This window comes from Rhodococcus sp. 320_ES (assembly GCF_059691855.1).
Genome location: NZ_JCAWAG010000004.1, coordinates 57,672 through 111,016, shown reverse-complemented (window position 1 = coordinate 111,016; position 53,345 = coordinate 57,672). Strand labels below are relative to the sequence as shown.

Sequence of the window (53,345 nt, the reverse complement as noted above, 5' to 3'; positions counted from 1 at the left end):
TCCGGCCCGAGCCCGTACTGACTGATGGTGCGCCGCAGCTCGTCCGCGGATGTCAGTGCATTACGCAGGTCGAGTCCGCCCACCAGCACGACGGCGGCGGCCAGGGCGGCCATGCCCGTCGCGGCGGTCACGGTGCTTCGCTGAGCGGCAGAAGTCATGCCACCCGACGATAGCGACTATCCGCGGTAGGTGCGGGCCGCCGTCGTCGACAGCAGGGCCAGGATCGCAAAGCCCATGAGCCCGTTGACCACCGCGGCGCCGACGGCTTCGACGATGGCGCCGGCCGCGAGGAACGGCAGCACGATGATCGCCACGGTGATGAGGCCGACGATCCAGCTGAAGAAGGTGTTCGGCGAAGGAACCGCCTGAAACAGCAGCAGAAGGAGCGCTCCGGCGAGGAGTGCGGCGAGCGCGCCGTACACGCCGGCGAGCCAGGGGTCGTCCGCGCCGTAGATCCACGCGACGTTGGTGCCGGTGCGCTGGTAGATCGCCTGCACGATCAGCGTCGACACCCACCCGGCCACGAACGCCACGATCGCGGTGGCCACGACGCCGCCGACGAACGGTCCGACGTCGAACTTCGGCGCCCCCACCGGCGGCTTGCCGGGCTGGCCCGGCTGCGTTGCGTAGGCGCGGGTCCTATCGTCCCCGTAGCCGTACCCGTCCGGTTCGCGTGGATAGCGATCGCTCATGGTGTGAATCCTAGGCGGCTGCGCCTCCCGTGCGTGATTTCCGGCCCTCCAGGGCATGAATTCGCGCACAGCAAAGTTGCTAACTTTCTTGATAATCACACTGTTAAGCTTTTCTGGTGCACCTCGAGGACGACCCGATAGCCGCGAAGCTCCGCGCCGTCGTCTCTCTGAGCCAGCGGATGTCTACGAACATGGCCGGCCATCTCGGCGTGAACGCCACCGATCTGGCCGCCATGGAGCACCTGATCACGGACGGCCCGCTGACCTCGAGTGAACTGGCCGGGCGCCTCGCGGTCACCACGGCCGCGAGCACCCACATCGTCGACCGCCTCGAAAATGCAGGGCACGTCTCGCGTCGACGTCACCCCACCGACCGCCGCAAGATGATGGTGACCCCCGCCGAGAAATCTATCGACGCTGCATTCGCGCACATGGCGCCGATGCTCACCGGGCTCCAGCGCGTCATTTCGGACCTGACCGACGACGAGCGTGCCGCTGTCGAGCACTTCCTCGCCCGCGTCGTCGACGTCTTCACCTCCGCCACTACCGAAAGCGAGGACTCATGAGTCCGAAAACCGTGCTGATATCCGGTGCCAGCGTCGCCGGACCCACCCTCGCCTATTGGCTCGCGCGCAATGGCATCACCACGACCGTGATCGAGCGCTTCCCCGAACTGCGCTCGGGCGGCCAGAGTGTCGACCTGCGCGGCGCGGGCCGCACCGTCGCGCAGCGGATGGGCATCGAAGACGCCGTCCGCAAGGCGGGAACCGGCGAAACCGGACTGCAATTCGTCGACGATCACGGACAAGTCAAGGCGCAGTTCGGGTCCGACGCCATGGGCGGGGAAGGTCCGACCGCGGAGCTCGAAATCCTTCGCGGCGACCTGGGCAAGATCCTGTTCGACCGCACACGAGAGCGCACCGAATACATCTTCGGTGATCAGATCACCGGCATCGACGACGACGGCCACCGTGTACGAGTGTCGTTCCAGCGCAGTCCCGATCGCGACTTCGACATCGTCGTCCTCGCCGAAGGGTTGCGCTCGCGGACGCGCTCGATGGTGTTCGGCAACGAAGTGAGCATCCGCGACCTCGGCATGTACACCACGTACTTCACCATTCCGCGCACGGAATCCGACACGCAGTGGGCGCAGTGGAACAACGCACCCGGCAGCCGATCGGTGCTGCTCCGCCCGGACAAGGTCGGAACCACACGCGCCGCCCTGTCCTTCATGACCGATCCCCGCGGGTACGAGGATCTGCCCGCCAACGAGCAGAAAGAGGTTCTGCGACAGACGTTCTCGGACGCACCGTTCGCCGCTCGCGCGCTCGACGGGTTGGCCGACTCACCTGACTTCTACTTCGAATCACTGGGCCAGGTGAGGATGTCTCGGTGGTCGAAGGGACGCGTCGTCCTGCTCGGCGACGCCGGATACTGCGCGTCCCCGATCAGCGGAATGGGAACGTCGCTGGCGATGGTCGGCGGTTACGTTCTCGCGGGGGAGATTGCGTCGCACGACGATCACCGCGACGCCTTCGCCTCCTACGAGTCCATCCTCCGGCCCTACGTCGAGCAGGCTCAGAAGTTGGCTCCGGGTGCGCCGAGGATCGCCAATCCCAAGACCAAACTCGGTGTGAAAACGATGAATACGGTCCTCGGAATCGCGTCACGGATCAAGATCACGTCGCTGTTCGGGAAGTTCGCCTCGCCGCCGTCCGACAAGATCGACCTTCCGAACTACGCGGTCCCCATCACGTAGCTTGTCACCAGCGAGGTGACTGCGGCGTCCGTCGCCGGAGTCACCGTCGCCGGGTCCGTCCCGGTGAGCAGGTACCGACCGTCCTTGTCGACGTCGATCCAGGTGAATCCGCCGGTGATCGTGTCGATGCAGCAGTCGGCGCGTGTCGACGTCCCCACCAGCAATTCGCCTCCGCCGCTGCGCTTTCGCTGGAGAAGCCGCGTGAGTCGCGTCCGGTCGTCGTTCGAGTTGTTCATTCGAGCGGTGGACGCGGTGACCGTGCCGCTACGCTCCGTCCCGGGGTTCATCGGCGGCAAGGTGATACGCGAGACAAGTTCCGTCGACGTCACCAGCTCCACCGCGATCTCATCAGCGTGCTGCACCGCCACGACTGCATGCGAACCCGATGTGGCCGCGTGCAACAGCGCCCCCGGACGACCATCGACGAAACCGCATGTCTGCACGCGTAAGTCGGCATTCGCCAGGGTTATGAGGGCGGTTGCCAGTCCGTCGTCGATCGTCCGGGTGGCCGCAGCCCGTTGCCTCTCGAGCTCGTCGGCGGTCGCGGCGTCGGCCCGCCAGGTGAAGGGAAACGGAAGCCGGTCCCGCCTCATCGCGGACCACGCGACCACGAACTCCAGTGCAGTGAAACGCCATTCGGTCGTCGTGATCATCCGATCACCGGCGGCGCAACCAGTGGAAGGTCGCCTACCAGTTCGTCACCGTTGTCGACGGTGACGAGGTACCCCGGAGTGTTGTGCTCACCGTCGTGATCACCACCGGACCGTCCGCCGCCGGGCATCATCCCGCCCGCGCCGTACATACCGCGTGCGGATCCCCCTCCGTCCATTCGGCCACTCGGGTTCTGCAGGACGTTCGCATTCGACGCACCGTTCGGTGCGCCGGGACCGGCGCCTGCGCCGAAGGGAGCGCGAACCGAGCCGCCGCCGCCTGCACCGCCACCGCCCACTCCACCGCCGCCTGCCGCTGTCCCCGCACCGGAGCCCGATCGACGGCCTCCGCCGGGTGCCCAACTCGCGGCGTGGGTGTCCGCGGGCGCCGTGGACGTCGTCGACGGGACGGGCGACCCCGGGGTTCCCGTCATCGAGGCGGGCGACGGCTGCTGTGGTGCAGCCAGCTGGGCCCCGGCCTGGGCGGGTGCGGTTGTGGACGCGGCCGTGGTGTCCGCCGGATGCGCCGGGGCGACGTCGGTCGAGCTTCCCACAAACTGGGCGCCGCCGGGGCTGACCCCGGTGAATCCTGTTGGCGCGTAACCACCTCCAGACGGCGCGGCCGACGTGGGGAACGTCCCCGCTCCGCTTCCCGTTGGATCGAAGGGAGGGGGCAACTGCGGCACGCCGGTGTCGGACTGCACGACGACGGGGGAGTAGACGGTGTTCATCACCTGGACGGCCTGCTGGTGACTCGCGTCCGCTTCGGCCTTGGCGGCGACAAGGTTTCCCACAGTCGCGAGTGGGAAGCCCGTCGCCATTCGTGCGTAGTCGGTGAACGTGAACGATTGTGGCGGAGGCACTTGCAGCTTGGTCTGCTCGAATCCCGTGTACGACTCCTCCAACTTGTTCGCGACCACGTTCAGGATCTCGACGAGACGGTGGGACTCTTCGGCGTACTGCCGCACGGCAGCCTTGGCGCCCGAGGCCGCCGCCCCGGTCCATTCGGTATTCAGGATCGGGTCGATCTGCGCCCACAGCGCGTCGACCACCGAGGTCAGCTGTTCGTGTGCGCCCCTCCACATCTGGGCGCTGCTCAACACGTCGCCCGGCTGCAGGTTCTGGACGTGGAAGAAGATCTCTTCGTGGGTGTATGCGTCGAACGCCTCCGGCCGCACCACCGGCGGCAGCATCGAGACGGACCCGATCTGGGCGATCGCGGCATCGGTGTTGGCGTAGATGGCGTCACGCTGTTCGTTGCCTGCGTTCTGCGCGGCTTCGGACGCTCGCTCGGCGTCGGAATCGTGACCTGTGAGGGTGTCGCCGATTTCCTCGGCGACCTCTCCGACCTGCGACAGAAATGACACGTGGATCCCCCCGGATTTCTTTACCTATTTGATCGAGCTGCTGAGCAGAGCGGTATTGCTGCCCTCGGTCGCCTGATAGCCCTCGCCTGCTTTGACGAACGCCTCACGAAGACGCTGGATGACGTCGATGTGTTGCTGGATGACCTGTTCGAACGACTGATTTCCTCCGGCGGCGAGGTCGAAGAACTTCTTGCCGAGGGCTTGGCCGGAGGGGAGGGTGCCGAAGGATTCGACCTTGACGAGGTACCGGCTACTTCGCCGGATCCGATCGAGTTCACCCAGGTAGTGATCACAAGCGTCGGCGCATGTCTTGGCGCTGTCCGGTGATAGTTGCAACTCGTTGTATTGCGTCATCGTTCCTCAGGTCCGGCTCTGATCAGGTGGGCAGGTCTGCGTCGAGTGCGTTCGCAGCTTTCGTTGCCAGTTCGCAGGTGTCTCCACTCGTTGTTGCCGTCCCCTTCGTGTCGATCCTGATGAAGATCACCCCTCGACTTGTCGGGAATGCCACGTCGCACGCTTGACGTGCTGGGTCACTCGAATCGAGGTAAGCGATCGAATTCCTGCTACCGACGACGGCGCCCCGCGGTTCCAGGCCCTGCGGATTCTGCTTGACCTCGTCGAATGTCAAAGTGGTCGACAAGACACCGAGAAAGTACCAACCACCGTCCCAGCTGCACACGTTCCAATCTGGGTGATCCTGTCCGAAGATGCCCGGATCCTTCGTCCCCGGATCCGCCCCCGCCGCCGCTATGGCCTCGTCCGGAATGGTGCACGGATCGAACTGCGCATCCCCGAGCGGCGCCGCCGTCGGCGACCCGGCTACCGCATCCGACCCGCACCCAGCCGCGACGACGACAGCAGCGCACGCCACCGTTACTCGCATTGATCTGGCCACCGTCGACACCTCCCACCTGACTATTGAGACGCAGCCGACGGCGTTCCGGTTCCATCCGATCTCGATCCGCGCCGCGGCGCCCCGATTGTGCAGGATTTGTCCCGGTTACCGAGACAAATCGTGCAGTACTGACGGCGACCCATGGCCATATGGCAGACCGCCCCGCAACGGGCAGACGCTGCAGCGTCCGCCAAACCCCCAGTAAACCCCCAACTGCCAAAACCAGCCACCGCACCACCCCCGGTACCCTCGACCCAGTGAGACGCCTGATCGTCCTGCTGGTTCTGCTGATCCTGTTCGGCGTCCCGTGGTGGACCTTGTTCTTCTGGGGATCGAACTGGCCGACGGCCGTCCAGGTCGCAGGCACCGTCGCCACCCTGGTCGTAGCCGGCGCCCTCCTGGTCGGAATGCGTCTCGGACACTTTCAGCACAAGGACTGGGCAGCGCGGATCGGCGACACACTGCTGGGCCTCGTGTGGATCCTGTTCGTGTGCTCGGTGCTGAGTCTTGTTCTGCGCCTTGCCCTTTTCTCCGTCGACGACCCCACTCGTTCGCGAATAGTCGCCGTCGCTCTGGCCGCGGTCACCATCGTCTTGGCCCTGTGGGGCCACTACGAAGCCATGCGCGTCCCCCGCGTGAAGAGCCAGTTGGTCGAGATCGACGGACTCCGGGAACAGCTCAGGGTCGTCCTGATCACCGACACCCACTATGGCCCCATCGACCGCGAGAAGTGGTCGCGCAGAACGATCGACAAGGTCAACACGCTCGACGCCGACGTGGTCTGTCACGTCGGAGACATCGCGGACGGATCGGTCGACACGAGGCGACGCCAAGCGGCGCCGCTACGAGAGGTCAGAGCCAAACACGCCCGCGTCTACGTCACCGGCAACCACGAGTACTTCGGCGAAGCGCAGGAATGGTTGGACCACATGACGAGTCTCGGCTGGGATTCGTTGCACAACCGGCACATCACCATCGAGAACACCCTCGTCATCGCCGGAGTCGACGACCGCACCGCGAAGGGGCCGGGCCACGGACCGGACCTGGACAAGGCGCTCGACGGCGCGGATTCGAACCTGCCTGTCTTCCTCCTCGCTCACCAACCCAAGCAAATCGCGCAGGCAGTGGGCAAAGTCGACCTCCAGGTGTCGGGCCACACCCACGGAGGACAGATCTGGCCCTTCAACTTTCTGGTCCGTCTCGATCAGCCCGTCGTCCACGGCCTGAGCCGGCACGGCGAGAGAACTCAGCTCTACACCAGCCGCGGATCCGGCTTCTGGGGGCCGCCGTTCCGCGTTTTCGCGCCGAGCGAGATCACCCTTCTGACGCTGCGCTCCCCGCGATATTGACCAGCCACGACGTCCCGAACTTGTCGGTGAGCATGCCGAACGTGTCGCCCCACGGCGCCTTGTTCAGGCCCATCGTGTACTGCGCGCCGTCGGCCAATTTGTCCCAGTAGCCGGTCAATTCGGCTTCGTCGTCGCCACTGAGCGACACCGAGTAGGTGTTGCCGGGCATGAATTCCATGCTGGACGGAACGTCGGCGCCCATCAACGTCATGCCGTTCGGCGCATCGAGCTGGCCGTGCATGATGTAGTCCTTCTCGGCCGGGTCCTCGCTCATCTGGTTCTCGCCGAACGTCGACAAGTTCAGTTCCCCGCCGAACACGGACCGATAGAACTCCATTGCCTCACGCGCTGTGCCGCGAAAGTTCAGGTACGGATTCAGTCGAGTGGTCATGGTCGTATTTTCACACGTCGTCGGGTTCGTCGACCGGGAATGCGTCCTCGATTCCGCTGAGAACTGCACGACGAAGCGGCTCCGGCACAGTGAGAACGTCACCGGCGACGAGCCACTTCTGATCGGCGAACGCGCGCAGTCGCTCGGACGCGAGCAACGCGACCTGCCGGTCGTCGGGTTCGAGTCCCTCGTACGATTCTTCGATCGGGTTGGGCGGCGGATCGGGAAGCATCGCGGCCAGAAGTGACTGTGCCGCAAGGGTGTCGACGACGCTGAGCATCGCTTCCTCGTCGACGTCGCTCATCAACTGCGCGGAGACGTAGTGCGCGACAGCGGTTCTGAGAACGCCGAGGTCCCCGCGTGTCCGGAACGCCTCGGACGACGGTCCGGCGGTGGCCTCGCCGTCGTCGATGGCGATGATTCCGGCCGCCGCCGCGGCGGCCAACTCCGCCAACTTCGGTGCGTCGTAGGCGGATTCGGTGTCGGAGCGCGCAATTCCCATCGCATCCGCAAGCTCGCGCAACGACGTGGGTGTGAGGTCGCGGCCATTGCCGACCCAGGTCAGCATGGTGTCGAGCGAGGTCATCACGGGAAGATCGCGCAAAGCCGCCAGCTCGTCCTCCGGAGCGATGTCGGGCAGCTCGACGTCCTCGGGGTCGAGCATCCCGGCGTCGCCGGTCACGAAGTCGGAGAAGTCGTCCATGCAGTGCGCGTAGTCCTCGTCGGACCCGGTCCACGAGTCGGTGTCGTCCAGGAACGTCAGATATGTCAACGAGCTCATGACGATCCGCAGCGCCGCCTCTTCGTTCTCCTCCACCAGACCGTCGGCGATGTCGAGAAGCACGTGCGCGTCGTCGGGCGTCCACCCGGTGGGGTCGAAGGCGGGGTTCGTGCGTCCCATCTGGGTCAGGGTCACGTCGAGCAGCTTCGCGATCTGTTCGGTGTCGGGCGCCAGGTCCGTCTCGCGGAGGTAATCGGAGAAGTCGTCGACCAGGTTCCGCTGGCTCCGCTGTGCCGCCGACGCGGTGGGGCCGGACATGAGTTTCCTCTGCCGAGCTTTGGTCTTCGCTGCGCGCCTCTGACCAGCGTTGCCGGGACGTTTCGATGCCATGGACACGAGCCTATCGGGGAGGCGACGTCCACCGTGCGTACTGCGCCCGCGCCACCCCCAGGACGGCCACGGCTTCCTCCCGGTCGACGCGAGCGAGCAGGTGGGCGCTGATGGAGAGCGACGCGAGCAGGCGGGCCTCGTCGGCCCGGTCGGGAGCTTCGGGATACGACCGGCGGAGGGCGACGGCCAGAGCCTCGGTCAGCTCTCGCCGATAGTCCTTGACCAGGGCGACGGTGGCGTCGTCGTGTGCTGCCTTCTCGGCGGCCGTGTTCACCAGGAAGCATCCGCGGCCCGCGATGGCGTCGGAGAGCTCGGCCAGGTACCCGTCGACGTCACCCGACTCGGTCAGTACACGCAACCGGGGCCTGATCACGCTGGTCAGGTAGTTCTGGACGGCCGCACCGAAGAGTCCGCGCTTGCTCTCGAACGAGTGGTAGAGGCTTGACCGGCTCAGGCCCGTGGCCTCTTCCAGGTCGGGAAGCGACGTGGCCTCGTAGCCCTGGTTCCAGAAGAGATCGCGTGCGGACGCGACGACGGCGTCCGTGTCGAAGGTCTTCGTCCTGCCCATCCGACCCCTCCTTTTCTGAACTGATCGATCCAGTATACGGTGGTCTCATGCGTAGCATTCAAATCCAACTCGTTTCCCGTCCCACCGGTTGGCCCACGGCCGACAACTTCCGTACCGTCGAGGTCGAGCTCCCCGAGCTCGAATCCGGCCAGGTCCGCGTGAAGAACGAATTCATCTCCGTCGATCCCTACATGCGCGGACGCATGAACGACGTTCGGTCCTACATCCCCCCGTTCGTTCTCGGCGAGACGATGACCGGCGGAGCCGTCGGTCGCGTCCTCGAATCGACGACGGAGGGAATCTCGGTCGGCGACGTCGTGTCCCATCAGTACGGCTGGCGTGACGTCGTCCAGGAAGACGGCAGCGGATTCCGTGTCGTGCAGGAGATTCCGGGCGTACCGCTCTCGGCCTACCTCGGAATTCTTGGAATGACCGCTCTCACTGCATATGTCGGGCTCCTCGACATCGCGGAGATGAAGGAGGGCGACGCGGTGTTCGTCTCCGGCGCCGCAGGAGCGGTCGGCAGCGCCGTCGGACAGATCGCGCGGCTCAAGGGCGCGTCTCGCGTGATCGGCTCCGCCGGATCGGCCGAGAAGGTCGAATTGCTCACCGGCAAATACGGTTTCGACGCCGCCTTCAACTACAAGGACGGTGCCGTGCGCAAGCAACTGGCGACCGCCGCACCCGACGGCATCGACGTGTACTTCGACAACGTCGGCGGAGATCACCTCGAGGCCGCACTGGCATCCTTCAACGACGGTGGCCGCGCAGCGCTCTGCGGTGCGATCTCCGTCTACAACAGCACCGAGACGCCGGCCGGGCCGAAGAACATGGCCAACATCATCTCTCGTGGATTGATGCTGAAGGGCTTCACCGTCGGTGGCTACTTCGACCGTATGCCGGCCTTCGCCGCGGAGATGTCGGAGTGGCTGAAGAACGGTGACGTGGTGTTCGACGAGACCGTCGTCGACGGAATCGACCACGCCGTCGATGCGTTCTTCGCGATGATGAAGGGCGAGAACACCGGCAAGATGGTCGTGCGCATCTAATCTGCGGCCCGTCTCACGCCGTCATGACGCTTCGAATCGAACGTGCACGTCGGCGTCGATAGTGATGTCTTCCGGTCTGACCGCGATCGAGTCTGCGCCCTTCGCCATCGCGGCCATTGCCCGCGGGGAGCCGGGCGGTGCGTCCATCAAGCCCGGGTCCGCCAAGGCAACGGGCCGAACTCCCGACAGCGACAGGCTCATCGCGTAGGCGGTCGCCTTGTCGACGGCGTCCGTCACCGCACGGTCTCTGACGTGGGCAAGGTGAGCCCGGCGGGACTCGTCGGTCAGCGTCCACTCGAACCGGCCGACCGTCACCGCGTCCAGGTCGACGATGCCGTCGACGAACGGCCCCACGAGGTCGAAGTCCGAAAACGTCGCGCGCACTTCGGTACTGGCGGTGTGCACATAGGGAAGCTGGGTGCCCGACTCGCTGTACGGACGATGACGCGATCGGTGAATCTGATCGACGAACCACTCGGTCACCCCGAGATCGGTGATGCGCCGCGTCAGGTCCGCGGTCTGTGCGCCCATCGTCGACGAGACGTCCGCTGCGACAGGACCGTCGACCTGAACCGTCAGATGAACAGTGCACCGCTCCGGCGGGTACGACGCCTCGTGCCGGCCGGAGACCGTGATTATCACCGTCACGAGCGCGCCCTCCACGCCGACCATGCTCCTGTGCACCACAAAGCCCAGGCGATCAGGACCGGCTGAAACAGCAGCCGGATCCCGCGCGCCCGATCGGTGTCGAGACCGAAAGCGTCTGTGTGGGTCAGGAATTGCGAGATGTTGCCGGGAAAGACGGCCACGAAGAACAGGGTGACGACCACCCCGACGACGACCCGCCACCGCGTCAGCAGAAGCAACGCGGCGCCGAGCACGATTTCGACGACCCCGGACGCGAGCACCACGAAGTCGGCGTCGAGTGGCACCCATGTCGGCACCTGCGCCTGGAACGTCTCCCGCGCGAAGGTCAGGTGTGCCGTCCCGGCGAACAGCAGGAATGCGCCCAGGACGACGCGCCCGACGATTTGCGGCACAGTCGATCGTGTGGCGGAGACGGTGGTCATAGGGTCACGCTACTGACCGAGCAAGAGGGAGCGTGCACATGACGTCGTCGACGCGCGGGTGGCAGAGCTACTTCGCCCACCCACTTCACGGTCCTCTCCCCGCCATCCTCGTCTACGTCACCCTCATCACCGGTGTCGTCGACGCGATGAGCATCCTGGCTCTGGGACGCGTGTTCGTGGCCAACATGACGGGCAACGTGGTGTTCATCGCGTTCGCGATAGGGGGAGCACCAGGGTTCTCGCTTCTGGGCTCGGTGCTTGCCCTCGCCGGGTTCGTGGTCGGCGCCACCGCAGGTGGGGGTCTGATCGCGCGGATGAAGGGACGGCGGGGGCCCTTGCTGCGGAACACGTTGCTCTTCCAGCTTGCGCTGATGGTGTGCGCGGTGGCCGTTCATTCGTCACCCAACATCGTCGTCCTCCTTGCTGCGATCGGCCTCGGTCTGCAGAACGCAGCAGTGCGCCAGCTCGCCGTTCCCGACATGACCACCACCGTGCTCACCATGGCCATCACCGGCATCGGGTCGGACATCCGCAAACGTGACGGCGCCGCGGTAATCCGTCGATTGCTGTCGGTGGGTGCGATGTTCGCCGGTGCGCTCGTCGGGACTCTGGTTGTGCTGCACACCGGCGTGACGGCGACGCTGATCCTGATCGTCGTCCTGTATGCCGTTGCAGCGTTGGTTGTTGCCGTGGTCAGTGTTCCCGAACCGAGTGCTCGCTAGACCTGGCACACTGGTGCCATGGGTCGCTTTTGTCTGGTTTCTGCTGTCGCTGTCTCCGCCCTCGTTGTCACTGCCTGTGGGTCCTCCCAGCGCGCGACGACGCCGGATCCCAGCACCACGACCGTGCCGGCGGCCGCGAGTTCCACCACCGCGACATCCGCGACGGACGCGACCGTCTACACCCTCCCCGGCACGGGTGTGTTCCCCGAAGGCATCACTGCCGACGACGACACGTTCTACGTCACCGCAACCGCCGACGGCGCGGTCTTCCGCGGAACCGTGGGGACGCCCGACGTCCAGCCGTTCCTCGCCGGTGGGCAGGACGGGCGCACAGGCGCAGCAGGTCTCGACGTCGACGACGACCGGTTGGTCATCGCGGGCGGTGCCACCGGCACCGTCTGGATCTACGACACGAACTCGGGTCAACTCACCGGGCGTTTCAGCAACGGGCTCGGGACCGACGCCACGTTCCTGAACGACGTGGCCATCGCGGAGAACGGCGACGCCTACGTCACGGATTCGCGGAGCCCCACCCTGTTCCGCATTCCTGCGAACCTGCTCGACGGAAACAACCCCGCGCAGGCGGCGCTCGAATCGTTCGTGGACTTCACCGGATCGCCGTTCGTCTACGGCGAGGGGTTCAACGCCAATGGCATCGTCGAATCCGACGACGACTCGGGTCTGCTTGTCGTGCAATCGAGTACGGGCAACATCTACCGTGTCGACGCACGATCGAAGGCCGTCACACAGGTCGATCTGGGCGGCGCGACCGTCCGGAACGGCGACGGCATGGAGACCGACGACGGCACCCTGTACGTCGTACGCAATCGCGACGGAATCGTCTCGACCATCGACCTTGCCGACGACGGCACGTCGGGCCGGGTGACCGGCGAGATCACCGATCCGAGTTTCGCGTACCCGACCACTGCGGCGTCGATCGACGATCGATTGCTGGTGGTGAACAGCCAATTCGACAAGCGCGGCGGCACTCCCGTCGAGCCGTTCACGGTCAGCGGCGTCAGGACGAACTGACCATTCCGCGGTGCATCACGCGGTCGCCCACGACGCCCGCGTGATCGGCGCGGTGCATGACGCACCGGTTGTCCCACATGACGACGTCGCCCGGTGACCAGGAGTGGCGGAGCAGGTTGTCCTCGCGCGTCGAGTGGTCGACGAGGTAGTCGACCACGGCTCGGGTGTCCTCGGGCTGCACCCCGGTTATCGCCGCGCACCGCGCGGGAGCCGACAGGTACAGCGCCGTGCGACCGGAGATCGGATGCGCGAGAAAGAGGCGATGATCAGCCGACGTCTCCTCGTCCTCATCGAGCTCGAGTCCGGTCACCACGTGCGTGACGACGGCGTCGGACAGTCGCTCCTTCACATCCGCGGGCAACGTGTCGTAGGCGGCGTACTGGTTGCTGAACTGTGTCTGGCCGCCTTCGGCCGGTACCTCGACGGCACGTAATGCCGTGTACGCGGGCGGGTTTCGGACGTAGCTGGTGTCGACGTGAAAATTCGACTTGGGCGGTGTCGTGCGTCCGACGTTGGAGATCACGTTCAGGTCGGGGAATCCGTCGACCGGGGTCTCGCCGGTGGTGAACATCAACTCACCGAACGCCCGCAGGAATGCGAGGAAGGCGATGTCGTCCACGAATTGCTGCGGCATGACCACCACGCCGTGCTCGGAGAGGATCCGCTTCAGTTCGGTGACGTCGGCGGGGGTGATGTCGTCGACGCTGATGTCGGTGACACGGGCGCCGACGGGGGAGAGAACCTCGTACTTCACAGCAGCTCCTTCACAGAGATGGCGAACAGTCGGTCGACGGGAATGCCTGCCGCGGAAGCCATCACGGCCACCACGCTCGAGGGGGCGTACGAGCAGTACATCCCTGCTTCGAGGAACCAGGGATTTCCGTCGGGATCGATCCGGAAGTCGAACAGGCTGTAGTGCCGAGCGCCGAGCGCGACGTGGGCGAGACGCGCAGCCTCCCACACCTTTTCGGTGATGGGATCGTCGACGTCGAGGATCCAGGCTTTGGTCGCTTCCTTGGCCACGAGGTACAGGTCGCCGTCGTCGGTCCGATTCAGCTTGTCGCCGCGTCGCCGAATTTCGTCGACCGCGTATTCCTCGAGGGGCAGGCACACGAGTTCACCGTCTCGAACGATCACGCCGCACCGCACCTCGCGGCCGAGTGGAATGTACGACTCCACCAGCGCCGCATCGGAATACGTCAACGCATCGGCGACGGCGGCGTCCAGCTCGTCGGCGTTCTTCACCAAAGCGACGCCCATCGAGTTGTCCGAATCCACCGGCTTGACCACGACGGGCAGTGGTACATCGACGGGTCCGGTCGCGCGCACGACGACGCCGGCGGGGACGGGAACCCCCGCGGCTGCCACGATCGCCCGTGCGGTGTTCTTGTCCGCCGTCGCCGCCATCACGTCCGGGCGGTTGCCGAGATACGGAATACCCAGCAGATCGAACAAAGAGCGGTAGGTCGTCATACCCGGCAGGCAGAACATCTGCGGCACCATCACGTCGATGTCGGCGGCGGTCAACCGTCCGACCGCGTCCGGCAACGACATCGGGTGCGCGCCGGCAACAGCGGCGAAGCTGTCGGCGAAGCGCCACGAACCGTCGGGAGATACGAAGGCGATCTCGAACCGGTAGGCATCGTTGCTCGTCAGCGCGTCGACGAACCCCGACGCGTACACCCGCGACAGGTCGGCGTGGAAGTCGTCCACCGCCGACCCGGCGAGTACGAGAACGGACAGCGGGGCCATCAGTCACCCCCTACTTCGACGAGCTTGCCGATATTGAAATCGATTCGTGTCCAACCCTTCCCGCTGCGCATGTTCTTGATCAGCAGGGATGGAATCTGTAGGTGGTGCACGAGGAAGTACGGCCAGGGGTCCCAGGACGCGTAGATCGCGTCGGTTCCGCGCAGGATGGTGCGGATCCTGGACCGCTTACCCGGCTGGGTGAGCAGCCGCCACAGTTCGTGGTAGATCCAGTACGTCGGCTTCGATTCGGCGGTCGGAAGGATGACGGGGTGCCCGTCGTCGAGGTACGCCGCAGCGAGCTCCGGATGGTCGTAGAACATCGTGATCGCGGAGTGGGTCCGGGGATTGCATTCGATGGCGTACGCGTGACCGTCGTCGGCCTCGATGAAGTCGAAGGCCATCTGCCCCGTCGCGCCGAGTGCGCCGACGAAGGTTTCCACCCACTCGAGGATCTCGGGCTTGTCCACCATCGCGTAGTTCACCTGGAACGCCGACGATTCACAGCACGCGTACACCTGTAGTTTGCCGTTGCGGACGGTCCCGTGCGTGCAGTATTCCTGCCCGGTGACGAACTGCTGCAGAATCCACGGGTCGTCCTCCGAGATGTGCAGGCTGCGAGCGAAATCGAGATTCGGGTCGGCCGCCGACAGTCGCGTCAGGTCCATTCGACCGACCGGGTTGTAGGCGATCCGCTTGAGGATGTACTCGCGTCCCGGAGGGAAATCGAACTCCTCGATCTGCTTCACATCGGTGATACGACGCGAATCCGGCACTCGCACATCGAACTTGCGGGACAGCTCGGAAAATTGATCCTTGTCGTCGAGCATCCGCACGGTGTGCGCGTCGCCGTGAATGACCTCGCAGTGCTGGTCCAGCAGAGCGCGCGCGTCGGCGTCGTGAATGCTCGCCGCCGGGCTGGCGACGGGAACGAACACGTCGACACCCTCCTCGAGGACGATGTCGAGAAGCGCGTCCGCGTAGTCGGGGGCCGTCGGGTCGGGGACGGTGCAGAAGCGGTCCACCGCCTTCGAGAAACGATGACCGGTGAACCGGTATTTGGCCGACTCCACCAGAATCACTCGGTGGCCGGCCAGGTGGAACGCGCGGGCCAGAGCCAACGCCTTGGTCATCTTGCCGCCGCTGACGAGGATCGTTTTCGGTGTCTGCGTGCGGGTGGTCACCGGGGGAGCGGGACGGCGCATTGCAGCCACCGTGATGGCCAGGTCGACCGGCAACGTGACGGTCAACCCGGCCAGTGCGGCAATGCTTTTCAGCACGTGCTGTCCACTCGGCGGATCAGCGTCACCCCGTCACGAAGCGGCAGAGTCACCTGTTCGACGCGAGGGTCGTCGGCGACGGCGCGGTTGAACTCGGCGATGGCGTCGCCGTTGGCCGAGCGCGGGCCCGTCGCCCAGGGCTGTCCCTGCATCAGAGTGTTGTCCACTGCCACAACCGCATCGGGTGCCAGAAGGTCACTGTCCATCAGGTACCGGAAGTACTCGAGATAGCCGGGTTTGTCGGCGTCGACGAACACCAGATCGAACGGACCGGTGAGCCGCTTCAGCGTGTCCAACGCCGGACCGACCTCGACGGTGATCGATCGACCGGCCTCGGACTCGGCGAAGCACCGACGAGCGAAGTCGGCGACACCGTCGTCGAGCTCGCACGCGGTGACCGACCCGCCCGTGGGGAGCGCCTCGGCCATCGCCAGTGCCGAATAGCCGGTGAACATGCCGATTTCGAGCACACGAGTTGCTTTGGTCATGTGCACCAGGAACTTCAGCGTCTGTCCCTCGACGTGACCGGAGAGCATTTCCTGCTCCAGCGGGCCGTTGCCCCAATCGGCTTCCCTGGTGCGGCGGGCCAATTCGGCCAGGGCGGGCGATTCCGGGGAGGAACACGTGTCGAGATACGGGTCGAGCCCGGCTGCCAGATCGCGTGCACGACGCACGCGAGCCAGCAGTTCGGGCTCGATCCCGGCCATCTCGCTCAGTTGTCCTGCGATGTCGCCCAGTTCCGCCGCCAGGATGGTGGTCGGCGTGACGGGACGCGCGGAGGTGGAGACGGAGTCGGGCATCGATCAGCTGACGGGCTGGACGACAGCCGGCTCCGTGCTGGTGAACATGTCGATGCCGTCGCCGCCGCGCTCGAAGTCGAGAACGATCTTCTTGTGCAGCGCCAACGTGTCGGCCAGTTCGTCGGTGGTGACGTCGTTGAGGAAGGTGCACGCACCGATCGGATCGGGAACCGCGGCGCGAAGGAGTCCGTCACGCGTCTTGAGGATGGAAGATGTTGCTTCCGTCAGCAATTCGGGTGTCAGGTAGTCGCTGTCGAGTGCGAGTCCCAGCCGGTTCATCACGCCGAGGATCCGGTCGCGATCGGCTGTCGACAGCAGTCCGCGCTGCTCGGCCAGGGTCGCCGACAGAGCCATGTCGATGTTGATGGCGTGTCCGTGGAAGAACGGCGCGGGCGGAGTGAGCTCGAGCGTGGGGCTCCAGGTGTGGCCGTACGCGATCACGCGGTCGAGCATGATCTCGTGCAGGTTCGGTGCCTCGAGCACCAGCATGGTGTCGATCGCCTGGTAGGTCAGCCGGTCGGCAACCTCGCGCAGCTCCGCGGTTCCGTCGAGGTGACCGAAGCGCGTCTTCAGCAGTTCCGGGCCGTACTGGTCCAGCATGTCGAAGATTTCGGAGTTTCCGACCACCGAGATCTTGATCAGCTCGGCCATGCCGTTGCGAACCTGATCCTCGGGAAGGGTCTTCAGGAACGAGAAGTCGAGCAGAACCTTCTCGGACGCGTGGTAGGCACCCAGGCGGTTCTTGTGCTTTCCGTAGTTCACCGCAACCTTGATCGAGACGCTGGCGTCGATGAGGCCGATCAGGGTGGTGGGGATGCGGATGTACGGGGTGTTGCGTCGGTAGCTCGCGCAGGCGAATCCGGCGACGTCGGTGGTCAGACCGCCGCCGACGACGAGAACCGGCTCGGTGCGGACGAGGCCGAAGCGGTCGAACTCACCGACGATGCGCTCGAATGTCTCGATGGACTTGGCGGTTTCGGCGATCTTCACCGGCACCACGCTGAGGTCGATCGAGTAGTGATCGAAGTACGCCGAGATCTGCTCGCCGTAGATGGCGTGCACGGACTCGTCCACGACCATCAGGCACCGGCCGTAGGAGCGGTAGCTGTCGGCCAGTTCGGTGTTCTGAAAAGAGAACACACCGTCGACGTAGAGAAGGTCGTACTCGATCTTCTCGTAACCCTCGACGTGGAAGGCCCGCTCCGTTGCGGTCACCTGCGCTTGCATCGAACTCATAGATCGGATCCTTGTCTGTCACAGCGTGAGGAGGTTCGCCACGCTCGGGAGCGACTGTCTGCCACGGCATTCGAGGCAGGCAGCCGCATCGGATGACCCGTCAGCTGGTGGTCAGCTGACGGAGATGGCTGGGATCCAAGCTGTCGACTGTTTCAACTGCGGCAGAGAAGTCGCCGCCCTTGGTGTTTGAATTAGGGAACGCGACCACCTTGACGGACGCTGCGGATGCGGCTGCGACGCCGCCCTCGTTGTCCTCGATCGCGACGGACGACGACGCGTCCTCGCCGAGCTGATCGAGAGCGTAAAGGTAGGACGCGGGATCGGGCTTGCTCTCCTGGACCTTCGAGAGGTCGACGACGACGTCGAACGACACGTCGTCCAGAGCGTCGAGGAGTGCGGTGACGTTCTCGGGCAGCGTGGTGGTGACCAGAGCTGTCTTGAGGCCGTTGGCCTTCGCCTCGGCCAGCGATTCGACAACGCCCGGACGCGGCTGGACGCCTTCGCTGCCGATCAGCTTCTGGAAGATCTCGGACTTCGTGGCGTGCACGGCCTTCGCGTCGACGTCCTGGTCGACAGACTTCGCGTACTCGGCGATGCGCTTGGCGCCACCGTTGGTGCCGAGCGTCGCGCGGTAGTCCTCTCGCGACCAATCCCAGTCGAGGTTGTGAGCCTTGAATGCCTCGTTGAAGGACCTGCGCTGCAATTCGGACGTATCTGCGACGGTGCTGATCGATCCGAACAGGATGGCGGCCATCGGGTTCCTCTCACTCGCAAGTGCTGTTGAACGTCCAGCGCCGAGTATTCGATGCTGGGCGTGTGCGCGGACGGAATCGGTCCGAGCGTCACGAGTGAGTGCCCCCTGGGTGTCGGGTGTAAACGGTGACTTTCGGTAACGACGCTGCTCGGTTCGGATACGCCGCGAACCGCTGAACTACACGCGTGTAATTCGTTCTGCCCCTTGGTGTCTCGATTCGTGATTTCTTGCGGTGCGGCTCTCCGTGAGTCATCATCAATCACAATCGTCACTTTTGCCACGACAGTCACATGCGACACATGGGGAGATCGAATGCGCTTGCACCAACGGGTGGCCGTGATCGGAACAGCTCTGACGGTCGCCGTCGGTGGGTTCACGGTGCTCTCCGCCGGCGTCGCGTCCGCCGAGCCCTGTGGCGTCACCGGCGTCGGCTCGACTCCGTTCGGCAACCTGTTCGGAAGCAGCAGCTTCGGGAGCAGCGGGGCAGGCGGAGCGAACCCGCAGGGCCCGCAGGGAGCGCTCCCCAACCTGGGACCGGGCAATACCAGTGCGGTCGCGTGGGTCACCGGGCCGCAGAGCCCGAACAGCACGTACAACCGATTCGGTATCTCCGGCACCGACCTGGGCATCAGCTGGGACAACGGCAAGGGGCAGACCCTCATGGCCTTCGGTGACACGTTCGGCAACTGTTCGCTGCCGAGCGGTCAGTGGCGGTCCAACGTGTTGATGCGCTCGTCCGACACCAACCTGGCCGACGGCATCGCGGTACCGGACGGCGTGCCCGGCGACCGCAACTCAGGATCCGTCATGGACGTACCGAACTTCTCGCGGGAAATCGTCACCTCGCTCAAGATTCCCGAAGTCGAAGCGACGACCATTCCGACCGCCGCTATTTCCATCGGCGACGACCAGTACATGAGCTACATGTCGGTGCGGACCTGGGGAGCACCGGGCCGGTGGGTCACGAACTTCTCGGCTATTGCGAAGTCGAGTGACAACGGTCAGACCTGGACCACGGATCAGAGCACCATCCGCGTCAACACCGGCATCACCCTGCCGGGCGGCGGACAGGTCGATCGCAACCAGGGCAAGTTCCAGCAGGTCGCGTTCCTGAAGGACAAGGACGGGTACGTCTATCAATACGGAACGCCCAACGGACGTTTCGGCGCTGCGTACCTCTCCCGCTTTCTCCCGCAGGACATCACGAGTCTGAGCAAGTACGAGTACTACACCGGTGCCGGAACGTGGTCGAACAACATTGCGGACGTGAAGGACACCGACGTGGTGGTCGGTGATCCGGTCAGCGAGCTGTCCGTGGCGTGGAACGACTACCTGAACAAGTACGTCATGCTCTACGGCAACGAGGTCACCGGTTCCATCGTCGCGCGCACCGCCGACAAGCCCGAGGGCCCGTGGAGCAGCGAGAAAACGCTGATCTCACGTCAGCAGAACAACGGCGGCATCTACGCACCGTTCATCCACCCGCGCTCCAGCGGCCGCGACCTCTACTTCACGGCGTCGCAGTGGTCCGGCTACAACGTGATGCTCATGCGAACGGATCTCGACGCTCTGCGGTGACCATGGCGAAGTGGTCCGCGATATCGCCGGCCGTCGTGAACCAGACCCCGTCGGAGTGCGACGTCATGTGTTCGAGCGCCGCACGAAAGCGTCGCAGACGGTAAGGCTGTCCCGTCAGGAACGTGTGGACGGAGATGGCCAGCACGACGGCCTGCTCTTCGGAGTTCTCCTTCAGCTCGTCGAAGGAGTCGACGATCGTCTGCTCGAACGTCTCGGCGGTCGCATGATGGTGGACGAACACGGGTAGGTCGTTCACCTCGTGTGGGTACGGGACACTGAGTAGCGGTCCGCCCCGCGTCGACAGCCACACCGGCTGGTCGTCGATCGGCCAGTCCAGGGTGTAGCCGAAACCGTTCTCCGCCAACAGGTCCTCGGTCACCCGTGACGGATTCGCGCCCGGACTCATCCACCCCCTCGGCGCTGTTCCCTCGTGCTGTTCGATGACGCGGCGGATGTCCTCGATCGACCGGCGCTCGTCGTCCTCGTCCTGCTGATTGGGTTGCACGGCGTTCGTGCGACCGTGCGCGACGATGTCGGCGTCGAGCTCACGGAACGCGTCGAGCAGTTCGGGAGCATGCTCGTACATCTCGGTGTTCACCAGCAGGGTGGGACGAATACCGCTGCGCTGCAGCGTCTCCGCGATACGAAAACCGCCGACGCGATTTCCGTACTCCCGCCATCCCCAGTTGTAGGTGTTCGGCTGCTTCATGTCCGGGGTGTAGCCGAGGCCGGGCGAGCCGTCGTCGTAGGGGAAGTGTTCGCAGTTCACCGCGACGTACACGGCCAATCGTGCTCCGCCGGGCCACGTGAACTGCGGGCGGTCGGTGATGGCGGAGTAGTCGAAGCGTCCGTGGGAGGGGAGGGCCATCGGTCCATTGTGCTCCCGACGATCTTGGGTGCGGGAGCGTGCGTTCAGCGCACGTTGTGGCACCCAAGATCAGCGTCCCAGGGACCGAGCCAGATATGTCCCGGTGTGAGTGTCGCTCGTCAGGAGATCCTCGACGGTCCCGGTGAACACCACGTGGCCCCCGTCGTGCCCACCGTCGGGCCCGAGGTCGATCACCCAGTCCGCGGCGGCGACCACGTCAAGGTTGTGCTCGATGACGATCACCGTCCGCCCCTCGTCGACCATTCCCGAGAGCAGCTCGATCAGGTTCGACACGTCCGACGGGTGCAGTCCGGTGGTCGGCTCGTCGAGCACGATGATCGGCGACGACCCCACCAGCTCGGAGGCCAGCTTCAGTCGCTGACGCTCACCGCCCGACAACGACGACAGGTTCTGCCCCAGCGACAGATACCCCAGCCCGACGTCCTTGCATCGCATCAGGATGTCGCGAATCTTCTTGACCTCGAAGAAGCCGGTCGCCTCGTCGACGGACATCTCGAACACGTCGGCGATGCTGATGCCGTCGACGGTGTACTTGATCGCTCCCGAGCGAAACCGCCTGCCCTGACAGGTTTCACACATGCTGCTCACCGGGTCGGTGAACCCGAGGTCGGTGAAGATGACTCCGCTGCCCTGGCAATCGGGGCACGCACCGTCGGAATTGGGCGAGAACAGCGACGCCGGCCTGCCGGTCTTCTTCGCGAAGTACGCGCGGATGTGCTCGAGCAGCCCGGTGTAGGTGGCGGGGGACGACCGTCGTGACCCGCGGATGGGCGCCTGGTCGATGATGACCGCGTCGGGTGCGGCATCGCGAAGATGCCCGTGGATCAGGCTCGACTTGCCCGACCCCGCAACGCCCGTCACCGCGGTCATGATGCCCAGGGGCACGTCGACGCTCACGTTCTGCAGATTGTGGGTGCTCGCGTTCTCGATCCGGATCTGTCCCGTGGCGGTGCGTGGGGATCGGGCGGCGGACCCCTCGCGGCGTAATGCTCGTCCCGTGCGGGTGTCGGCGGTCGTCAGTTCGTCGAACGTTCCTTCGAACACGACGGTGCCACCCGACTTGCCTGCCGCAGGTCCGATTTCGACGATGCGGTCGGCGATGGCCATGACCTCGGGATCGTGTTCGACGACGAGGACAGTGTTTCCCTTGTCCCGCAACGCGAGCAGCATCTCGTCCAGCCGGTGGACGTCGCGCGGGTGCAGACCGGTCGTGGGCTCGTCGAAGACGTACAGCATGTCGTTCAGAGTTGCGCCGAGATGCCGCACCATCTTGATGCGTTGCGACTCACCGCCCGAGAGCGACGACGTCGCGCGGTCCAGGCTGAGGTAGCCCAGACCCAGATCCACCAGTCTGCGCAGCTGCGTGACGATCTCGGACTTCGGACCGTCGAGATCCTTCAGATTCCAGCCGTCGATCCGGTCGGCCAGATCGGAGACCTGCATCGCGAACGCGTCGGGAATGGAAAGTCCTTCGAGAGTGGCTCCCCGCACCGTCTCGTTGTAGCGGGTGCCGTTGCAGTCGGGACACGTGCCGCGGGTGACGATGCGGTCGAAGGCCTCCTTCGACTTCCCCTTCATGGCATCGGCGTCCTTGGCGAGGTAGACGCGCCGGAAGCGAGAGGCTATGCCCTCGTAGGTCTTCACGATGGCGTCGGCGTTGAGTGGCTCGACTTCACCGGGCTTGGCGTCGAAGAAGAGGTGCCGTTCGCGGGCGGAGTACTGCTCCACGGGAACGTCGAGGTCGAACAGGCCCGAGTCGGAGAAGATTCGGTAGGGCCATTTGCCCGGCTGGAAGTCGGGATGCTTGAAGGGGCCTTCGCGCAACGACTTCGACTCGTCCACCAGTTCGGCCATGTCGATGATCTTGGCCTCGCCGAGGCCGCCGCACTCGGGACACATGCCCGCTGGGTCGTTGAAGGAGAAGGCGTTCGCGTAGCCGATCGAGGGCGATACCCCGCGGGACCACAGCATGCGCAGCCAGTCGCCGATGTCGGTGATGGTGCCGACCGTCGACCGGGGGCCTCCGAACAATCGCTTCTGATCGACGATGACGACCGCGGACAGGTTGGCGATGAGGTCGGCGTCGGGCCGGCCGTAGGAGGGCAGGAAGGTTTGCGCAAAAGCGGTGAACGTCGAGTTGATCTGTCGCTGAGCTTCCGCGGCGATGGTGTCGAACACCAGCGACGACTTGCCGGATCCGGAGACGCCGGCGAAGACGATCAACTGGCGTTTGGGGAGGTCGAGGTCGACATCCTTCAGGTTGTTCTCGCGTGCGCCCCGAATGGTGATGGTGGACAGCGGATCTACGGTCACTGGTTCCCCCTGCTCATCCGTGTAACTCCACCCCCCTGTGCGCGATTTCCGCCCCTCCGGGGCACTAAATCGCGCACAGAGGGGGCGCCACCTACCCCATCGCCGAATACGACGCCGTCAGGTACCGCGCCGCCCGATCCGACCCGATGACGCCCGGTCCCATCCGGTTCATCATGTACGAGAAGGTCATCTTTGTCTCGGGGTGCATGACGATCAACGACCCACCCCAGCCGCCCCAGAAGCAGATCTTGCCGTCCGGGATGTACGGGACCGTGTCGAGCTGCGGCAGCGCGAACCCGATACCGAAGCGCAGCGGAACACCGAGAGCCAGATCGACGCCGTTGCTCTGTTCGTCGAAGATCAGGTCGATGGTGTCGGGCCCGAGCAGGCGCACACCGTCGACGGTTCCCCCGCGCGAGATCACGGAGAGGATGCGGGCAACCGAGCGGGCATTGCCGTGGCCGTTCAGCGCACCCATCTCCGCGCGTCGCCATGCGGCCGTATTGGCCGACTGCGCGTGGATCAGCGGCCCGAGAAATGTCTTTCGGCGCACCAGCAGCGGATCCGGCACGTCGTCGCCGGCCGGCGGGGGCGGGGGAACCACGTCGGCGATACGGGGCCAGTCCTTCTCCGCCGCACCGATACTGAAGTCGGCGTTCAACGGCCCGGCGATCTCCTCGGACACGAACTGCCGCAGAGTCTTTCCCGTCACCCTGCGGACGAGTTCGCCGATCAGGGGTCCCTGGCTCGCTGCGTGATATCCGGATTCCGTGCGCGACGGCCACCACGGAGCTTGGGCGGCCAGTTTCGCCGTCGACGTCTCCAGGTCGTACATCTCCTCGGTGGTGAACGGCCCGTCCCATCCCGACACCCCGGAGGTATGCGACATCACGTGCCGAACTTCGATGTCTCTTTTGCCCTCTGCCGCGTACTCGGGCCAGTAGCGCGCTACCGGCGCATGGGCGTCCAGAAGTCCGCGATCGATCAACATCAGAGCGGCGAGGTTGGTGACGGTCTTCGTCGTCGACCAGACGTTGGTGATCGTGTCCGACGTCCACGGCACCTGGCGGTCCGTGTCGCGATGCCCGCCCCAGATGTCCACGACCCGGTCGCCGTCGATGTCCACGACGATCGATGCTCCGAGCTCCTCGTCGTCGTCGATGTTCGCCGCGAGCGCCTCTCGGACCTCGGTGAACTCGGGTGCGCAGTGCCCCTCAACGGTCATGTGAACCTCCGAGAAGTCGATGGATCGCGAGCTCGACATAGTGATCGGCGACGTCCTCGATGGTCAGTTCGCCGCCGTCGTGAAACCAGCTCGCGATGCCGTTGAGCATGTCCGTGATCGCGAACGACGCGATCCGTGCATCGGGGACGGTGAACTCGCCGCTCCGGATGCCGGCGTTGATCACATCGCGGACGCGTCGCTGATAGTGCCGCCGGTAGTCCTCGACGACGGCTCGATGTTCCGGTGTGAGCGACGCCAATTCGTGCAGTCCGACAACGTATTCCACTCGTCGACGGTTCAGGTGCACCAAATGTGCCCGCACCAACGACGACAATCGCTCGGTCGGCGTTCCCGGTGCGTCGAGGAGCGGAAGCGTCTCGTCGGCGGGTTCGCGGGTCACCGTGAGGCAGATGGCGAAAAGGATGTCTTCCTTCGACGGGAAGTGGTGGTAGAGGCTGGCACCCTTGATTCCCACTGCGTCGGCGATGTCACGCATCCCCACGTTCGGGTAACCGTCGCGGGCAAAGATCGCCGCAGCGCTCGCCGCAATGTCGTTGCGCCGCTGCAACGTTCGCGCCTGCCGCGGTAGCTGCGCCGGTTCGGTCATACGGCAGCCGACGCCCGCAGCTCACGCTTGAGGATCTTGCCCTGCGCGTCGACGGGAAGCTCGCTGACGATGTGCACGGTCTTCGGCGCCTTGTAGGTCGCCAGTTCCGAGCGGCAGTGCTCGATGATCGACTCCGGATCGGCCGTCACCCCGTCACGCGGAATCACGAACGCCGTCACCGCTTCCGACCAGTACGGGTCCGGCATGCCGACGACAGCGGCGCGCAGCACGTCCGGGTGCGCGTGAATGGCGCGCTCGACTTCCTGCGACGACACGTTCATCCCTCCCGACTTGATCATGTCCTTCATTCGATCGTAGAAGAACATGTTGCCCGCGGAGTCCAGGCGCACCATGTCGCCGGTGTGCACCCAGCCGTCGCGGAACACTTCGGCGGTGCGTTCCTCGTCCCGGAAGTATCCGAGCATGACCGAGGGAGTGCGGCAGAGCAGTTCACCGATCTCGGCCTCGTTGCCGTCGGCGTCGACGACCTTGATCTCGAGGTGCGTGACGGGCTTGCCGATCCACGACGCGTCGCCGTCGGGAATGTCGTCGAGGGTGGTGAACCACCCCACCGAGCCCAACTGCGACAGTTCCGACTGGCCCCAGTAGGTGCCCCAGAGCGCGTCGGGCGCTGCCTCCGCCCACGCGCTGATGGTCAGCGGCGCCACCTGACCGCCGTAGGTGAGGCAGCGGGTCACCTGTCCGACGGTGTCGGGACCGAAGTTCGAGTCGCGGGCCAGAGCCAGGTAGAAGGTCGGTGTCTGCGCGATCACGGAGATCTTCTCGTCGGCGATGATCCGCAGGGACTGAGCCGGGTCCACCGTGGCGGGCAGCACGAGGGTGGCGCCCATCAGAGTCAGCGTCGTCATCGACCCGAGCCCGGCGATGGTGTGGAACGGCATCACGAACAACCAGGTGTCCTCCGGCCCTGTGCGCAGACCCCAACTCCACGCCGGCGCAGTCGAAATCAGGAAGTTCCGATGCGGGATCATCACGCCCTTCGGCGCCGCCTCGGTGCCGGAGGTGTAGATGACCATGGCGACGTCGTTCTCGTCGATGTCGACGTCGGGTTCCGTCGTCGGCGTCCCGGACGTCAGCTCGGCGTAGTGCTCCCCGAAGGTCACCACCGTCGTCGACTCCGGTTTGACCGACGTCACCAGTTCCCCGAATTCGGGGTCGGCCACCACCACAACGGGTTCGGCGTGCTCGAGCTGATGCCGGACCTCGGGGGCTCGGTACATCACGTTGATACCGGTGAACGCGGCACCGGCCTTCAGCGTGCCGTAGTAGGCCACGACCACGTCGACGCTGTTGCGCGCCATCGACGCCACCCGATCACCCGGCTTCACCCCGAGGTCGACGAGAAGATTCGCGAATGTGTTTGCCCGAGAATCGAGCTCGCCGTAGGTGGTGACGGACCGTGCGCCGTCGGCGGTGTAGCTGATGAAGGCGACCTTGTCGGGCTGGGTGCGAGCGTGTCGACGGAGCTGATCGCCGATCGTCGCGCGGCCGATCGGGGAGCGGTGGTGTGAGGCGATGCCGGGCACGTGAATCTCCTGTACAGGGTGGATCAGACCGAGGGGTGGATCAGACCGAGGGGTGGATCAGACCGAGGGGTGGATCAGACCGAGGGGTGGATCAGACCGAGGCGGTCTGGAACATCGGCTGCGAGAACGTCTCCAGGGCGACGATTTGCTCGACCGGATCGCGAGTCAGCTTGGTGGGGAACGGCTTCTCCGGATAGCCCACCGCGATGTGGGCGGCCGTGATGTACCCCTCGGGGATCTCGAGAAGTTCGCGTACGGCCGGTTCCTCGTGGCAGAGCAGGGTGGTGACGGCAGTCGCGACACCTTGTTCCCGCATCGCGAGGCAGAAGTTCTGCATGGTCGGGTAGATGGACGCCCCGCCCACGACCGACAGGCGGCCGAGCTCGTGATCGGTGGGATGGAGACCGTCGAGAGCGGCGCAGACCACGACGATCGCCGGCACCTCGGCAAGGTGACGAGCGAAGTAGTCGGCGTCCTGCACGGTTTTCGGCAGTGCGCCGACGGCCACCGTGCCGCCGGTGATGCCGGCGAAGTACGCGTCCCACATGGGGAGGTAGAGGTCGCTGAGCGCCTGCTTGCGAGCGGCGTCGCGCACCACGATCCATTTGACGGGCTGCCGGTTGCCGCCCTGGGGGCCGAATCGTGCGACGTCGAACGCAGCGTGGAACACCTCGTCCGGCACCGGATCGCCGAGATACCGCCGACACGTGCCGGTCGTGCGCATTGCCTCGCTGAGTTCCATGGTGATTCCTCTCGCCTGCCCGCTGTTAGTTTCTGTAGAGCAGCATTCTGTGGTGCAGGCCACATTGTCAAGCGATTTGTGCAGATCAAATGAACTCTTGCGGGACTGTGCCTAACCGTGGTTAGTTGGATGGATGACGACAAGTGTGGATCGTGAACGGCTGGCCAAGGCGCTGACGTCGGCCAACATGCCCACGCTCGTGGCCGTGCTCTACCAACTCACCGGCGATCGGACGTGGCTCGCGGTTCCTTACCTGCCCACCCGCAGCCGGGGGATGGACAACAACGACGACGGCGGCTTCGACGCCCCGACTGCCGACCGGATCCGAGCGGCCGTGCTCGACGCGGTGCTCTCCGACGCTCCCGTCGCGATCCCGAGCCCCTCGGACGCGGAACTCGTGGAGATGATCAGCGCCGCCGTCGGGGAATCCGTGCCGCCCGAGTTCGCCGCGATGATCGCCGAGGACATGGGCTTTCGCGTTCCCGAGGTGCGCCGCGCCGAGCCGAATGCGTTGTCGGTCATCGTGATCGGAGCCGGTGTCTCGGGAATGCTGGCGTCGATCAAGCTGCACGAGGCCGGCATCGACCACGTCGTGCTGGAGAAGAACTCCGACGTCGGCGGCGGGTGGTTCGAGAACACCTATCCCGGCGCCGGAGTCGACACACCCAGTCACCTGTATTCGTACTCGTTCGCGCCGCGCGCGTGGGACACCCATTTCGGCAAGCGCGACGAGGTCTGGGAGTACCTCAGTGACGTTGCGACACAGCATGATCTGCGCGATCGGATCCGGTTCGACACCGAGGTGTCCACTGCGGTCTACGACGAGGCGAGCCGCGAATGGACGGTCACGACCGTCGACGGCGAGGTGCTGACCGCCGACGTCGTGATCACCGCGACCGGTCAGCTGAACAAGCCGAAGTTCCCGATCATCAAGGGTTTGAACACCTTCCGGGGCCCGATCTTCCACACCGCGCAATGGCCCGCCGACCTGGACCTCACGGGGAAGCGCGTCGCAATCGTGGGCACGGGCGCCAGTGCGATGCAGGTGCTTCCGGCCATCGCGCCGACGGTGGGGCACGCGACGGTCTTTCAGCGCTCGCCGCAGTGGGTGTCGTCGACGGATGTGTACTTCAGCGAGATCGGCGACGACGTCAACTACCTGATGGAGAACGTCCCGTTCTACCGGCTCTGGTACCGGGCGCGGCTGGCGTGGAACTTCAACGACCGCGTCCACCCCTCCCTCCAGGTCGATCCGGAATGGGATCACCCCGAGCGGTCCGTCAACGCGATCAACGACGCCCATCGCCGCGTCTTCACCCGCTACATCGAGAAGGAGCTCGAGGGCCGCCCCGACCTCATCGAGAAGTCGGTGCCCGATTACCCGCCGTTCGGCAAGCGCATGCTGCTCGACAACGGCTGGTACGCCGCGCTTCGGCGAGACAACGTCACTCTGATCGCCGACGCCGTCGCCGAGATCACGCCCACCTCGGTGATCGCCCGCGGCGGGGAGGAGACCGAGGTCGACATCGTCATCCTGGCAACAGGTTTCGAGACCCACAAGCTGTTGACGCCCATCGACGTGCGCGGGAAGTCGGGTACGTCCATCCGCGACATGTGGGGGCCCGAGGACGCGCACGCCTACCTCGGGATCACCGTGCCGGATTTTCCCAACCTGTTCCTCACGTGTGGTCCCGGCACCGTTCTCGGGCACGGCGGCAGCTACATCACGATCGCCGAGTGCCAGGTGCGCTACATCGTCGATCTGCTGATCCGCATGGCGGACAACGGAATCGCCGCGGTGGAGTGCAAACCCGACGTCGAGGCGGAGTACGTCCGCAAGCACGACGACGCTCACGCGAACATGATCTGGAGCCACGGCGGCATGGACAACTGGTACCGCAACGACGCCGGCCGGGTGGTGTCGACGCTGCCGTGGCGCATCGTCGACTACTGGTCCATGACGCGCCGGGCGGATCTGGAGGATTTCGAGGTTTCCCGGTAGGGGGCGGGGGCTCCGCCCCCTGTGCGTGAGGGGGCTCCGCCCCCTGTGCGCGATTTCCGCCCCTCCAGGGCACTAAATCGCGCACAGCCGTGGCGGTTCCGGAACGCACCCCGGGCCCCTAGGCTGCGTTGATGGGTCCTGAACACCTCGGTACAAGTCGGCACGTCAGCGAAGTCATCGGTTGCGGACCGGATCTTGTCTACGAGTTCGCCGCCGACCCTGCAAATCTGCCGAGATGGGCGGCGGGGCTTGCGAGCAGCCCCGTGTCCATCGACGGCGATCGATTCGTCGTCGACTCCCCGATGGGTCGAGTGACGGTGCGCTTTGCACCGCACAACGAGTTCGGCGTTCTGGACCACGATGTGACGCTGCCGACCGGAGAAACCGTGCACAATCCCATGCGGGTTCTGAGCCATCCCCGTGGATCCGAGGTCGTGTTCACCGTTCGACAGCTCGACCGCAGCGAGGCGGAGTTCTCACAGGACGTCGATGCAGTCGCCGAGGACCTGGCGCGGCTCAGAGTTCTGATGGAAGCCGACGCCTAGCTCTTTCGCCGCACTTGTCCGACTTCGCTGCTACAACTCCCGACATTCACAAATTCGATGCATCGGGGGAGAGCATGTCGGAGTTGAATTTCGAATGGACCGATCAGTACCGGGGCGACGACGAGGACGAGTACGGAAACCTGTACGACGGCAGGAGTCTGTTTCGAGTTTTCGTCGACGAACTGGTGGCCGAGGGGTCGGAGGCGTCGTTCTTCTTGAGGGCCATGGCCGACGTCGTCAATCGAGACGACGTGAGCCGGGCAGAGTGGATGCGCCCTGTGGTGGCGTCGAGAATTGATGAGGCCGGACGATTCGTCGCAGCGCAGTACCGCGAACTTGCCGCGATGCAGCACGACGATCCCGATCTCGGTCCGGAAGGCCACATCTGTCTTTTCGTGCCGAAACCGGATCCGATCGACGTCCGGAGGTGGCCCGCATTGCCGAAATCCAGTGTCAGCAAACGGCGTCGAGTCATCGTGAGCAGAAGGGCTCTCTGCGCCGGCCTGCTGGTCGGGTGGGCCGATCATCTCGATGCCGCACTCGTCTCCCTGGTCAGCTCGGTCGATTCGACGGGCGCCGATACCGCCGCCGACTGGATCGGTGGGCTGTTCGAGGAGGCGCAGGAGCAGGCGACGGCGATCGTGAGTCTGTGGCTGGGTAGTCGAGGTTCGCAGACGTAAGGCCGACAGCATCGGTACAGTCACGACCCCCCTGTGCGCGATTTCCGCCCCTCCAGGGCACTAAATCGCGCACAGGGGGAGGGTGCCTACCTCCTTCGCAGCGACGCATCCAGCAGCGCCGGCGGAGTGTCGAACTTCTCGTCGGGCGCGAGATCCACACCCGGCGCGACGATCTGGTCGATCTGGTCCAGCACCTCATGGGACAGCACGGTGTCCGCTGCCGCCAGCTGTGAGTGCAGGTGGTCGACGGTGCGGGGACCGATGATGGCGCTGGTGACGCCGGGGTGCGCCGTGACGAACCCGAGCGCGAGCTGAATCAATGTCAGTCCTGCCTCGTCCGCGACGGCCACGAGCTTCTCGACGGCGTCGATCTTGGCCTTGCCGGTGGGGCTGTCGAGCCCGAATCGATCCGGCATCAGCGCGGCCCGGTTCGTCGTCGCTTCCTGCCCCGCGCGGATGGCGCCGGACAGGAAGCCGCCGGCCAGCGGACTCCACACGAGCACGCCCATTCCGTACTCCTGGGCGACGGGGAGAACGTGAGACTCGATGCCGCGCTGCAGGATCGAGTAGGGAGGCTGCTCGGTGGTGAACCGCGAGAGGTGATGCTCGCGTGCCGCCCACTGCGCCTGCACGATTCGGTACGCGGGGTAGGTCGACGAGCCGAAGTAGCGAATCTTGCCGGCGCGCTGCAGATCCGTCAGGGTGGACAGCGTTTCGTCGTCGGAGGTTGTGGGGTCCCAGCGGTGAATCTGGTAGAGGTCCACGTGGTCGACGTCGAGGCGTCGCAGGCTGTTCTCGAGCTCGGTGACGATCCATCGGCGTGAGCTGCCCTGATGATTGCGCTCGTCGCCCATGGGGTTGAACACCTTGGTGGCGAGGACGATGTCGTCGCGGCGGCCGGCGATGGCCTTGCCGACCATCTCCTCGGATTCGCCTTGGCTGTACATGTCGGCGGTGTCGATGAAGTTGATGCCGCCGTCGAGGGCGGCGTCGACGATGGCGGTGGCATCGTCCTGGGTGGTCTTGCCGATGGCGCCGAAGTTCATGGCGCCGAGGCACAGTGTGCTGACCTTGACTCCGGTGTGTCCGAGGGTGCGGTACTGCATGGCGTTCTCCTGCCGGTGGTCTATCGTGAATAAGCGGAACGTGGTTCCGATAACCAACATACGGAACGTTGTTCCGTTTGACAAGGAGGCGCTGTGGCGAAGCGAGCGGACGCCCGCCGCAACGAGGCGGCTCTGCTGGATGCGGCGGCCGCGACGTTCGTGCAGTCGGGTGTCGACGCGCCCGTCCGTGAGATCGCAGCGACGGCGGGCGTCGGTGTCGGGACGATCTATCGCCACTTCCCGACGCGAGGAGATCTCATTCTGGCCGTGTTTCGGCACCAGGTGGAAGCCTGTGCCACGGCCGGTCTGATCCTGTTGGCGGAGAAGCAGAGTCCGTTCGACGCCCTCGCGGCGTGGGTCGACATGTACGTCGATTTTCTGGCCACGAAGCACGGCTTGCCCGAGGCGGTGCACGCCGACACCGAAGGATTGCACCGATACTTCGTCGACACTCTCGTGCCGGTGTTGGGCGAACTGTTGACGGCAGCGTCCGACGCCGGCGAGATCGTCGACGATCAGCGCCCGTTCGAATTGATGCGGGCCGTCGGGAACCTGTGCTTCGGGGTTCGCGACGATCCGCAATACGACGCCCGGCGGATGGTGGGGACACTTGTGAGAGGCCTGCGGAAGTAGGTGGCTCCGCCACCTGTGCGCGAATTAGCGCCCTATAGGGGCGGAAATCGCGCACAGCAGAAAGGCTAAAACGTCACATTGATCTCCCGCGAGATCATGAACCCCGCCCCCGTCCCGCTGTAGCAAATGATGCCTTCCTCGGTGGACCGGCACGAGTCGCCCTGCACCGCGATGATGTCGCCGTACTGCAGAACCCGCGGCTCCATGCCGACGAAAATTCCCTGATTGGTGCAGATCTGCTCTACCGTGCCGCCCTCCAGCACCTGTACGCCATAGGTGTTGTTGGCGACGTTCCCGCACGCCCTGCCGGTGTTGCCGGGCACCGAGTACCTCACCTGACATCCGACAGCGGTCCCCGGCGCATTGGCGGACCTGAACGCGCAGAACGCATTTCCGCTGGGCGAGGTGAAATAGTACGAGTCGCCCTCCTGAAAGTCGCGCGCATCGACGTTGACGTCGTCTCGCGTGGGTGCGGGCGGTATGTCGGCGAAGGACGCACCGGTGAACGGTTCGGTGGCAGTCGGTGCGTCCTCGGTCGGCGCCGAAGGAACGCTGGAAGCGCTGCTGCTCGGCGGCGTTGCGGTTGCCCCGGCCGCGGGCGCAGGCTCCGTCTCGCCCGAGCTGCATCCGGCCAGCGAGAGGACCGTCAGCGCGGATACGGCAATCAGACCGGCGACTTTGAACATCCGAACCACCCTTCCGCCGCCGGCAGGTGCCGGCGGTCGTTACTGGGGAATCGGAGGGCGCCGGACGCTCGTTATCCGACCGGCTGTCACGTTAGGGTCACGAACTAGTTGAAGAGCCGATCATCGATCAGCCTCTCACGGCCCCCGAAACAACGCCGCCGCCGTCCGTGGCAGCTGCGCGTCGGGCCTGCGTCGGTACAACTCCGCCGGACGACCACCGCCCGCCGACGTGGTCTCCCCGGTTCCGACCAGCCCGTCGATCACCTGTCGACGAAACGTGTCTTTGGGCAGTTCGCGGTCGAAGATCGCCTCGTACAGTCGCCGTAACTCCAGCAGGGTGAATGCCTCACCCAGCATCGACGACGGATCGGCTTGGTCGGAGTATCGCCGACGCAGATCGTCGACGGCCAGGGCAACCATGTGCGAATGGTCGAAGGCCAAACCGACTGTGGGGAAACCGGATTCAAGGGGAATCAACTCGACATCCGGCAACGACTCGTATCCGATGGCCGCCACATGCGCCATCGACAGCACCCACCCACGGTCGTCGCGTCGAGGGTCGTCGAACATCCCCACCTGGTGGAAGTCGAGGCCGTCGATGCCTGCTTTCGTGGACAGTGCGCGAGCTGCGGCGTCGCGCAATCGTTCTCCTTGGTGAAGGAAAGTTCCGGGCAACGAGGTTCCGAAATGCGACTTGACCGTCACCACCTGCAGGGTGTCGTCGCACACGGTGAGGACCGCGACGTCGACGGCCACCGACGGGCGAGGAAAGTCGCTGAGAGCCATGTGTTGCATGTTAGCTCATGGATGATCTATGTTTAGCGCACATTCACGCTAAGGGGTATCGACATGAATCAGAACGACCGTGCACAGGGCGTTCTCCTCGGAACTGCGGCTGGTGACGCATTGGGCGCCGGCTACGAGTTCACCTATCCCGGGGCAGACACGGCCATCGACATGATCGGCGGCGGCCCCTTCGACTGGGCGCCGGGGGAGTGGACCGACGACACGTCGATGGCCCTTTGCGTCGCACGGGCATTGGCCGACGGGAGCGGACTCGACGGCATCGCAGCGAAGTTCGTCGAGTGGTACGACACCGACCCGGCCGATATCGGCAATCAGACTCGGTTGGTGCTGAGCCACCGCAGCGCATCGGCGTCGGAGATGACGGCCGTCGCGTCGTCGCTCACCGGCCGCACCGGTGGCAACGGCTCCCTGATGCGCACCGCCCCCGTCGCGCTGGCATATCTGGACGACGAAGAGGGCTGCATCCGAGCCGCGAACAGCATCGGTGCTCTGACACATTCGGATTCGCGAGCCGGTGAGGCGTGTGAGTTGTGGTCCTTCGCCATTCGTCATGCCGTACTTCATGGTTCGTTCGCTGGCGTCGGGCTGTACCTCGATTGCGCCGACCCGGACAACTTCTGGCGACCGCTCCTCGACGCCGCCGAGACCGGGACGCCGACGGACTTCGCCAACAACGGCTGGGTCGTGCACGCGCTGCAGACCGCGTGGTGGGCAATCACCAACGGCGGCAGTCTGTCCGAATCGCTCGAACTGTGTGTTCGAGCAGGCGGCGACACCGATACCACCGCGGCCATCGCCGGCGGACTCCTCGGCGCCCGGTGGGGAGCGTCCGCCATCCCCGAGGAGTGGGCACGAAAGGTCCACGGCTACCCCGGTTACGACGCGACCGACCTCGTCGCGCTGACCGACACACTGACAGGAGCACGATCATGATCGACGTCGTCCGGGCAGACATCACCCAATTCAGAGCCGACGCCATCGTCAACGCCGCGAAGTCGTCGTTGATGGGCGGCGGGGGAGTCGACGGGTCCATCCACCGTGCCGGTGGACCGTCCATTCTCGACGCATGCAAGCTGCTTCGGGCGACGACGCTTCCGCGCGGGCTGGACGTCGGCGCCGCAGTGGCCACGACGGCAGGTCGCCTTCCCGCCCAATGGGTCATTCACACTGTGGGGCCGAAATTTTCGACGCACGAGGACCGCACCAAGGATCTCGTCGCGGCGTACCAGCGATCGCTGCTGCTGGCGCGGTCGCTCGGACTCGGGAGCATCGCGTTTCCGCTCATCTCGGGTGGGTCGTACGGTTGGCCGATGCACGACGCCGTCGCCGCCCAGGTGCGAGCGGTCAAGGATGCGGACGTCTCCGTCGACCTCGTCACGCTCGTTGCGTTTTCCCGTGACGTCGCGGAACTGACCGAGAGGATGGTGGGTGCACGATGAACTCGGTCGCGTTCACCTTCCTCGGCACCCCGATGACCTGGGTCGAGATTCTCGGCTTCGTCACCGGCGCCGTGTGTGTCGCACTCGTTGCGCGGCAATCGGTATGGAACTGGCCTATCGGCATTGCGAACAACATCGCCTTCGTCGTGCTGTTCTTCGGCGCCGGACTGTTCGCCGACACCGCCCTGCAGTTCGTCTACATCGCCCTCGCCGTGTGGGGTTGGATCGCCTGGGTCAGCGGTGGTCCGCGGGGACCGCTGGTGGTGACGTCGACCGCGAGCCGAGAATGGCTGTGGCTCGGCGTGATCGGCGTCGTTGCATCTGCATCGATGACGTGGTTCCTCGAGAGCGCCACCACGTCCATCGTGCCGTTCTGGGATGCGCTCACCACCACGCTGTCGCTGCTCGCGACGTGGGGACAGATCAAGAAGCGTCGCGAATCCTGGTTCTTGTGGATCGCAGCGGACGTCATCTACGTCCCGCTGTACCTGTACAAGGACCTCGTGCTGACGAGCATTCTCTACCTGGGCTTCATCGCCCTGTCCGCGGCCGGCCTGCGGGCGTGGACGCAGTCGATGCGGTCGGAGCCCGTGCCGGTATGACGCACGCGCTGATCATCGGCAAGTTCTATCCGCCGCACGACGGGCATCACGCGATGGTTCGGTTTGCCGCCACGAAGGCCGACCAGGTAAGTGTCGTGGTGATGTCGTCTGCGGTGGAATCGATTTCGCTTCGCGACCGCGTGTCGTGGATGACCGAAACGCATGCGGCCGACGCAAATGTCACCATCACGGGCATCGTGTGCGACGCTCCGATCGACCACACCTCCCGGGCGGTGTGGGCGGCGCAGGTGGCGTGCATGCGGGCGGCGATCGAACACGCGAACGTGGACATCGTCGTCTCGAGCGAACCCTACGGGGAGGAACTCGCCGGCTGGTTCGACGCGACGCACACCTTGTTCGACTTGCAGCGCAATGCCTTTCCGGTGTCGGGAACACAGTGCCGTGCCGACCTCGCCGCGTCGTGGGACCTGATCGACGCACCGGCCCGAGCGGGTTTGGCGACGCGCATCGTGGTTCTCGGATCGGAGTCGACGGGTACGACCACCGTCAGTCGTGCGCTCGCCGAGCACTTTCGGGAGAAGTGGCCTCGAACCGAGTGGGTGCCGGAATTCGGCCGGCAGGACACGATCGACAAAGCGGCGCAGGTGGGTTCCGTCGATGACATCGTGTGGACGGGAGACGACTTCGCGCGCATCGCCGCAACCCAATCGGCAATGGAGGACGACGCGGCGCGTCGCGGCTCCCCGATTCTGATCTGCGACACCGACGCTTTCGCGACGACGGTATGGGAGCGCCGCTACCTCGGTACCGGGTCGCACCGTGCAGTGGCGGACGATCGCCGCGCCATCTACCTGATCACCGATCACCACGGAGTTCCGTTCGTACAGGACGGTATTCGCGACGGCGAGCACGTGCGCGCCGAGATGACAGGATGGTTCATCGATGCCCTCACTCGCCGCGGACGGTCGTGGGTGTTGCTCACCGGAAGTCACGACGAGCGGATGGAACTCGCGGTCCGGGTGGCGGAGCAGGAGCTGGCGCGGCGCATGAGGTTTGCGGACCCGTTGTCGCCCAGCGCGTAGTCCATACTCGACCCATGGCAATCGATCCACGCGGACGAGACGTGAAGCGCTACCTCGACGAAGACCCCGGCGGACCGGTCGTGATGCTGAACCTCCTGCGGTTCGCCGAGGGTGGGCGCGAGGCGTACGCGGAATACGCCGCCGCGCTGAACGAGACGTTCCTGCCCCGCTATGGAGCCGAGGTGCTGTACGCAGGCGACGGGTCGACGGTTCTCGCCGCGGAAGCGGGCCAGGATTGGGATGCCGTTCTCCTGGTTCGCTATCCGTCACGTGGTGCGTTCAGCAAGATGGTTGCCGATCCGGAGTATCAGACGGTGACTGCGTTACGGACCGGTGCCTTGACGGAAGCTGTTCTGCAGGCGACGGTTCCGTGGCCCTGACATGGCCCCAGCCACCGCCCTCCTGGCCGCGGGCGCGCTTCACCTCGGCTTCCAACTCGTGGTGACAGTCGTCGTCTACCCCGCGCTGGCGGACGTGCCGGATGACCAGTGGTCACGTGCGCACGACGCTCACTCCCGCCGTATCTCTCCCATCGTCGCCCCGGTCTACGGACTGCTCGCGGCCGCGTGCCTGTGGGTATTGGTGTCCGGGCCGCACGCCGTGCTGCTGATGGTCAGCGTCGCCGGCGCGGTGATCGCCGCCCTCGCCACCGCGTTGGTGGCCGCTCCCACGCACGGTCGGCTCGGCAACCAGGGTCGAGACGACGCACTGCTGCGTCGACTCCGACTGGCCGACGGTGTCCGCCTTGCCGGCGCACTTCTGTGCTGCGTCTGCGCTCTTGTCGCCTGACTAGCGCGGCGCGTACATGATCACGCCTACGCCCGCCAGGCAGATCAGCGCACCGATCGTGTCGTAGCGGTCGGGCCGAAACCCGTCGAGTGCCATGCCCCACAGCAAGGAACCCGCGACGAAGACACCGCCGTAGGCAGCGAGGATGCGCCCGAAGTTCGCGTCGGGCTGCAAGGTGGCAACGAAGCCGTAGGCGCCGAGCGCGATGATGCCAAGGCCGATCCACAACCAGCCCTTGTGTTCTCGCACGCCCTGCCACACGAGCCACGCGCCACCGATCTCGAACACGGCCGCCACCGCGAAGAGGGCGATCGAACGCGCGACGGTCATCGGGCGCCTCCAGACTTCATGGCACACACCGTAGCGCCGAATCGGAACCGTTTTGGCTTCGCGCGCGTCCAACAGGCGAGACGACCGAACGGGGTGGCATGAGCGAATCGCAAGGACTCCTGACTGCGCGGACCGACGAGTTGCGAGACTGCGCGCGTCAATATGCCGAGGTGGGACGATCGGTCGAGTCTGCCGGCCGGTTCACCATCCAGACCGATGCTGTGCACGGGACTGCCCTGCAGGCTGCGATCGAGTTTGCGCTACAACGTATTCGCGAGTCTCTGACCGAAATCGCAACACGTGTCGACGCTACCGGCTCGGCGATGGTGAGATCCGCGGACAACTACGACGACGGTGACATAGCTTTCGCTGCGTCGATGACCGATCCGACCGGCACCGGCCCATGATCAGAAACGACACGTGGACCCCCGCGCTTGTGGCCGGGTGGCAGCCCGAGAGCGTGGCGTCCGATGCGCGGCTTGTTCTCGACTCGGCCGACGAACTCGACGTCGCTGTGAAGTCCGTGGTGACGTCCCTGACCGACCTGGGGGCGGGCGGCGGATGGGCAGGACAAACCTACGACGCGGCCTCGTCTCAGGTCGACGGCATCCGACGCGACGCGTCGGTGTGCTCGACCGCGATGCAGGCGATGGGACGCGAGATTCGGACCGGGTCTGACGCCATCAGCGCATGCCGATCCGCTCTGATGTCAGCGGTTTCGGCTGCCGAGCTGGATGGCTGCGTGGTGGGCAAGGACTGGTCGGTGTACGGGCCGTCCGAGAAGGCCGCTGCTCATGCCGTATCCATAGGTGCAAGGCTGAGCGACCTACGGCGGGCGGACCGCGATGCAGCCAATGCTGTTGTTCACGCGCTCGATCCACTCGCGCGGAGTGGCGGGTCCCGCGATTTCCTCCCCCTGGTCATTGGGGTCGGGCTGCTCGCAGAGCTGGCAGTCGACGCTCTCATCGCAGCGGGCGTGGTCACGCTGGGCGCACTGGCGTTCGCTCTCGTCGACCAGTTCGGTGAGGGTGCGTGGGACGCGATCAGTAGTGCGATACCGGACCAGTTCTTCGCGGATGCGGGGCCGGTCGATCGGGGTGGTGTCGAGGGAAGTTTGCTTTCCGACACCGAACCTGGGCGATCGGCACCGAACCGGCAGGTCTCTACCCCGGAGGAGGTGGAGGATCTATATCAAAAATTGGCCGCAGAGGGACGGCCACTCGATGCAGGAACCTATGCGGGTTCGGGTGTGACACTTCCGGACGGTACTGAGATCAGATGCCGGGACCAGAGCAGATCCGGAGGCCCAACCATAGACATACGATTCCCCGACGGTTCAGTGAGGAAAGTGCATGTGCAGTGATTGACACTCGGTTGGAAAATTTTCTCCTCTACATACTGGCGGACGACTGGATTCCCCTCGGAGAGTTCATGTTCTACGCCCGCCGTATCACTCCAGAGGACGCATCTGTGGAGAAGGTTGCCGCAGTAATCCGTGAAATGGCTACGTCCGGCCTGATCACCCTCGGAAGCTGGGGACCGTCCGGCGCCGTGGAACCGTGGAACGTTTCGGTGGACGAAGCGATGGCGCGCATCGCCGACGGATACCAGGGGGAGATCGGCTACCGAGGCGCGTCCAAACCTCAACTTCAGCGCACGGAGGTCTTTCGAGCGGATCTCACTGCCAAGGGCTCTGCTCGTCTTCGCGAATTGGGTGATCCGTATGACAACTACGGCGACCCCTGGGCGGATGTCCCACACCTACGAGTGAGCCGTCCGCTGCCGGACTGGGAGGTTTGAGCTAACGTGATCGACCCAAGACTCGAGCACTTCCTCCTCTACGAACTCGACGACGACTGGATGCCTTACGGGAGCTTTGTCGGCATCGTTCGTCGTGTAACGCCGCAGGACAGTTCCCTGGATCGCGTGGCGGAGATCATCGAAGAATTCGTCCTTCGCGGTTTGAAACAGGCACGTGGGAGGCGTGGGATGTGCCCCTCTCCGAAGCGATGGATCGAATCGCTGACGGGTATGGAAGTAGCGTCGGTTATCGCGACGCCACCGAAGATCAACTCGGCTCGATGGAGGTCTTTCGCGGTGAAATCACTTCGAAGGGCAAGGAACTCCTCGCCGAATTGGGTTCTCCCTATGCGAAATACGGCGACCCGTGGGAGGGAGACAGGTTCCTCTCGGCCAAGGGCAACTTCCCCAAATGGCAGGCGTGACCTCGAACCCCGGCCACTTGCTCTGCCACAATCGCCACCATGACCTCCTACGAACACTCCGACTCCATCACCATCGCCGCACCGCCCGCTGACGTCTACGCCGTCGTGTCCGATGTGACGCGCACCGGAGAGTGGAGTCCCATCTGCGAGGCGTGCTGGTGGACCGACGGCGATGGCGGTGTCGGATCGACGTTCACCGGCCGCAACGTCACCCCGGACCGCACTTGGGAAACGGTGTCGACGGTTGAATTCGCCGAGCCCTACACACGATTCGGGTGGTTCGTCTCGGACCGCTTCGTGCACTGGGCCTACACCCTCGAGCCCGTCGAGGGCGGCTCGACCAAGCTGACCGAATCGTGGAGCTTCCCCGACGAAGGCGTCGAGTTCTTCCACACCAAGTACGGCGAGAACGCGCAGAAGGAGATCGACAACCGCGTCGCCGCTGCGCACGACGGCATCCCGAAGACGCTGGCGGCGATCAAGAAGGTGGTCGAGTCCTGACGTGTAGGCCGCCACCCGACCTAGAGTTCACCCTCGACCATCCGCGCCAATGTCTCCGTCAGAACGTCGGTCCCGGTGATCAGGTCCTGATCATGGGTGTATTCGTTCTCCGCGTGCGAGACGCCGTCGACGCTGGGGACGAAGAGCATGACCGTCGGCACGAGATCTTTCATGTTGGTCGAGTCGTGGCCGGCGCGTGTCCGCACGTTCTGCCGGCTGATCCCCAGGTCGTCGATGACGCGGCCGGCCAACTCGACACCCTCGGGCGTGTACGTGTGACCCTTCCAGGTGTGCGCGAAGCGGCGCTGGATCTCGACGTCGGCCTTCAGTTCGATCTCGGCGAACGCCCTGTTCAAGGCCTCGTCCGCCTCGTCGAGTAGTTCGTCCGACGACGACCGTAGATCCAAGTGCATGTGTACTTCGCGCGGGACGACCACCGGCGAGTTCGGGTATACGGTCAGTTGCCCGCACGAGGTGTGGAGGCTGTCGCCGTACCGATCGGCGAGGTCTCGCAGCGCCACCACCGCGAGGGCTGCGCCGTACAGCGCGTCCTGTCGGTCCGCGATGGCTGTCGCGCCGGTGTGTGCTTGAGAGCCGACCACGGAGATCTCGTATTTGTTTGCGCCCCATGTCGAGTCGACGAGACCCATCGTGACGCCGGCCTTGTCCAACTCGCGCCCCTGCTCGATGTGAATCTCCGCATACGACGCCACTCCGAGCCCACCGGGGGTGTGGTGATCACCCACCGTGAACACGTCGCGGTCGCCTAGCATGTCGAGTGCCGAGAGCGCGTCGTAGACCGTTGTCTCGTCCGAATCTGTTGTGCTGAGCCCGGTTTCGAGCGCAATCTTGCCGGTGAACACCCCAGACCCTTGCATCGACGGTTTGAAGCGCGACCCTTCCTCGTTGAACCAGTTCACGACCGCCAGGTTGTATCGGGCAGTACCCGGGTGCTCGAGGAAATACTTCCGTAGCCGATTCATCGCGTGCGCGGCTGCGAGGACACCGTAGGCGCCGTCGTACTTGCCGCCGCGTGGCTGCGAGTCCAGATGCGATCCGGCCAGAACGTAGGACGCCCCCGGAACCAGTTCGAACAGACCGAACTGATTGCCTATGCGGTCGTACGACACCTCGAAGCCTCGCTCAGTGAGCCAGGTGGACAACCACTCTCGGTTGGCGCCGTCGGCTTCGGTGGCGGCCTGTCGTTCGACACCACCGGCCGGCGTGGCACCGAACGTCGACATGGTGACGAAGTCGGCGATGAGTGCGTCGTCGGCCCTCGGGTCGGAGGGGACGCGGATCTGGTCTGTGCCGATGGTCATGGATTCAGTGTCGTCGTTCTCGGTCCGTCCGGCCATACGAGCGCGGTCAGGTGGATATCAGTTCGAATCGACATGACGTCCCTGGAGATCGAGCAAGACGCGCGTCAGTGGTCCACAGCGGTGCTTCTATCGCCTCCGCGAGCGCAACATAGGACGCGTCGTACATCGACAAGTTGTTCCGGAGCTCCCAGCACCGACTGATCAAGGGCGAATGACTCGTCCGTTTGACGGGGAGGCTTTCGAGGTCGTCGAGTGCCAGCAATCCTCGGTCGACGGTAACGTCACCGTTCCGTACGAAGCGGCGGACGACAGACGCACACTCGAGATCCACCAGCTCGGGCGCAGCCATCTCCTGACCTCTGAGTCGTGCTCGAATTGCGCTGCCAGCCGCGCCGTCGTCGAGCAGGGCAACGACCAGCACCCCGGCGTCAATGACGATCACGATCCTCCCGCAGGGCAGCGTTGACGGACTGGATGGACACACTTCCCCCGGATCGAGTGGCGGCGCGGTCCAGAATCTCGTCCACTGTCGGACGGCTCGCCTCCGCGATCAGACGTGAGCGCAGGTACTCCTGCAAAGATTGGTGTGCCGCTGCCGCCCGCCGACGGAGTGTTGCGTGGACCTCGTCGGGTACATCCTTGATCTGAACACTGGGCATGGCGCCATTATGGCGCCACGCGTGTGGTTCGTCGACCATTTTTACGCGGCCACCCCCGCCCGTCGAGTGCGGCCGCGATCAAGTGCCTCGAGCAGGGCCGGCGCGTGGGTGTCGGGGACGCAGAACATTCCGTTCACCGGGACGACCAATCCGAGTTCGATCATGGTTTGGAAACGTAGGGTCATCCAGAGCCCCACACTCTTTGAGTCGGTGCCAGTTCCCGTGTTCATCAGGTCGCCATGGCGGAACGGATCATCGACCAAGGAGCGGACGAGCGTGAACCACAACGCGGCGGCGGATGCGGCCACCTCGAACTTGATCTGCGTGTCGTCGAAGTCCACGATCGGCTCCAAGCATGCCGAATACGCCTCGACAAGCATGCGATGAAGTTGGTCCTGGGTCGGTGTGCGAAGCCAAGACTCGAACTCGGTACCACTGACGTGTGAGGCGCCGGAACCTGCCAACAGGTCGATGCCCAGCGCCGTCGCGATGACCACGCGGTACTTGATCCTCGACATGAACTCGCTGACCGCGTCCAGGCCGCCCACCGAGTTCAGTTCCCCGCGAATGCCAGCGCTTGTGTTCGGATGTCCGAGGCACGAATCCGGAACACTCCCGTTGTCCTCGAACCAGCACGCCACCTGCTGTAGGTGTGACGTCAGTGCTGTCGGGCCGATTGGCGTCGACAGGCGTACTGAAGCCGGTGTTGCTCGCAGTGGGTGAAGCGGGGTGAGGTCTTCGGCCATCATGTCCGTCTGCGTCGGCGAGATACGCTGCGCGACAACAAAGTTGGCGAACAGTCCCATCGCTTCAGCCAAAGCGTCGAACGTCCAAGGCATATGGCCGCAGTCGTCGACGTAGTCCGCGGTGTAGTCCTCGACGTCGAACAGCTCCAACGGGAGTTCTGCGCCGACCACGACGAGATTGCGTTCGCGCGCCGATCGGTCGACCGCCACCGCCGTCGAATAGGCTGCCAATGCGTCTGCGACACAGTTGGTCTCGATCAACCAGTCAGAGAATTTCCAGAGGACGTCTGGCCAGCACAATGCTGCAGCTCGTAGTCGCTTGTCCGTCGTTACGCGCTTGTTGGCTTTTGCTCGTCGTCGATTCTTGCTCATCGGTATCCCCCCAGGATGTAAGTGCCTGGAGGGTATGTCTTGGGTCCGACAAGATTGCTCGAGTCGAGTCGACGGTCACGTCACCTGCCGGGCGCGACCATCAACACCGCTTCGACTCGGTGCTCGCCCCACTGCTGCACCGACGTTCCGATCTCGCGCCACCCCCGACGACGGTAGAAGCCGAGAGCGTCGCCATTCGGGTCGACGAGCAGCACCGGCACTCGGCCTCCCTCGTCCGCTGCCCGAACCGCATGTTCCAACAAGGCCGTCCCACTGCCCGGCACAGAACCGTCGGTGACGAACCGCGACACGACGGCCAGCTCGTCGACGGCGGCACCGGTGGCCCGCTGCCACTGCGCGCTCGCGTCGTCCTCACCGGCGTCGAGCCCTGGCGCAGCCGTCGGGTGCAACGCAATGTGGCCGACGACGCGCCCGTCGTGTTCGGCGACCCACGCTCCGAGCTCACCGGCCCTCGCGAGCCAATCGGCTCTCACCACCGATGCGCGAACCGGGTACGCGAACAATTCGTGTGACCGCTGCAAGATGGGAAGCAGGACCGGCATATCGTCGTCGACTCGGCGTCGCACGCGGATGTTCGTCGTGAGTCCGTCCATACGGAAGACTACTGCCGAAGAGACGCACACGAAGGGCGAGAACATCGTGAGGAACCCATTCGATCGACGTTCCAAAGACCAACGAGCGATCGACGACGCCGTGGTCGGCCTTGCTCAGCCCTCGTGGTCCGAGTCGACGACGTCGGAAGCGACGCAATACGTCCGGCTGACGCTCGACGCGTGGCGGTCCGTCGTGGGTGAGGCCGATGCGAACAGGCTTGCCGAGGCAAAGCGACTTGATCGAGTGCGTCATGTCGTCGGCCGCCGGGGTGCGACCGCCAAGCTGGATGCGGCGGAATCGGCTCGCATCAAGGCAATTCGATCGTCCGTTCGCGGCCGGGTGGCTGTCGCGGCGGTGGTCGTGGCGGCAGCTATCGAGGGGCTCGACGCGTGGACCGCGCGGGAGGTCGCTCATCGTGTTGTGCGCATCGACCTCCCCGAGGAGATCGCTGCGATCGCCAGGAGCGCCTATCTGTTGGAGAAGGCGTACGAGCGGTTGGACGAACCGACCGGACACCTCGCGCAGGACGACGCCGTCATGCAGCTCTACCGGGAGCGGCAAACGGCGCTAGCCGACCGTCAGAAAATGTTGATCGCCCGATTGTCGGCTTTGCGCAGCTACTACGACGGTCTCGCTTCGATGCAGCGGGAGCTGGAGCGGATGCGTTGGATCCAGAAGCACAGCGAGCCCGACCTCGAGGAGTTGCAGGCGCTGGAAGGCGACGAGCTGGGGTCGATGACCATGACTGCTGCGCGCGAGATGTTCGACGAGGCGACGGATCGGCTCAACTCTCAAATGCAGCAGGCGGTGGAGAAGTTGCAGGGGCGGGGTTGATCCCGGTTGGTAACGCTTTCCGAAGAACTGCTGCTAGGTCCGCATCTCGTCAGGTTGCCGCCTCCAACGCGTGGAGTGCTGCTGTGGCGGAATGCAACAACTGCTCCTCGGTCAAGTCGCCGGGATCCCGCAGATCGTCGTCCTCGACGAATGCATCGACGTCTTCGAACAATTGATTCACTGCCCTCGAAACAGAAGGCTCCAACCGTTCGGGCATGCTCTTGACGAAACTGAGGTACTCAGTTTCGAATTCAGCAGCCGAAATCTGCTTGTTGACGAAGCTGCGGATGATCGGCATGAAGATCTCGGCTTGCCGCCTGGCGTTACTGATCAAAAGAGTCGACCTTCTTCCGAGACTGAGGCGAGTTGTTCGGCACTCATACGCCATCCACTGACGAACGTGCCGTCCACCTGTTGGACAACTACCAGTCCGCTGTCCGAATTATAGTTCAGCACTACAGGATCACCGCGATATGTTCCTTCGATATGTGACGTTTGTGGGTCCTCCAAATGCTGTCGAATCTTCCCCTCGTATTCCTGGAAGGCGTTGCTTCCGCGCGGCGACGTGACGCCGAAGTCTTCGGCGTGTTTGAACTTCTTTTCGATCTGACGAGTATCGATTCTCAGCTGCGGTGGGTCGACGCGAGCCGGTGCGGGGCCCGGGGTCGAATGAGGCTGATGACTGTCCCTTCCGCCAATCTCCTTGATCCGCTCCAACTCGTTCCGACGCCGCCCGAGGTCGCGTTCCTCCTTCACGCCGCGGCTCAAATTTTTCGCCGATTTCCAGACCTCGATGATGCGCCGAAGCGGCTGCGCGAATCGTGCTGCCACGGTCGCCGCTCGGGCGGTCGCGGCTGCAGCACCGATTCCGAACGTTATGAGTGATGCCGCAATCCCCACGGCGGCGGTGATCGCCAATTCCTTCAGCAGGTCCTGCGCCAGCCCCTCGAGCTCTTCGAGCAAGTTATTTCGAAGTTCGTCGAGAGCTTGGCGGTGCTCGTCGCAGCTCGTCGCAATCTCGCCGAGAGCCGACAGGACATCGTCAGCGGACCCCCGGATAGCGCGGAGGTCATCATCTATGAACTCCGTTTCCGGTGCGGTGATCACCTCGAAAGCGGAGGCGAGCTTGTTGATCTCATCGGGCAAGCTGGACAGTGCTGCATCGGATGCGATTGCGCTCCACGCTTGCGCGGCAGCGTTCAGTCGGTCGGTGTCACCGTCTGGAACCGTTAGCCCGATCTTTTCGACGAGGCCTAACCCGTCGTCGAGAAGACCGCCGTCCCCACCCGCGGATGGAAGCGGGATCCAGCAGACGAACCCTGGAGTCGACAGCGCTGCCGGTTTGACGGGCGGTAGTCCGACACTGGGCCCGAGTCCCCGTGCAGCGTCATAATCGGCGGTCGCGTGATTGAATCCGAGTTGGAGAAGGACTTCGCCGTAGTGGTGCAACGCTTCGGCCAATATCCTGAGCAAGTCAACGGTTTCAGCTGCTCGGGCGTCGTACGACTGCGCCCATGCCGTGGCTTCGTCGTAACTGCCGGCCATACCGCCACACGAGTCGAGTTCTCTCAGGTGTCCGTCGGCTGCAGTGAAGTAGCTCTATGCGAGCCGAGCGCATGTCGCGGCTGCGTCGTAGTAGACGACCGGATCGACATCGATCACGGTCACGTTTCTTCACTCGGTGTCATCGCGCCCCCTCCGCCCGTGCTCGCGGAGCCAACGATTGACACCCGACACCTGCTTGGACGTGCCGCCCCGCCAGCCGGTTCCACCCAGCCGACTAGCGCCATCGCGCAGCGCCTTACCCGGCAACAACCCCCGCACCACCGCCCACGCCTCCTTGTCCACCCACGACGGATTCGATTGCTGCGGTGAGCGAAACACCTCCATCCCTGCGAGCTCATGCACGGCCGACAACGACGAAGCCACCACCGGCTCGTCGAACAAGACGATGCCGGTGGGCACGGTCCACTTCGGCCCCGGTTCGGCCGGACCGGTCAGCGTGCCGGCGCCCCAGATCCCGCGCTGCGGATGAGCACTGACCCAGAACAGGACCGGCTGACCGGCTGCCATCAGCCGTGAGCGATAATTGTTTGCGACGCACCATCTTTCGGTGGCCCGCCCCGCCGCGACCATCGGCTCGATGTCGGTGACGCGCGGGTTGCACTTGATCACCCACGAGCCGAGGGACTCCGAGGTGATCGCTCGACTCGTCATCTCGTGGAGCCTAGGCCGGTTACTGTCGACGACACCAACCAGTCGAGGAGCCACGAATGCACCCCTTCCGCACCGCGGTGGAAGCACGAGACCACGACGCCGTCGAAGCGCTCCTCGCCGACAACGTCGAGTTCATCAGCCCGGTCGCCTTCACGCCGTACAGCGGTAAGGCGATCACCGCCGCGATCCTCCGCGGGGTGCTGCGCGTGTTCGAGGACTTCCACTACGTCCGCGAAATTGCCAACCCCGACGGGCGGGATCACGCGTTCGTGTTCGAGACCGCGGTGTCCGGCAAGCGCATCACCGGTTGCGACTTCCTGCATTTCGACGACGAGGGGCTGATCGACAACTTCATGGTCATGGTCCGACCCCTGTCCGGTGCAACGGCTTTGGCTGCCGCAATGGGTGAGCAGTTCGAGCAGATCAAGGCGGAGGCTGCCCGCGCTATGCCCACTGAGCAATGACGTCCAAAATCCACACCACACCGAACTTGTCGACCAGCTTTCCGTAGAGCGGAGAGAATACTGCCGGGCCCAGGGGAACCAGGATCTCGCCGCCGTCGGACAGTCCGTTGAACACGGCGGTGATTTCGTCGGCGTCGGTACTGCGCACCGCGCTGTAGAACGGGTTCTCGCCAGGGTTGTACGGCAGCGAGTCCTGCACGTCGTACGCCATGATGTGGAATCCGCTGGGCGCAGTCACCTGACCCCACGCGATCTGTTCCTCCTGGCCGGGACCCTGCCCCGCTTCGACCTGACCGTAGGGGAAGGCGAGGATCTCACCGCCGAAGACGGACTGGTAGAACTCCAGCGCCTCGCGTGCGTTGCCGTCGAGGTTGATGTGGAGGGCGTTGATGATTGTCATGGGAATCCTTCGTTCGAGTTGCTGACACGACTGACGATTCCACGGCAATAGGTCAGATCCTGACCTGATTGCGCGGAATACTGAAAGCATGTCCGAACCGTCCTCCCGCATGCTCGCCCTCCTGTCGTTGCTGCAGGTCCCGCGTGACTGGCCGGGCACGCTGCTGGCCGACCGCCTCGGCGTCAGTCCCCGGACGATTCGGCGTGACGTCGACCGGTTGCGCGAACTCGGTTACAACGTCGCCGCACTACGCGGATCCGACGGTGGATATCGCCTGGACGCCGGCAGTCGGATACCCCCGCTCCTGCTCGACGACGACCAGGTCATTGCCTTGACCGTTGCGCTGCAGGTGGTTCCGGCTCTCGGGGCGGATATCGGCGACGCTGCAGACCGCGCCTTGGCGACGTTGCGACGCGTCATGCCGTCGCGCATTCGGCACCGGGTCGACGGCCTCGCCGTCAGCGCGCTGCCCGCGAACCAACACGTCGAGCTCGTCGCTCCGGATGTCCTCCGCGTCCTGGCTACAGCGAGTCAGTCACGCGAGATCGTGCGCTTCGACTACCAGAACGGACCGCCACGTCGCGTCGAACCTCACGGAGTCATAGCGTCCAACTCGCGGTGGTACCTCGTCGCCTGGGATCTCGACGGGGACGACTGGCGCAGCTTCCGCGTGGACCGCATCACCCCGAAAATGCCGACAGGACTTCGGTTCTCGCCTCGGCCGATCCCCGGTGGCTCCGCCGTCGAGTTCCTCCGCCGACGGTTTCGTGGCAGCGACGACGGCGAATGGACCTGCATCGGCGAGGCAACCGTGCATCTCGAGGCGTCGGCCATCGCGCCGTACATCGGCGACGGAAGCGTGGAAGACCTGGGCGACAACAGGTGTCGCGTGCGCATCGGCGCGTGGTCGTGGAATGCGGTAGCGGCGTCACTCGCTCACTTCGGCGCGGACGTCGAGGACGTGAGCCCGCCCGAGCTCGAGGACGCGATCGAACACATCGGCAGACGGTTCTCGCCTACCATGTCGCGTAAGAAACGGACGAACAGGACAGGGGACGACCATGGCGGAGAAGAAGCAGACGAAGAAGCAAGCGGATGACGAAGCCGCTGTGCTCGCCAAGATCGCGTCGTGTCCGGACCCGTACCGCGAGATCGGTGAACGCATTCACCGGATCGTTCTCGACGCCGTACCGGCCCTCCGACCGAAGCTCTGGTACGGCGCCGCCGGGTATGCCGTGAGTGGCCCCGTTCAGATCTTCTTTCGTGTCGACGAATACATGTCGTTCGGACTGACCGAGAAGGCGCACGTGTCGGTCGACGACGGTGCGAGCGACCTCCTCATCCCCTCCGCTTGGTACATCACCGAACTGGACGAGCGGACCGAGGAGCGAATCGCCGCCATTGTTCGTAAGGCCGCCGGGTAGACGAAGTCGAAATGGCGGCTCTCGACCGAATCACCCGCCGCTCCTGCCGCGAAAAAGTAGTGTGCGATCAATGAAGAGCACCATGCAGGACACCCCGCTGTCGATCGGTCAACTCGTCCGCTTCGGCACTACGATCCACGCCTCGGCCGAGGTCACCACCTGGAGCGAAACCGGCCCGACCACAGTCACATTCGCCCAGTTGGGACGCCGCGCTGCCCAGCTTGCGCACGGACTGCGCGCCCTTGGAATCGACGACGACCAACGCGTCGCCACCTTCATGTGGAACAACTCCGCGCACATGGAGGCCTACATGGCGGTGCCCGCGATGGGCGCGGTGCTCCACACCCTGAACATCCGGCTGTTCCCGGAGCAGCTCACCTACATCGTCGACCACGCCGAGGATCGCGTGATCATCGCCGACGCGAGCCTCCTCCCGCTCCTGACGCCGCTGCTGCCGACCATGCCCACCGTGCGCCACCTGATCGTCGTCGGTGCCGACCCCGCGCAGGTGCAGGCGCCCGACGGCATGGACGTGCACGCCTACGAGGACGTCCTCTCCGGCAGTCCCGAGCAGTTCGACTGGCCTGAGCTCGACGAACGATCCGCTGCCGCAATGTGTTACACCTCCGGCACCACCGGCGACCCCAAGGGCGTCGTGTACTCGCACCGGTCGATCTGGTTGCACTCGATGCAGGCGTGCATGACCGACACGATGGCCATCGCGCAGTCCGACACGGTGCTGGCGATCGTCCCGATGTTCCACGCGATGTCCTGGGGCCTGCCCTACGCCGCGCTCATGGTGGGGGCTTCGCTGATCATGCCGGACCGGTTCCTGCAGCCGGCCCCGCTCGCCGAGATGATGTCCACGCTGCGACCGACGGCGGCAGCGGCAGTCCCCACGATCTGGCAGGCCCTGCTGGCTCACCTCGACGAGCACCCGGTGGACCTGTCGAGCCTGCGCGACGTCATCGTCGGCGGCGCCGCATGCCCGCCGAGCCTGCTGCGAGCGTTTTACGAGAAGTCCGGCGTCTATATCTCTCAAGCCTGGGGCATGACGGAGACGTCGCCGCTGGGAACGTCCGGCCGACCCGATGCCGGGCTTTCGCCGGAGGACGAGTTCGATTTGCGTTGCACGCAAGGACGATTCGTGGCCGGAGTACGTGCTCGGCTCGTCGACGACGCCGGCACCGAGCTTCCCTGGGACGGCGCACAGGTCGGCGAACTCGAGGTGCGCGGTCCCTGGATCACCGGCAGCTACTACCGCGACGACTCGACGGACAAGTTCGACGACGGATGGCTTCGCACCGGCGACGTCGGCACCATCTCCGAAGGTGGGTACCTCAAGCTGACGGACCGGTCGAAGGACATCATCAAGTCGGGCGGCGAATGGATCTCGTCGGTCGAACTGGAGAACCACGTCATGGCGCACCCCGCCGTCCGCGAGGCTGCGGTGATCGGCGTCCCCGACCCGAAGTGGGACGAGCGGCCACTGGTCGCGGTCGTCGTGCGGGACGGTCAGACCGTGACCGCCGACGACCTCCGCACGTTCCTCGACGACCGCGTCGCGCACTGGCAGCTCCCCGAGCGTTGGACGTTCATCGACGAGGTCCCCAAGACCAGCGTCGGCAAGTACGACAAGAAGCGTCTGCGGAGTGCGCATGCGGATGGTGGGCTGGAGGTCATAGAACTGGTGTGAGCCGGCCTCACCTGTCGTCGTGCCCGAAGGCGGCGAGTGCGGTGGGCTGCCACTGGCGCCAGGTGTCCAGTCGGTCCTGGTAGATGGGGACGATCGCGTCGTAGGTCTTGCCGAGAAACAACCGATGTGGTGCGCGGTCGGAATCGACGAGCTTCAGGATCGCGTCCGTGGTCGCAGCCGGCTCCCCGACCTCGAAACCACCGGCCGTCGCTGCCCGCACGTCGTCGTAAGCACCGTTCTCGGCACTGTGTCGTGAGCCGGTGGCAAGCCAGTCGGTGGCGTACGGCCCTGGTTCGACATTGGTCACTTGAATGCCGAACTGTTCCACTTCCTGCCACAGGGACTCGGACAACCCCTCCAATGCCCATTTCGACGCGTGGTAGGCGCCTATCCCCGGGTAGGCCCGGACGCCGCCCTCGCTGGTGATCTGCAGGATTCGTCCCGAACGTTGCCCTCGCATGATGGGAAGGACAGCTTGCGTCACCCACAGGGCTCCGAAGAAGTTGGTTTCCATCTGGGACCGGATCTCCGTCTCGGTGAGCTCTTCGACCATGCCGAAGTGTCCGTAGCCGGCGTTGTTGACCACCACGTCGATCGTTCCGAAATGCTCGGCTGCGCGCCGCACCGCCGCGAACACCGCCTCGCGATCGGTGACGTCGAGTTGCATGGGCAACACTGAACGTCCGTACTCCGCGGCCAGGCCCTCGAGGTCGGCCGTGTTCCGGGCCGTCGCGGCAACGCGATCACCACGATCGAGCGCGGCCCGCGCCCACAAGTGCCCGAACCCCTTGGACGAACCGGTGATGAACCAAGTCTTGTTGCTGACAGCCACGTGCGTACTCCTTCGGTCGGTGCTCTCAAGCGTGTGCCGGTTCCGGCCATTCCACCAGCGACAATCGTGTATGCCGGGTATGCGTAATGCGCATGGATTGCTGTGGTCGAATGACCGGGTGACGGAATGGAGTCTGAGCGGGCTGCGGGTGGTACGCGTCGTGTTCGAGACCGGATCGTTCACTGCCGCGGCGCAGATTCTCGGGTACACCCAGTCGGCGATCTCGCGTCAGATCGCGGCGATGGAAGCAGCCACCGGATCAACCCTGTTCGAGCGCGGCGCCCGCGGAGTGCGTCCGACGGCAGCGGGAACGCTCGTCGCGGCACGCGCGGCGACCGTGCTCCACGAAATCGATGCGGCGACCCGCGATCTGGCCGATGTCGAGAATTCGCTCACCGGCCGGGTATCGATCGGCGCATTCCCGACTGCCGCAATGGTTCTGGTGCCGCGCGCGGTTGCTCGAGTTCGCCAGTCTCACTCGGACCTGGTCGTCGAAATCGTGGAGAGTTCGACCCCGGCGCAGCTGCGGCAGCTCCGCGCCAGCCGCATCGACGTGGCGGTGATCGCGGTCGGGCAGGGGCTGCACGAATACGACCTGAACGGACTGCGTGTCGACACGGTGGTCGACGGGAAGCTTTTGGTCGCAGTCGGAGTCGAGCACAGGCTCGCGCACCAGGGCCGCACACACGTCGACGAACTGACCGACGAATCGTGGATCGTCGGCAAGGGTGCTCGGAACGACCCGCAGTTCGGCGCATGGCCTACCCTGCCGGAGCCGCGCATCGGTGCTCGGATACGAGAGTGGTCGGCTCGTTTGGGCTGTGTCGCAGCGGGACTGGGTATCACGGTCATACCCGAGATTGCGGCGGCCACCGTACCGGACGGGGTCACCACGGTGCAGGTCGACGACCCTGCCTGGACTGGACGGATGACCTGCGCGGTGACCATGAAGCACCGCTCGGCGTCGACGAGCGCCGTCGTCGACGCTCTCCTGGCCGAAG

Annotated in this window: 65 protein-coding genes (2 of these 65 cut by a window edge); 28 read left to right on the top strand and 37 right to left on the bottom strand. The window is 64.9% G+C overall.

Features of this window, described 5'->3' with window-relative positions; genetic code table 11:
- Together AC59JP_RS15050 and AC59JP_RS15045 are read right to left on the bottom strand one after the other, a co-directional pair.
- A protein-coding gene (locus AC59JP_RS15050) for a DUF998 domain-containing protein (RefSeq protein WP_497326615.1) crosses the window boundary here: on the bottom strand, nt 1-158 show its start. It extends 577 nt beyond the left edge of the window; the window shows 158 of its 735 coding nt (coding positions 1-158); it begins with the start codon at nt 156-158; the stop codon falls past the left edge of the window.
- An 18-nt stretch (nt 159-176) separates the two neighbouring features.
- Nucleotides 177-692 (bottom strand): hypothetical protein, encoded by a 516-nt coding sequence (locus AC59JP_RS15045; RefSeq protein ID WP_497326614.1) that lies wholly within the window; start codon nt 690-692, stop codon nt 177-179.
- Nucleotides 693-808: 116 nt separating this feature from the next.
- Between AC59JP_RS15045 and AC59JP_RS15040 the strand changes: the two genes are divergently transcribed.
- Nucleotides 809-1,258 carry a MarR family winged helix-turn-helix transcriptional regulator gene (locus AC59JP_RS15040; protein ID WP_497326613.1) on the top strand — a complete coding sequence of 150 codons (450 nt, stop codon included), beginning with the start codon at nt 809-811 and terminating at the stop codon, nt 1,256-1,258.
- Nucleotides 1,255-2,451, top strand: a complete 1,197-nt coding sequence (locus AC59JP_RS15035; protein WP_497326612.1) for an FAD-dependent monooxygenase — start codon at nt 1,255-1,257, stop codon at nt 2,449-2,451. Before AC59JP_RS15040 ends, AC59JP_RS15035 begins: the two co-directional genes overlap by 4 nt.
- On the opposite strand, the gene AC59JP_RS15030 is transcribed toward AC59JP_RS15035, so the two are convergent.
- The 4 genes from AC59JP_RS15030 to AC59JP_RS15015 are packed head-to-tail and all read right to left on the bottom strand — an operon-like array spanning nt 2,430 to nt 5,363.
- Entirely contained in the window at nt 2,430-3,104 is a 675-nt protein-coding gene (locus tag AC59JP_RS15030; protein ID WP_497326611.1) for an ESX secretion-associated protein EspG, read from the bottom strand. The two genes, AC59JP_RS15035 and AC59JP_RS15030, sit on opposite strands and share 22 nt — an antisense overlap.
- Nucleotides 3,101-4,468 (bottom strand): WXG100 family type VII secretion target, encoded by a 1,368-nt coding sequence (locus AC59JP_RS15025; protein ID WP_497326610.1) that lies wholly within the window; start codon nt 4,466-4,468, stop codon nt 3,101-3,103. Before AC59JP_RS15025 ends, AC59JP_RS15030 begins: the two co-directional genes overlap by 4 nt.
- A 24-nt stretch (nt 4,469-4,492) precedes the next feature.
- Nucleotides 4,493-4,822: a hypothetical protein gene (locus tag AC59JP_RS15020; RefSeq protein ID WP_497326609.1), complete on the bottom strand. Its 330-nt coding sequence runs from the start codon at nt 4,820-4,822 to the stop codon at nt 4,493-4,495.
- Between the two features lie 22 nt (nt 4,823-4,844).
- Nucleotides 4,845-5,363 (bottom strand): DUF3558 domain-containing protein, encoded by a 519-nt coding sequence (locus AC59JP_RS15015; protein ID WP_497326608.1) that lies wholly within the window; start codon nt 5,361-5,363, stop codon nt 4,845-4,847.
- Nucleotides 5,364-5,512: 149 nt separating this feature from the next.
- Here AC59JP_RS15015 and AC59JP_RS15010 point away from each other — a divergent pair, with 149 nt between their 5' ends.
- Nucleotides 5,513-6,712, top strand: a complete 1,200-nt coding sequence (locus AC59JP_RS15010) for a metallophosphoesterase (RefSeq protein ID WP_497326607.1) — start codon at nt 5,513-5,515, stop codon at nt 6,710-6,712.
- Here the strand turns inward: AC59JP_RS15010 and AC59JP_RS15005 are convergent.
- Genes AC59JP_RS15005 through AC59JP_RS14995 form a run of 3 tightly spaced genes read right to left on the bottom strand, consistent with a single transcriptional unit; the run spans nt 6,678 to nt 8,782 of the window.
- Nucleotides 6,678-7,103, bottom strand: a complete 426-nt coding sequence (locus AC59JP_RS15005; protein WP_497326605.1) for a VOC family protein — start codon at nt 7,101-7,103, stop codon at nt 6,678-6,680. The two genes, AC59JP_RS15010 and AC59JP_RS15005, sit on opposite strands and share 35 nt — an antisense overlap.
- Before the next feature lie 10 nt (nt 7,104-7,113).
- On the bottom strand, nt 7,114-8,214 hold the full coding sequence (locus AC59JP_RS15000) for a hypothetical protein (RefSeq protein ID WP_497326604.1): 1,101 nt from the start codon (nt 8,212-8,214) through the stop codon (nt 7,114-7,116).
- A gap of 10 nt (nt 8,215-8,224) precedes the next feature.
- A complete protein-coding gene (locus tag AC59JP_RS14995) occupies nt 8,225-8,782 on the bottom strand; it encodes a TetR/AcrR family transcriptional regulator (protein ID WP_497326603.1) in 558 nt (185 codons plus the stop codon).
- A 47-nt stretch (nt 8,783-8,829) separates the two neighbouring features.
- Here AC59JP_RS14995 and AC59JP_RS14990 point away from each other — a divergent pair, with 47 nt between their 5' ends.
- Nucleotides 8,830-9,831, top strand: a complete 1,002-nt coding sequence (locus tag AC59JP_RS14990) for an NADP-dependent oxidoreductase (RefSeq protein WP_497326602.1) — start codon at nt 8,830-8,832, stop codon at nt 9,829-9,831.
- A gap of 21 nt (nt 9,832-9,852) precedes the next feature.
- Here the strand turns inward: AC59JP_RS14990 and AC59JP_RS14985 are convergent, their stop codons facing one another.
- Both AC59JP_RS14985 and AC59JP_RS14980 read right to left on the bottom strand, forming a co-directional pair.
- Nucleotides 9,853-10,479, bottom strand: coding sequence for an SIMPL domain-containing protein (locus AC59JP_RS14985; protein ID WP_497326601.1), 627 nt, complete (start codon nt 10,477-10,479; stop codon nt 9,853-9,855).
- Nucleotides 10,476-10,901, bottom strand: coding sequence for a DoxX family protein (locus AC59JP_RS14980; RefSeq protein ID WP_497326600.1), 426 nt, complete (start codon nt 10,899-10,901; stop codon nt 10,476-10,478). The genes AC59JP_RS14985 and AC59JP_RS14980 overlap by 4 nt, the downstream gene beginning before the upstream one ends.
- Before the next feature lie 38 nt (nt 10,902-10,939).
- Here AC59JP_RS14980 and AC59JP_RS14975 point away from each other — a divergent pair, with 38 nt between their 5' ends.
- Nucleotides 10,940-11,623 (top strand): YoaK family protein, encoded by a 684-nt coding sequence (locus tag AC59JP_RS14975; protein ID WP_497326599.1) that lies wholly within the window; start codon nt 10,940-10,942, stop codon nt 11,621-11,623.
- Nucleotides 11,624-11,641: 18 nt separating this feature from the next.
- Nucleotides 11,642-12,655 carry an SMP-30/gluconolactonase/LRE family protein gene (locus AC59JP_RS14970; RefSeq protein WP_497326598.1) on the top strand — a complete coding sequence of 338 codons (1,014 nt, stop codon included), beginning with the start codon at nt 11,642-11,644 and terminating at the stop codon, nt 12,653-12,655.
- Here AC59JP_RS14970 and AC59JP_RS14965 read toward each other — a convergent pair.
- The 6 genes from AC59JP_RS14965 to AC59JP_RS14940 form a co-directional block, all read right to left on the bottom strand.
- Nucleotides 12,642-13,409, bottom strand: coding sequence for a TauD/TfdA dioxygenase family protein (locus tag AC59JP_RS14965; RefSeq protein ID WP_497326597.1), 768 nt, complete (start codon nt 13,407-13,409; stop codon nt 12,642-12,644). The genes AC59JP_RS14970 and AC59JP_RS14965 overlap by 14 nt on opposite strands.
- The gene (locus AC59JP_RS14960; protein WP_497326596.1) at nt 13,406-14,407 is read right to left on the bottom strand and encodes a D-alanine--D-alanine ligase family protein; all 1,002 of its coding nucleotides are present in this window, start codon (nt 14,405-14,407) and stop codon (nt 13,406-13,408) included. Before AC59JP_RS14960 ends, AC59JP_RS14965 begins: the two co-directional genes overlap by 4 nt.
- Nucleotides 14,407-15,684, bottom strand: coding sequence for an ATP-grasp domain-containing protein (locus tag AC59JP_RS14955; RefSeq protein ID WP_497326595.1), 1,278 nt, complete (start codon nt 15,682-15,684; stop codon nt 14,407-14,409). The genes AC59JP_RS14960 and AC59JP_RS14955 overlap by 1 nt, the downstream gene beginning before the upstream one ends.
- The gene (locus AC59JP_RS14950) at nt 15,678-16,484 is read right to left on the bottom strand and encodes an O-methyltransferase (RefSeq protein WP_497326594.1); all 807 of its coding nucleotides are present in this window, start codon (nt 16,482-16,484) and stop codon (nt 15,678-15,680) included. The genes AC59JP_RS14955 and AC59JP_RS14950 overlap by 7 nt, the downstream gene beginning before the upstream one ends.
- Nucleotides 16,485-16,487: 3 nt before the next feature.
- The gene (locus tag AC59JP_RS14945) at nt 16,488-17,720 is read right to left on the bottom strand and encodes a sedoheptulose 7-phosphate cyclase (protein WP_497326593.1); all 1,233 of its coding nucleotides are present in this window, start codon (nt 17,718-17,720) and stop codon (nt 16,488-16,490) included.
- Between the two features lie 100 nt (nt 17,721-17,820).
- Nucleotides 17,821-18,474 (bottom strand): HAD-IA family hydrolase, encoded by a 654-nt coding sequence (locus tag AC59JP_RS14940; RefSeq protein ID WP_497326592.1) that lies wholly within the window; start codon nt 18,472-18,474, stop codon nt 17,821-17,823.
- A 312-nt stretch (nt 18,475-18,786) separates the two neighbouring features.
- On the opposite strand from AC59JP_RS14940, the gene AC59JP_RS14935 reads away from it, so the two are divergent.
- Nucleotides 18,787-20,052 carry a glycoside hydrolase family 183 protein gene (locus tag AC59JP_RS14935; protein ID WP_497326591.1) on the top strand — a complete coding sequence of 422 codons (1,266 nt, stop codon included), beginning with the start codon at nt 18,787-18,789 and terminating at the stop codon, nt 20,050-20,052.
- Here AC59JP_RS14935 and AC59JP_RS14930 read toward each other — a convergent pair.
- From AC59JP_RS14930 to AC59JP_RS14905, 6 genes are all read right to left on the bottom strand, one after another.
- The gene (locus AC59JP_RS14930; protein WP_497326590.1) at nt 20,021-20,920 is read right to left on the bottom strand and encodes a polysaccharide deacetylase family protein; all 900 of its coding nucleotides are present in this window, start codon (nt 20,918-20,920) and stop codon (nt 20,021-20,023) included. The two genes, AC59JP_RS14935 and AC59JP_RS14930, sit on opposite strands and share 32 nt — an antisense overlap.
- A gap of 69 nt (nt 20,921-20,989) precedes the next feature.
- Nucleotides 20,990-23,254, bottom strand: coding sequence for an ATP-binding cassette domain-containing protein (locus AC59JP_RS14925; protein ID WP_497326589.1), 2,265 nt, complete (start codon nt 23,252-23,254; stop codon nt 20,990-20,992).
- A 91-nt stretch (nt 23,255-23,345) separates the two neighbouring features.
- Entirely contained in the window at nt 23,346-24,479 is a 1,134-nt protein-coding gene (locus AC59JP_RS14920; protein ID WP_497326588.1) for a serine hydrolase domain-containing protein, read from the bottom strand.
- Nucleotides 24,469-25,086: a TetR/AcrR family transcriptional regulator gene (locus tag AC59JP_RS14915; protein ID WP_497326587.1), complete on the bottom strand. Its 618-nt coding sequence runs from the start codon at nt 25,084-25,086 to the stop codon at nt 24,469-24,471. The genes AC59JP_RS14920 and AC59JP_RS14915 overlap by 11 nt, the downstream gene beginning before the upstream one ends.
- On the bottom strand, nt 25,083-26,633 hold the full coding sequence (locus tag AC59JP_RS14910) for a class I adenylate-forming enzyme family protein (protein WP_497326586.1): 1,551 nt from the start codon (nt 26,631-26,633) through the stop codon (nt 25,083-25,085). Before AC59JP_RS14910 ends, AC59JP_RS14915 begins: the two co-directional genes overlap by 4 nt.
- Nucleotides 26,634-26,724: 91 nt before the next feature.
- The gene (locus AC59JP_RS14905) at nt 26,725-27,375 is read right to left on the bottom strand and encodes a nitroreductase family protein (protein ID WP_497326585.1); all 651 of its coding nucleotides are present in this window, start codon (nt 27,373-27,375) and stop codon (nt 26,725-26,727) included.
- A 133-nt stretch (nt 27,376-27,508) separates the two neighbouring features.
- On the opposite strand from AC59JP_RS14905, the gene AC59JP_RS14900 reads away from it, so the two are divergent.
- The 3 genes from AC59JP_RS14900 (at nt 27,509) to AC59JP_RS14890 (ending at nt 30,602) form a co-directional block, all read left to right on the top strand.
- A complete protein-coding gene (locus AC59JP_RS14900) occupies nt 27,509-29,377 on the top strand; it encodes a flavin-containing monooxygenase (RefSeq protein WP_497326584.1) in 1,869 nt (622 codons plus the stop codon).
- Nucleotides 29,378-29,508: 131 nt separating this feature from the next.
- Entirely contained in the window at nt 29,509-29,922 is a 414-nt protein-coding gene (locus AC59JP_RS14895; RefSeq protein WP_497326583.1) for an SRPBCC family protein, read from the top strand.
- A 74-nt stretch (nt 29,923-29,996) separates the two neighbouring features.
- Nucleotides 29,997-30,602, top strand: coding sequence for a hypothetical protein (locus AC59JP_RS14890; RefSeq protein ID WP_497326582.1), 606 nt, complete (start codon nt 29,997-29,999; stop codon nt 30,600-30,602).
- An 86-nt stretch (nt 30,603-30,688) separates the two neighbouring features.
- Here the strand turns inward: AC59JP_RS14890 and AC59JP_RS14885 are convergent, their stop codons facing one another.
- Nucleotides 30,689-31,708 carry an aldo/keto reductase gene (locus AC59JP_RS14885; protein WP_497326581.1) on the bottom strand — a complete coding sequence of 340 codons (1,020 nt, stop codon included), beginning with the start codon at nt 31,706-31,708 and terminating at the stop codon, nt 30,689-30,691.
- 93 nt (nt 31,709-31,801) lie between these two features.
- Here AC59JP_RS14885 and AC59JP_RS14880 point away from each other — a divergent pair, with 93 nt between their 5' ends.
- On the top strand, nt 31,802-32,341 hold the full coding sequence (locus AC59JP_RS14880) for a TetR/AcrR family transcriptional regulator (RefSeq protein WP_497326580.1): 540 nt from the start codon (nt 31,802-31,804) through the stop codon (nt 32,339-32,341).
- Between the two features lie 65 nt (nt 32,342-32,406).
- Here the strand turns inward: AC59JP_RS14880 and AC59JP_RS14875 are convergent, their stop codons facing one another.
- Both AC59JP_RS14875 and AC59JP_RS14870 read right to left on the bottom strand, forming a co-directional pair.
- Nucleotides 32,407-33,027 (bottom strand): DUF6636 domain-containing protein, encoded by a 621-nt coding sequence (locus tag AC59JP_RS14875; RefSeq protein WP_497326579.1) that lies wholly within the window; start codon nt 33,025-33,027, stop codon nt 32,407-32,409.
- Nucleotides 33,028-33,162: 135 nt separating this feature from the next.
- Nucleotides 33,163-33,822 carry an NUDIX hydrolase gene (locus AC59JP_RS14870; protein WP_497326578.1) on the bottom strand — a complete coding sequence of 220 codons (660 nt, stop codon included), beginning with the start codon at nt 33,820-33,822 and terminating at the stop codon, nt 33,163-33,165.
- Nucleotides 33,823-33,876: 54 nt separating this feature from the next.
- Between AC59JP_RS14870 and AC59JP_RS14865 the strand changes: the two genes are divergently transcribed.
- From AC59JP_RS14865 to AC59JP_RS14840, 6 genes are read left to right on the top strand one after another with little or no spacing between them, the layout of a single operon-like run.
- Nucleotides 33,877-34,767, top strand: coding sequence for an ADP-ribosylglycohydrolase family protein (locus AC59JP_RS14865; protein ID WP_497326577.1), 891 nt, complete (start codon nt 33,877-33,879; stop codon nt 34,765-34,767).
- Nucleotides 34,764-35,273: an O-acetyl-ADP-ribose deacetylase gene (locus tag AC59JP_RS14860; protein ID WP_497326576.1), complete on the top strand. Its 510-nt coding sequence runs from the start codon at nt 34,764-34,766 to the stop codon at nt 35,271-35,273. The genes AC59JP_RS14865 and AC59JP_RS14860 overlap by 4 nt, the downstream gene beginning before the upstream one ends.
- Entirely contained in the window at nt 35,270-35,875 is a 606-nt protein-coding gene (gene pnuC / locus AC59JP_RS14855) for a nicotinamide riboside transporter PnuC (RefSeq protein ID WP_497326575.1), read from the top strand. The genes AC59JP_RS14860 and pnuC overlap by 4 nt, the downstream gene beginning before the upstream one ends.
- The gene (locus AC59JP_RS14850; RefSeq protein WP_497327078.1) at nt 35,872-36,918 is read left to right on the top strand and encodes an AAA family ATPase; all 1,047 of its coding nucleotides are present in this window, start codon (nt 35,872-35,874) and stop codon (nt 36,916-36,918) included. The genes pnuC and AC59JP_RS14850 overlap by 4 nt, the downstream gene beginning before the upstream one ends.
- A 14-nt stretch (nt 36,919-36,932) precedes the next feature.
- A complete protein-coding gene (locus AC59JP_RS14845; protein ID WP_497326574.1) occupies nt 36,933-37,298 on the top strand; it encodes a DUF1330 domain-containing protein in 366 nt (121 codons plus the stop codon).
- Between the two features lies 1 nt (nt 37,299).
- The gene (locus tag AC59JP_RS14840; RefSeq protein WP_497326573.1) at nt 37,300-37,707 is read left to right on the top strand and encodes a hypothetical protein; all 408 of its coding nucleotides are present in this window, start codon (nt 37,300-37,302) and stop codon (nt 37,705-37,707) included.
- Here the strand turns inward: AC59JP_RS14840 and AC59JP_RS14835 are convergent, their stop codons facing one another.
- On the bottom strand, nt 37,708-38,037 hold the full coding sequence (locus tag AC59JP_RS14835) for a YnfA family protein (RefSeq protein WP_497326572.1): 330 nt from the start codon (nt 38,035-38,037) through the stop codon (nt 37,708-37,710). It lies immediately after the preceding gene.
- Between the two features lie 98 nt (nt 38,038-38,135).
- On the opposite strand from AC59JP_RS14835, the gene AC59JP_RS14830 reads away from it, so the two are divergent.
- The 5 genes from AC59JP_RS14830 (at nt 38,136) to AC59JP_RS14810 (ending at nt 40,763) form a co-directional block, all read left to right on the top strand.
- Nucleotides 38,136-38,444 carry a hypothetical protein gene (locus tag AC59JP_RS14830; RefSeq protein WP_497326571.1) on the top strand — a complete coding sequence of 103 codons (309 nt, stop codon included), beginning with the start codon at nt 38,136-38,138 and terminating at the stop codon, nt 38,442-38,444.
- Nucleotides 38,441-39,400: a hypothetical protein gene (locus AC59JP_RS14825; protein WP_497326570.1), complete on the top strand. Its 960-nt coding sequence runs from the start codon at nt 38,441-38,443 to the stop codon at nt 39,398-39,400. The genes AC59JP_RS14830 and AC59JP_RS14825 overlap by 4 nt, the downstream gene beginning before the upstream one ends.
- A complete protein-coding gene (locus AC59JP_RS14820; RefSeq protein ID WP_497326569.1) occupies nt 39,397-39,837 on the top strand; it encodes a hypothetical protein in 441 nt (146 codons plus the stop codon). Before AC59JP_RS14825 ends, AC59JP_RS14820 begins: the two co-directional genes overlap by 4 nt.
- Nucleotides 39,838-40,028: 191 nt before the next feature.
- Complete coding sequence (locus AC59JP_RS14815) at nt 40,029-40,262, top strand: hypothetical protein (RefSeq protein WP_497326568.1); 234 nt, start codon at nt 40,029-40,031, stop codon at nt 40,260-40,262.
- A gap of 39 nt (nt 40,263-40,301) precedes the next feature.
- Nucleotides 40,302-40,763, top strand: coding sequence for an SRPBCC family protein (locus AC59JP_RS14810; protein WP_497326567.1), 462 nt, complete (start codon nt 40,302-40,304; stop codon nt 40,761-40,763).
- Between the two features lie 20 nt (nt 40,764-40,783).
- Here AC59JP_RS14810 and AC59JP_RS14805 read toward each other — a convergent pair whose 3' ends face one another.
- From AC59JP_RS14805 to AC59JP_RS14785, 5 genes are all read right to left on the bottom strand, one after another.
- A complete protein-coding gene (locus AC59JP_RS14805; protein ID WP_497326566.1) occupies nt 40,784-42,085 on the bottom strand; it encodes a M20 family metallo-hydrolase in 1,302 nt (433 codons plus the stop codon).
- A 46-nt stretch (nt 42,086-42,131) separates the two neighbouring features.
- Complete coding sequence (locus tag AC59JP_RS14800; protein ID WP_497327077.1) at nt 42,132-42,506, bottom strand: type II toxin-antitoxin system VapC family toxin; 375 nt, start codon at nt 42,504-42,506, stop codon at nt 42,132-42,134.
- A gap of 7 nt (nt 42,507-42,513) precedes the next feature.
- Nucleotides 42,514-42,744: a FitA-like ribbon-helix-helix domain-containing protein gene (locus tag AC59JP_RS14795; RefSeq protein ID WP_497326565.1), complete on the bottom strand. Its 231-nt coding sequence runs from the start codon at nt 42,742-42,744 to the stop codon at nt 42,514-42,516.
- Nucleotides 42,745-42,785: 41 nt separating this feature from the next.
- On the bottom strand, nt 42,786-43,640 hold the full coding sequence (locus AC59JP_RS14790; protein WP_497326564.1) for a hypothetical protein: 855 nt from the start codon (nt 43,638-43,640) through the stop codon (nt 42,786-42,788).
- A gap of 302 nt (nt 43,641-43,942) precedes the next feature.
- The gene (locus tag AC59JP_RS14785) at nt 43,943-44,476 is read right to left on the bottom strand and encodes a GNAT family N-acetyltransferase (protein WP_497326563.1); all 534 of its coding nucleotides are present in this window, start codon (nt 44,474-44,476) and stop codon (nt 43,943-43,945) included.
- Nucleotides 44,477-44,522: 46 nt separating this feature from the next.
- On the opposite strand from AC59JP_RS14785, the gene AC59JP_RS14780 reads away from it, so the two are divergent.
- Complete coding sequence (locus AC59JP_RS14780) at nt 44,523-45,311, top strand: hypothetical protein (protein ID WP_497326562.1); 789 nt, start codon at nt 44,523-44,525, stop codon at nt 45,309-45,311.
- A 49-nt stretch (nt 45,312-45,360) separates the two neighbouring features.
- On the opposite strand, the gene AC59JP_RS14775 is transcribed toward AC59JP_RS14780, so the two are convergent.
- From AC59JP_RS14775 to AC59JP_RS14765, 3 genes are all read right to left on the bottom strand, one after another.
- Nucleotides 45,361-45,609, bottom strand: a complete 249-nt coding sequence (locus tag AC59JP_RS14775; RefSeq protein ID WP_497326561.1) for a colicin immunity domain-containing protein — start codon at nt 45,607-45,609, stop codon at nt 45,361-45,363.
- Between the two features lie 32 nt (nt 45,610-45,641).
- Nucleotides 45,642-46,856 (bottom strand): colicin D domain-containing protein, encoded by a 1,215-nt coding sequence (locus AC59JP_RS14770; protein WP_497326560.1) that lies wholly within the window; start codon nt 46,854-46,856, stop codon nt 45,642-45,644.
- A 129-nt stretch (nt 46,857-46,985) separates the two neighbouring features.
- Nucleotides 46,986-47,528: an EVE domain-containing protein gene (locus AC59JP_RS14765; RefSeq protein WP_497326559.1), complete on the bottom strand. Its 543-nt coding sequence runs from the start codon at nt 47,526-47,528 to the stop codon at nt 46,986-46,988.
- A 56-nt stretch (nt 47,529-47,584) separates the two neighbouring features.
- On the opposite strand from AC59JP_RS14765, the gene AC59JP_RS14760 reads away from it, so the two are divergent.
- Entirely contained in the window at nt 47,585-47,992 is a 408-nt protein-coding gene (locus AC59JP_RS14760) for a nuclear transport factor 2 family protein (protein WP_497326558.1), read from the top strand.
- On the opposite strand, the gene AC59JP_RS14755 is transcribed toward AC59JP_RS14760, so the two are convergent.
- Nucleotides 47,973-48,392 (bottom strand): VOC family protein, encoded by a 420-nt coding sequence (locus tag AC59JP_RS14755; RefSeq protein WP_497326557.1) that lies wholly within the window; start codon nt 48,390-48,392, stop codon nt 47,973-47,975. The genes AC59JP_RS14760 and AC59JP_RS14755 overlap by 20 nt on opposite strands.
- 88 nt (nt 48,393-48,480) lie before the next feature.
- Here AC59JP_RS14755 and AC59JP_RS14750 point away from each other — a divergent pair, with 88 nt between their 5' ends.
- The 3 genes from AC59JP_RS14750 (at nt 48,481) to AC59JP_RS14740 (ending at nt 51,512) form a co-directional block, all read left to right on the top strand.
- Nucleotides 48,481-49,491, top strand: a complete 1,011-nt coding sequence (locus AC59JP_RS14750; protein ID WP_497326556.1) for a helix-turn-helix transcriptional regulator — start codon at nt 48,481-48,483, stop codon at nt 49,489-49,491.
- Nucleotides 49,454-49,816 carry a DUF1801 domain-containing protein gene (locus AC59JP_RS14745; protein WP_497326555.1) on the top strand — a complete coding sequence of 121 codons (363 nt, stop codon included), beginning with the start codon at nt 49,454-49,456 and terminating at the stop codon, nt 49,814-49,816. The genes AC59JP_RS14750 and AC59JP_RS14745 overlap by 38 nt, the downstream gene beginning before the upstream one ends.
- 70 nt (nt 49,817-49,886) lie before the next feature.
- A complete protein-coding gene (locus AC59JP_RS14740) occupies nt 49,887-51,512 on the top strand; it encodes a long-chain fatty acid--CoA ligase (protein ID WP_497326554.1) in 1,626 nt (541 codons plus the stop codon).
- A 7-nt stretch (nt 51,513-51,519) separates the two neighbouring features.
- Here the strand turns inward: AC59JP_RS14740 and AC59JP_RS14735 are convergent, their stop codons facing one another.
- Nucleotides 51,520-52,344 carry an SDR family NAD(P)-dependent oxidoreductase gene (locus AC59JP_RS14735; protein ID WP_497326553.1) on the bottom strand — a complete coding sequence of 275 codons (825 nt, stop codon included), beginning with the start codon at nt 52,342-52,344 and terminating at the stop codon, nt 51,520-51,522.
- 118 nt (nt 52,345-52,462) lie between these two features.
- Here AC59JP_RS14735 and AC59JP_RS14730 point away from each other — a divergent pair, with 118 nt between their 5' ends.
- Nucleotides 52,463-53,345 carry the 5' portion of a LysR family transcriptional regulator gene (locus AC59JP_RS14730; protein WP_497326552.1) on the top strand. Its footprint extends 35 nt past the window's final position, so 883 of the gene's 918 nt are visible here — the first part of the coding sequence; its start codon is at nt 52,463-52,465; its stop codon lies off the right edge, out of view.

Excerpts from the sequence above, each read along its gene's own strand:
- AC59JP_RS15045 (WP_497326614.1), bottom strand. The coding sequence starts at position 692 with ATGAGCGATCGCTATCCACGCGAACCGGACGGGTACGGCTACGGGGAC.
- AC59JP_RS15035 (WP_497326612.1), top strand. The coding sequence starts at position 1,255 with ATGAGTCCGAAAACCGTGCTGATATCCGGTGCCAGCGTCGCCGGACCC.
- AC59JP_RS15030 (WP_497326611.1), bottom strand. The coding sequence starts at position 3,104 with ATGATCACGACGACCGAATGGCGTTTCACTGCACTGGAGTTCGTGGTC.
- AC59JP_RS15020 (WP_497326609.1), bottom strand. The coding sequence starts at position 4,822 with ATGACGCAATACAACGAGTTGCAACTATCACCGGACAGCGCCAAGACA.
- AC59JP_RS15010 (WP_497326607.1), top strand. The coding sequence starts at position 5,513 with ATGGCAGACCGCCCCGCAACGGGCAGACGCTGCAGCGTCCGCCAAACC.
- AC59JP_RS15005 (WP_497326605.1), bottom strand. The coding sequence starts at position 7,103 with ATGACCACTCGACTGAATCCGTACCTGAACTTTCGCGGCACAGCGCGT.
- AC59JP_RS15000 (WP_497326604.1), bottom strand. The coding sequence starts at position 8,214 with ATGGCATCGAAACGTCCCGGCAACGCTGGTCAGAGGCGCGCAGCGAAG.
- AC59JP_RS14995 (WP_497326603.1), bottom strand. The coding sequence starts at position 8,782 with ATGGGCAGGACGAAGACCTTCGACACGGACGCCGTCGTCGCGTCCGCA.
- AC59JP_RS14990 (WP_497326602.1), top strand. The coding sequence starts at position 8,830 with ATGCGTAGCATTCAAATCCAACTCGTTTCCCGTCCCACCGGTTGGCCC.
- AC59JP_RS14980 (WP_497326600.1), bottom strand. The coding sequence starts at position 10,901 with ATGACCACCGTCTCCGCCACACGATCGACTGTGCCGCAAATCGTCGGG.
- AC59JP_RS14975 (WP_497326599.1), top strand. The coding sequence starts at position 10,940 with ATGACGTCGTCGACGCGCGGGTGGCAGAGCTACTTCGCCCACCCACTT.
- AC59JP_RS14970 (WP_497326598.1), top strand. The coding sequence starts at position 11,642 with ATGGGTCGCTTTTGTCTGGTTTCTGCTGTCGCTGTCTCCGCCCTCGTT.
- AC59JP_RS14960 (WP_497326596.1), bottom strand. The coding sequence starts at position 14,407 with ATGGCCCCGCTGTCCGTTCTCGTACTCGCCGGGTCGGCGGTGGACGAC.
- AC59JP_RS14950 (WP_497326594.1), bottom strand. The coding sequence starts at position 16,484 with ATGCCCGACTCCGTCTCCACCTCCGCGCGTCCCGTCACGCCGACCACC.
- AC59JP_RS14945 (WP_497326593.1), bottom strand. The coding sequence starts at position 17,720 with ATGAGTTCGATGCAAGCGCAGGTGACCGCAACGGAGCGGGCCTTCCAC.
- AC59JP_RS14940 (WP_497326592.1), bottom strand. The coding sequence starts at position 18,474 with ATGGCCGCCATCCTGTTCGGATCGATCAGCACCGTCGCAGATACGTCC.
- AC59JP_RS14935 (WP_497326591.1), top strand. The coding sequence starts at position 18,787 with ATGCGCTTGCACCAACGGGTGGCCGTGATCGGAACAGCTCTGACGGTC.
- AC59JP_RS14930 (WP_497326590.1), bottom strand. The coding sequence starts at position 20,920 with ATGGCCCTCCCCTCCCACGGACGCTTCGACTACTCCGCCATCACCGAC.
- AC59JP_RS14920 (WP_497326588.1), bottom strand. The coding sequence starts at position 24,479 with ATGACCGTTGAGGGGCACTGCGCACCCGAGTTCACCGAGGTCCGAGAG.
- AC59JP_RS14915 (WP_497326587.1), bottom strand. The coding sequence starts at position 25,086 with ATGACCGAACCGGCGCAGCTACCGCGGCAGGCGCGAACGTTGCAGCGG.
- AC59JP_RS14905 (WP_497326585.1), bottom strand. The coding sequence starts at position 27,375 with ATGGAACTCAGCGAGGCAATGCGCACGACCGGCACGTGTCGGCGGTAT.
- AC59JP_RS14900 (WP_497326584.1), top strand. The coding sequence starts at position 27,509 with ATGACGACAAGTGTGGATCGTGAACGGCTGGCCAAGGCGCTGACGTCG.
- AC59JP_RS14895 (WP_497326583.1), top strand. The coding sequence starts at position 29,509 with ATGGGTCCTGAACACCTCGGTACAAGTCGGCACGTCAGCGAAGTCATC.
- AC59JP_RS14890 (WP_497326582.1), top strand. The coding sequence starts at position 29,997 with ATGTCGGAGTTGAATTTCGAATGGACCGATCAGTACCGGGGCGACGAC.
- AC59JP_RS14885 (WP_497326581.1), bottom strand. The coding sequence starts at position 31,708 with ATGCAGTACCGCACCCTCGGACACACCGGAGTCAAGGTCAGCACACTG.
- AC59JP_RS14875 (WP_497326579.1), bottom strand. The coding sequence starts at position 33,027 with ATGTTCAAAGTCGCCGGTCTGATTGCCGTATCCGCGCTGACGGTCCTC.
- AC59JP_RS14870 (WP_497326578.1), bottom strand. The coding sequence starts at position 33,822 with ATGCAACACATGGCTCTCAGCGACTTTCCTCGCCCGTCGGTGGCCGTC.
- AC59JP_RS14865 (WP_497326577.1), top strand. The coding sequence starts at position 33,877 with ATGAATCAGAACGACCGTGCACAGGGCGTTCTCCTCGGAACTGCGGCT.
- AC59JP_RS14860 (WP_497326576.1), top strand. The coding sequence starts at position 34,764 with ATGATCGACGTCGTCCGGGCAGACATCACCCAATTCAGAGCCGACGCC.
- pnuC (WP_497326575.1), top strand. The coding sequence starts at position 35,270 with ATGAACTCGGTCGCGTTCACCTTCCTCGGCACCCCGATGACCTGGGTC.
- AC59JP_RS14850 (WP_497327078.1), top strand. The coding sequence starts at position 35,872 with ATGACGCACGCGCTGATCATCGGCAAGTTCTATCCGCCGCACGACGGG.
- AC59JP_RS14845 (WP_497326574.1), top strand. The coding sequence starts at position 36,933 with ATGGCAATCGATCCACGCGGACGAGACGTGAAGCGCTACCTCGACGAA.
- AC59JP_RS14840 (WP_497326573.1), top strand. The coding sequence starts at position 37,300 with ATGGCCCCAGCCACCGCCCTCCTGGCCGCGGGCGCGCTTCACCTCGGC.
- AC59JP_RS14835 (WP_497326572.1), bottom strand. The coding sequence starts at position 38,037 with ATGACCGTCGCGCGTTCGATCGCCCTCTTCGCGGTGGCGGCCGTGTTC.
- AC59JP_RS14830 (WP_497326571.1), top strand. The coding sequence starts at position 38,136 with ATGAGCGAATCGCAAGGACTCCTGACTGCGCGGACCGACGAGTTGCGA.
- AC59JP_RS14825 (WP_497326570.1), top strand. The coding sequence starts at position 38,441 with ATGATCAGAAACGACACGTGGACCCCCGCGCTTGTGGCCGGGTGGCAG.
- AC59JP_RS14810 (WP_497326567.1), top strand. The coding sequence starts at position 40,302 with ATGACCTCCTACGAACACTCCGACTCCATCACCATCGCCGCACCGCCC.
- AC59JP_RS14805 (WP_497326566.1), bottom strand. The coding sequence starts at position 42,085 with ATGACCATCGGCACAGACCAGATCCGCGTCCCCTCCGACCCGAGGGCC.
- AC59JP_RS14795 (WP_497326565.1), bottom strand. The coding sequence starts at position 42,744 with ATGCCCAGTGTTCAGATCAAGGATGTACCCGACGAGGTCCACGCAACA.
- AC59JP_RS14785 (WP_497326563.1), bottom strand. The coding sequence starts at position 44,476 with ATGGACGGACTCACGACGAACATCCGCGTGCGACGCCGAGTCGACGAC.
- AC59JP_RS14775 (WP_497326561.1), bottom strand. The coding sequence starts at position 45,609 with ATGCCGATCATCCGCAGCTTCGTCAACAAGCAGATTTCGGCTGCTGAA.
- AC59JP_RS14770 (WP_497326560.1), bottom strand. The coding sequence starts at position 46,856 with ATGGCCGGCAGTTACGACGAAGCCACGGCATGGGCGCAGTCGTACGAC.
- AC59JP_RS14765 (WP_497326559.1), bottom strand. The coding sequence starts at position 47,528 with ATGACGAGTCGAGCGATCACCTCGGAGTCCCTCGGCTCGTGGGTGATC.
- AC59JP_RS14760 (WP_497326558.1), top strand. The coding sequence starts at position 47,585 with ATGCACCCCTTCCGCACCGCGGTGGAAGCACGAGACCACGACGCCGTC.
- AC59JP_RS14755 (WP_497326557.1), bottom strand. The coding sequence starts at position 48,392 with ATGACAATCATCAACGCCCTCCACATCAACCTCGACGGCAACGCACGC.
- AC59JP_RS14750 (WP_497326556.1), top strand. The coding sequence starts at position 48,481 with ATGTCCGAACCGTCCTCCCGCATGCTCGCCCTCCTGTCGTTGCTGCAG.
- AC59JP_RS14745 (WP_497326555.1), top strand. The coding sequence starts at position 49,454 with ATGGCGGAGAAGAAGCAGACGAAGAAGCAAGCGGATGACGAAGCCGCT.
- AC59JP_RS14740 (WP_497326554.1), top strand. The coding sequence starts at position 49,887 with ATGAAGAGCACCATGCAGGACACCCCGCTGTCGATCGGTCAACTCGTC.